The sequence below is a fragment of the Citrobacter sp. XY323 genome (genome assembly GCF_025106035.1).
GTDB lineage: Bacteria > Pseudomonadota > Gammaproteobacteria > Enterobacterales > Enterobacteriaceae > Citrobacter > Citrobacter braakii.
Genome location: NZ_JANYUK010000013.1, coordinates 1 through 57671 on the forward strand (window position 1 = coordinate 1; position 57671 = coordinate 57671).

Sequence of the window (57671 nt, forward strand, 5' to 3'; positions counted from 1 at the left end):
CACGTGACCACTGTGACCATACAGCAGGCCTTTGAGGCCTGTCAGACGAACAAAAACACCTGGCTGAAACGTAAAGCAGAACTGGCAGACCTTGAACGGGAATACCGTGAACAGCTCCTTGCCGGTGACGAACAAATCCCGCGCAGAATGCAGGATTTGCGCGACAATATCGACGTGAAAAAATGGGAGATTAATCAGGCCGCCGGTCGCTATATCCGCTCACATGAGGAGGTACAGCACATCAGCATCCGCAACCGGCTCCATGACTTTATGCAGCAGCACGGCGCGGAGCTGGCCGCCACGCTGGCGCCTGAGCTGATGGGATATCACGAACAAATTCCCGCAGTAAAACAGAGCGCCATGCAGCACTCGGTTGATTATCTGCGTGAAGCCCTGTCGGTGTGGCTGGCCGCAGGTGAAAAAATTAATTATTCCGCGCAGGACAGCGACATTTTAACGGCCATCGGATTCAGGCCTGATGCGGCCTCGCGGGATGATAATCGCCAGAAATTCACCCCGGCACAGAACCTGATTTACACCCGCCGACGTGCAGAACTGGCCGCACGGTAGCACGCGAAAAAATCCCCGAAAATTCCACTATTTTTCCCGAAAAAAGCCATGCATCCATAAGGTGCATGGTTTTGCATGCAAATCCCCGTATTTTATTTCCCCCCACCACGCCAGTACCGGCGCGGCCTGAGCCGGTTCATGCACCTGCATTAAAAGCGACCTCTTAAGCGGGCAGGCGTGGCGGGGAGAGCATTGCGCGCAACAGGGAGGGCTATTAAATTTTTTCTCTGGCTTGAAGAATGATAACCAAACCAGAGAGAGCATGCGCTTCATGGAGGTTGCATGAAGTAATTATTGAGATGCGCCTTCTTTTAAGGCGATGCTTTGTTCTAAAGCTTCTTTTATGCGTTTAACGCATTCTGTTAGTTCAATTATGGCTCCGCGTCGAAAAGAGCTCTTAATTCCTTTATGATGAGCACTTATGGCTGAATGTAACTTCTTAAGATGTGGTAGTTCAGCAGAAAGAAAATCTGCAAGGTTAGAGAAGTTATAGAGTGATGATAGATGGTTTGAAAACATCTGAATATCGCGAATGGACCAAGTTTTTTTTATTCCATTTATGATAAGGCTTACATCCAACGTTTCAAGTAGATTAAATTTAAATTTTGATTGGTAAATATCCATATCAATAGCACTCCAACCGCCATCATTCATTTTATTTTTCAGGTTTTTTATTTTCTCTTTCTTTATTATTTCACCGTATTTACTAAGGAAGTAATTGTGAAGATCATTTTCCTCTCTTCTTAATATATGTAGTGGGATATCATCTATATTGGGATTTGATTCTAGAAAATATGTTTTTATTTCATCGTCACTAAAGCTATTTTTGTTTTTTTCGATGATTTTGTTAGTTAATCCTTTTATTCGGGGGATGTATTTTGATTTTGAGAGTCTAAGGTAATTGTTTGTAGCAATTAGCCAAGTAGATAGTGTCGGTGATGAAGTTTTTAGTATTACCTTTTCAATTTCATCCAAATAATCATTTTCAGGTATATTATACCATTCCGGTTGTTTTAACGTGGCGTAATCACTTTTTTTTAAAGGCTCTTGTAAATTGAATGTATATGGAATGATATCTTTTTGAGATATCACATTAAAACAATATGGAATCATTAAATCATTATAAGTTCTGTAAGCTGTGATATTTAAAAGGTTACTCTCTTCTTTGCTTATTTTATCTGGATGATTCTCAGATGAAGTCGTAAGTGTTTTGAGAGAGGATGTGACATAATTATCATGGAAATCATTTTCTTGATATGAAAATTTCTCTTTTAGTATTATATGAGCACAAAGTGAAGTGACCAAATTTTTTATGTCTATATCAGAGATTTCTTGCCCAGATTCTTGTTTTTCAAAAAGAGGTATCAATTTTGAAATTACTCTATTAATAATTCGTAGATTTGTTTCTTCGAATCCCATAATAACTTGTGTGATTAAATGTCTATGTCTCTCGTCTAATGAGTCCAGCTTTTGCTCTAATATATCGGTAAGGTTGTTAATGGAGAAATATATTTCATCACTGACAACTTTTTCTTTATGACTTAATACCTCATTACTTTGCTTTGAAAAATTACCCACTAAAATAAAGTCTAATCGATTATCATTTTGATAACTTTGCAGGCAAAAAGTTGCTATTTCATCTCTCAAAGATTGAGGGATTCTTTCTAAATCGTCAATGACAAAAACCCCTGAAAGATCCTTGAGTACATAATCTCTCATCGCACCTGAAAAGGTTGATATAATTTGTTCCGTCAACTTTCCAGTGCTTTCTTCTTGGGTTAATGCTGATGCAGCACTTGAGGTTAAATCTCCAAGTTTTTTTATCTCAGAAGGATTTTTTAGATACGTTATGCTTAGCATCCTATCTTTGAAATCTTGTAAACTATTTAACCCAAGCACAGACAAATAAAAATGACTCGCATCTGAATAAAATTGTTTAAATTCAGTTTGAAGAAAATATGTTTTACCTACACCCCACTCCCCATTTATTAATATAAGACCATCACGTTTTTCTTTCAATATACGAATCAGAACAGAGGTTATGGTATCTTTGGTCATAAAACGCTCCTTTTAAAGCTCCATTATAAATTTTTTATTTTTGGATAAAGTAAGTCACTATACCACTGCAACATGTGTAATCTTCTCTCTAAATATTGAGCATGATTATAAGTACCTCTTATACTGTTTTTATCAACATGAGCTAATTGCATCTCAATCCATGCACTATCAAATCCATGTTCATGTAAGATGGTCGATAATGAATGTCTAAAACCGTGACCTGTAGCACGTCCTTTGTAACCAAGTAACTCAATCACTTGTGACACACTTTCTTTCGAGATTGGCTTACTACGGTTGTTCCTGCCAATAAAAATATAAGGGTAGTGGCCAGTAATAGGCTTGAGTTGCTTGAAGAGATCGATTACCTGAGTAGAAAGCGGCACGATGTGAGGCCTGCGCATTTTCATCCTTTCTGCTGGGATTTCCCATATACCTTTCTCAAGGTCTACCTCATCCCAAGTAGCAAAGCGCATCTCCTGCGTTCTTACACCAGTTAGCATGACTATCTTTGTAGCATTTTTAGTGATGATGCTACCGGTGTAGGCTTCGAGATCCCGAATAAAATGAGGCAATTCTTCGGCAGATAGAAATGGATGATGTTTTTGTTTAGGAACGGCCAGAGCGATGGCTAAATCAGGCGCAGGATTGTATTCAGCGCGGCCAGTTATGATTGCGTAGCGATAAACCTCACCGCACCTCTGACGCACCTTACGTGTTTTCTCTAGTGCCCCACGCTTCTCTATTCGTCGCAATACTTCAAGCAGTTCTAACGGTTTGATTTCACCGATAGGGCGTTTACCAATGAACGGGAACACATCTTGCTCAAATGTCTTAATGATTTCTTCGCGATAGGCCACTGTCCAGCGGTCAGCTTTGTTAGTGTGCCATTCTCGACATATGGTTTCGAATGAGTTCTCTGTTGAGAGTTGCTGTGCCAGTTTTTGGGCTTTACGTTCTCCCACTGGGTCTATGCCGTTTGCTACCTGCTTACGAGCGGTATCGCGTTTCTCACGTGCTTCTGCGAGGCTCACAAGGTTGTAGCTGCCAAATGACATTAGCCGTGCTTTACCGGCAAAACGAAAGCGGAAGCGCCAGCCCTTTGAGCCGTCTGGATTGATGAGTAATGACAGGCCTTGTCCATCGTTCAGTGTGTAGGGTTTGTTTTGGGGCTTTGCTCGTTTAATTTGTATATCTGTTAGTGGCATGTGTATAAGTCAAAAGTGTGTATAAAAAATCTATACACATCACTATACATATTTTTCATGGATTCAGGGAGAGCTTGTCGGACGGTTACGGATGAGTGATTTACTATATGCTTTGAAAATAAAGGATTTTTAGACTTTCTCGGATGGTGACGGAGGAATTTTGGCGGAAGATCACAGGAGTCGAACCTGCCCGGGAACGCTGGCGTCCCCAACTGGATTTGAAGTCCAGCCACCTCACCGGAGATGACGATCTTCCGCGCCTCGATTGCTACATGGAGGCGGGGCGCATTATAGCTACTTCCAAACGTTTCCACACCCCCTCACTCACTTTTTTAACTTCCGTTTCTCTATACCATGACCAGTTTCAAATAAATCCCCGCAAAATCCATTACTTACACTTAGACACATTTTTAGACGCTACGCTGATCACAGAAAACAAGAATCGTAATTTGATAACGAGATATCGGAATACCCGCGCTCACAGGGATGGTTTACAAGAACTGTAACCGGTATCAGGGCGTGTGAAAGTGCTAACAAGGATGCGTAATGAAAAGTGAAATTCTGTCTGTTAAAGAGAAGATTGGCTACGGAATGGGCGATGCGGCTAGCCACATTATCTTCGATAACGTCATGTTATATATGATGTTCTTCTATACCGATATTTTTGGTATCCCAGCCGGATTTGTCGGCACCATGTTCTTACTGGCCCGCGCGCTGGATGCCATCTCAGACCCTTGCATGGGGCTGCTGGCCGACCGTACCCGTTCGCGCTGGGGGAAATTCCGACCATGGGTGCTGTTTGGCGCACTTCCGTTTGGTCTGGTTTGCGTGCTGGCCTACAGCACGCCGGATCTCAGCCTGAACGGCAAAATGATTTATGCCGCAATCACCTACACGCTGCTGACCCTGCTTTATACCGTGGTCAATATTCCCTACTGCGCGCTGGGCGGCGTGATCACTAATGACCCAACGCAGCGTATCTCCCTGCAATCATGGCGCTTTGTGCTGGCGACGGCGGGCGGCATGCTCTCCACCGTGCTGATGATGCCGCTGGTGAATCTGATTGGTGGCGAGGATAAAGCGTTCGGCTTTCAAGGTGGGATTGCGGTGCTCTCCGTGGTGGCGTTCCTGATGCTGGCGTTCTGCTTCTTCACTACCAAAGAACGCGTGGAAGCGCCGCCGAGCACCACCTCTATGCGTGAAGACCTGCGCGACATCTGGCAAAACGACCAATGGCGCATCGTCGGCCTGCTGACCATCCTCAATATTCTGGCCGTCTGCGTTCGTGGCGGGGCGATGATGTATTACGTCACCTGGATTTTGGGTAAGCCGGAGGTGTTTGTCGCCTTTCTCACCGCCTATTGCGTCGGCAACCTGATCGGCTCTGCGCTGGCAAAACCGCTGACCGACTGGAAATGCAAAGTCAGCGTCTTCTGGTGGACCAACGCTGCGCTGGCGGTAGCGAGCCTGGCGATGTTCTTTGTGCCGATGCACGCCAGCATCACCATGTTTATCTTTATTTTTGTCATTGGTGTACTGCACCAGCTCGTTACGCCAATCCAGTGGGTAATGATGTCCGATACCGTTGATTACGGCGAATGGTGCAACGGTAAACGCCTGACGGGGATCAGCTTTGCGGGCACGTTGTTCGTGCTCAAGCTGGGTCTGGCGCTCGGCGGGGCGCTGATCGGCTGGATGCTGGCGGGCGGGGGCTACGACGCCGCCGCGAAAACCCAGAACAGCGCCACCATTAGCATCATCATCGCCCTGTTCACCATTGTCCCGGCGATTTGTTACCTGCTGAGTGCCGTGATTGCCAAACGCTTCTATACCCTGAAAACGCCGTATCTGACGGAAATTATGAGTCAGCTGGCTCAGGGCGCGCGCCGCAACCAGCAGGATTTCACGACGAAAGAATTACAGAACTAAGGAACTGACGATGAAAATTAGCGATGGAAACTGGCTGACCCAACCTGGCCTGAATTTAATACACCCAATTCAGGTGTTCGACGTTGAACAGCAGGGTAACGAGATGATTGTCTACGTTGCGCCGCGCGACGTGCGTGAACGTACCTGGCAACTGGATACCCCACTCTTCACCTTACGCTTTTTCTCGCCGCAGGAAGGTGTGGTGGGCGTACGTATGGAACACTTCCAGGGCGCGCTGGATACCGGCCCGCATTACCCGCTGAACGTGTTGCAGGACGTCAATGTTGAGATGCGAAACACCGCTGAATTTGCCGAACTGAAGAGCGGCAATCTGAGCGTTCGGGTGACCAAAGGTGAGTTCTGGTCGCTGGATTTCCTGCGTAATGGTGAACGTATTACCGGCAGTCAGCTAAAGAATAGCGGTTACGTGCAGGATACCCACAGCGGGCGTAACTATATGTTTGAGCGTCTGGATTTGGGCGTGGGGGAAACGGTGTACGGGCTGGGGGAGCGTTTTACCGCGTTGGTACGTAACGGCCAGACGGTGGAAACCTGGAACCGCGATGGCGGTACCAGTACCGAGCAGTCTTACAAGAACATCCCGTTTTATCTCACCAACCGCGGCTACGGCGTGCTGGTGAACCATCCGCAGTGCGTGTCGTTTGAAATCGGCTCTGAGAAAGTGTCGAAAGTGCAGTTCAGCGTTGAAAGCGAGTATCTGGAATATTTCGTCATCGACGGCCCAACGCCGAAGGCGGTGCTGGATCGCTATACCCGCTTTACCGGCCGTCCGGCGTTGCCGCCAGCCTGGTCGTTCGGTCTGTGGCTGACCACATCGTTCACCACCAATTATGATGAAGCGACGGTGAACAGCTTTATCGACGGTATGGCCGAGCGCAATCTGCCGCTGCACGTCTTTCACTTCGACTGTTTCTGGATGAAGGCCTTCCAGTGGTGCGACTTTGAGTGGGACCCGGTGACCTTCCCGGACCCGGAAGGTATGATCCGCCGCCTGAAAGAGAAAGGGCTAAAGGTGTGCGTATGGATAAACCCCTACATCGGTCAGAAATCCCCGCTATTCAATGAACTGAAAGCGAAAGGGTATCTGCTCAAGCGCCCGGACGGTTCCCTGTGGCAATGGGATAAATGGCAGCCGGGCCTGGCGATTTATGACTTCACTAATCCACAAGCCTGCGAGTGGTATGCCAACAAGCTGAAAGGTCTGGTGGATATCGGCGTTGACTGCTTCAAAACTGACTTTGGCGAACGCATCCCCACGGATGTGCAGTGGTTTGACGGTGCCGATCCGCAGAAAATGCACAACCATTATGCGTACATCTACAACGAACTGGTGTGGAACGTGCTGAAAGAAACCGTCGGTGAAGAAGAGGCGGTGCTGTTTGCTCGTTCGGCCTCCGTGGGCGCACAGCAGTTTCCGGTGCACTGGGGCGGCGACTGCTACGCCAACTATGAATCGATGGCGGAAAGCCTGCGCGGTGGCTTGTCTATTGGCCTGTCCGGCTTTGGCTTCTGGAGCCATGATATCGGCGGCTTTGAGAATACCGCTCCGGCGCACGTCTACAAGCGCTGGTGTGCGTTTGGGCTGCTCTCCAGCCACAGCCGCCTGCACGGCAGTAAATCCTACCGTGTGCCATGGGCGTACGATGACGAATCCTGTGATGTGGTGCGCTACTTCACCGAGCAGAAATGCCGCATGATGCCGTACCTGTATCGCGAAGCAGCGCGCGCTAATGCGCAAGGCACCCCGATGATGCGCGCGATGATGTTGGAGTTCCCGGACGATCCGGCGTGTGATTATCTCGACCGCCAGTACATGCTGGGCGATAGCGTGATGGTCGCGCCGGTGTTTAGCGAGGCGGGCGATGTGCAGTTCTATCTGCCGGAAGGACGCTGGACGCATCTGTGGCGTAATGATGAGGTGGCCGGCAGCCGCTGGCATAAGCAGCAGCATGACTTCCTGAGTCTGCCGGTTTATGTGCGTGACAATACCCTGCTGGCGCTGGGCAGCAATAACCAGAAGCCGGACTACGCCTGGCATGAAGGAACCGCGTTCCAGCTGTTCCATCTGCAAGAGGGGCGGGAAGCACTCTGTGAAGTTCCGGCTGCTGACGGCTCGGTTATCTTCACGCTGAAGGCGGTGCGCACGGGTAATACCATCACCGTGCAAGGTAGTGGAGATGCGCGTAACTGGACGCTGTGCCTGCGTAATATTCCACAGGTTAGCGGTGTGAAGGGCGGTTCATCTGCGGGCAGCGAGTGGGGAACGGTTGTCACGCCGGATGAAGATGTGCTGACGATAGCCCTGTAAGCGAATCTGTACTTGGGCCGGATGGCGATGCATTGCGTCTTATCCGGCCTACGCTGCGAGCAGCGTTCCAGATCTGAAAATCAAAAACATCCCGACTTAAATTTTTACCTCACCATATTTGCGAGCGCTATCACTCTAATTCCCGCGAAAAATGTGATCTGCGCCGTAAATATCTCACTATTTCCTCTTTTTGTCTTATTTCTGTCCGGAATACAGGACACGATTTAGTATTGTTGGCGCATCGTAGTCCTCTTATATTTATCATCACGGATTACACGTGGAGCATAAACGCTTCTTTATAACCTAAATAATTCGAGTTGCAGGAAGGCGGCGACGCAGCGAATCCCCTGAGCGTACATAAGTACGTGACAGGGGTGAGCGAGGAAAGCCAACGCACATGCAGCTTGAAGTATGACGGGTATAGATATTTAATCTGGTATGTAATAAGGGTAAATAATGCAAATGATTACCTCGCGACAAAACAGATTATTAAAGTTTCTTCTGTCCCGGAAGGAATATGTTACGCTGCTAAAAATTGCCGAATATTTATCTGTTTCAGAGAAGACCGTCCAGCGCGATCTGCGGTTACTGGAACAATGGTTATCGGAATGGAAAATATCCATCGATAAACGTGCCGGTGCGGGCGTGATATTAAGTGCCGATAACATTACTGACCTTTTATATCTGGATCAGTTATTAGGGTCGGAGGGTGATGATGCTGACGGCATGATGAATAATTCACGGCGGGTTAAGATAGCCTCGCAATTATTAAGTGAAACGCCGCATGAAACATCGATCAATAAATTATCCGAACGTTATTTTATTAGTAGTGCATCGATTGTTAACGATCTGAAAGTAATTGAATCGTGGATTACCCCGCTGGGCCTGTCGCTGATTCGCAGCCAGAGCGGCACACACATTGAAGGCAGCGAGAGCGGCGTGCGCCAGGCGATGGCGTCGCTGATTAACGGTGTGATTAACCATAATGAACCTGGAAGCGTGATTTATTCACGACTTGATCCGGGCAGTTATAAAGCGTTAGTGCATTACTTTGGCGAAGAAGACGTTTTATTTGTCCAGACGCTGTTGCAGGAAATGGAGAACGATCTGTGCTGGTCGCTGGGAGAGCCTTATTACGTCAATATCTTTACCCATATTCTGATCATGATGTACCGCATTACGCGGGGCAATGCGCTACCGAGAAAAGAAGAAAGCATCAAGTCATGTGATGAGAACATCTTTTCCATTGCCAGTCGCATGATTCAGCATATCGAAAAACGCATTGCCCACCCGCTGCCGGAAGACGAAGTCTGGTTTATTTATCAATATATTATCTCCTCCGGTATGGTGATTGAAGAGCATAACGATGTGAGCGTGATTGGCCATATGCACTCCAGCGACGAAGCACGCTTGATTACCCATCGGCTGATTGCCACCTTCGCCGAAATGGTTGACTGCGATCTTAGCCAGGACACTGCGCTGTATGACGGATTGCTGATCCATATTAAGCCGCTGATTAACCGCCTGAACTACCAGATCCGCATTCGTAATCCGCTGCTGGAGGACATTAAAGGCGAGTTGCAGGACGTCTGGCGTCTGACTCAGTGCGCGGTGAATCGGGTGTTTAGCGGCTGGGGCGAGCGGGCCGTGTCGGATGATGAGGTGGGATATTTAACCGTGCATTTTCAGGCCGCGATGGAGCGTCAGATAGCGCGTAAACGTGTGCTGCTGGTTTGCTCAACCGGTATCGGCACCTCTCACTTACTCAAAAGCCGCATTCTGCGCGCCTTTCCGGACTGGACCATCGTCGGCGTGGTGTCGGCAGGCAGCTTGCCCTCCGTCCTGACGGACGATATTGAACTGGTGGTATCGACGATCAATTTACCTGCCGTTGCCATGCCGGTCGTGTATGTCACCGCCTTCTTCAATGATGCGGATATTAAGCGGGTAACAGAAACGGTTATTACGGAAAAATTACATCGGGCGACGTCGCTGGTCGTTGAAAATTAATGTCATGAACTCCATGAGGTATGATTTATGGACATCACGAAAATACTCAATACAAATCGCGTTATTTTGGACATGAAGGCCACAAACAAAACGGAGGTTATTGAGGAACTGACGGATATTCTGCAAAAAGATGGGGCAATTAGCTGTCGGGAAACGTTTATTCAGGATGTCTGGCAGCGTGAATCAGAAGGCTCGACCGGATTCGAAAATCATATTGCGATTCCGCACGGGAAATCCTCGGCGGTGGTCAATACCACGCTGGCGATTGGGCGTACCCGCCAGGATATTCCCTGGGAAACCCTGGACGGCAGCAACGTGCGCTGCATCATTCTGTTTGCCGTACGCCTTGAAGATCAAAACACTACCCATATTCGTCTGCTTTCGCAGGTTGCTGGCGCGTTGGCGGATGACGACATTATTGAACAACTGTTAGTCGAAAGCAGTCCACAGAAAATTATTGAGCTTTTTAGCCAATATGCTGAATCCAATGTCTGCTAAATAAAACGTGGAGCATGTTATGAATATTGTTTGTGTTGCCGCCTGTACGGCGGGTATTGCGCACACCTATATTGCCCGTGAGAAGTTAATTAAAGGTGCTAAAGCGCTTGGTCATAATATAAGAGTAGAAACCCAGGGGACTATCGGCACGGAAAACGAACTGCTGACAGAGGACATTTCTGCTGCTGATGTCGTGATTCTCGCTGTGGATGTAAAAATAAAAGGGGAGGAACGATTTTTAAATAAACGTATTGTGCGAGTAAAAACTGAAATCGTCATAAAATCGCCCATTCAGTTTCTTGAAAAGGTCGAAAAATCATTAGTTAATAATAACCAGTAGCGATCCCCATTCTGGAGGGATTTCACATGAGTGAAAATAAAATTCCGCTATCTCAGGAAATAAAAAGACATTTATTAACGGGGATTTCGTGGATGATCCCGTTAATTGTTGCCGCCGGGATCTGTATTGCTCTCGGGCAAATACTTGGCGGCACTGACGTGGGTGAAAAAACAGGAACCATACCCTGGATGCTCAACCAGATTGGCGGCTGGGGGATGGGGTTAATCGTACCGCTGATTAGTGCGGCGATTGCGTACTCCATTGCTGACCGCCCCGGATTCGCACCGGGTCTGATTGTCGGCTTTGTCTGCGGTGAAATTCATACCGGTTTTATCGGCGGGATGCTGGGCGGTTTTCTGGTCGGTTATACCGTCCTGCTGCTCAAGCGCTATATCCGTTTGCCGCAGTCGATGCAGGGGTTGATGCCCATCATGGTGCTGCCGGTACTGAGTACCGTCATTGGCGGCCTGTTGATGATGACGCTCATTGGCAAACCGATAGCCTGGCTGCAGGACGCGTTGATTCATCTGCTGGAGTCCATGCAGGGCGGGTCACGCTTTTTAATGGGGGCCATCCTTGGCGCAATGGCGACGTTCGACTTTGGCGGGCCGGTGAATAAAACCATGTCGCTATTTGCTGACGGCATGTTGGTCAGCGGCGTGTACGGTCCGGAAGCGGTGAAGTTTGTCGGTTCGATAATCCCTCCGTTCGGCATTACGCTCTCCTTTTTGCTGACGCGTCACAAGTACACCCGTGCGGAGCGCGAGGCGCTGAAAGCGGCATTCCCGATGGGGATCTGCATGATTACCGAAGGGGTCATTCCCATTGCGGCGCGCGACCTGCTGCGCGTGGTGGGGTCCTGCGTAGTGGCCTCGGCGATAGCGGGCGGTCTGATTATGGTGTGGGGCGTCGAAAGCCCGGTACCGCACGGCGGCATGTTCGTGGTCCCGCTCTTTACGCATCCGCTACTGTTTTGCCTGGCGCTGGGGATCGGCACGGTGATTTGCGGCGTCATGCTGTCGTTGTGGAAGAAGCCGGTGACCGAACGTGACGAAGAGTTTGATGAACTTAGCGATCAAAAGCTGAAAGACGAAGAGATCACCTTCACCCTGGAATAACCGGAGGCCGTATGTTTGCCGATATGAAAAGCATGGTGACGAAAGCCTGGCGCGAGCAGTACGCGCTGCTGGCCATCAACTGTATGAATCTGGAAAGCGCCCGTGCGGCGGTGCGGGTGGCTGAGAAACACCGTGCGCCCATCATTCTGAATCTGTATCAGGGGCATCTGGGCCATTTTCCTGCACCGATAGCGGTGGCGGTCATCAAAACGCTGGCAGAGGAAGTGTCGGTACCGGTCGCGCTGGCGCTGGATCATGGAAAGGACCCAGTACGCATTCGCCAGGCTTTTCGCGCCGGATTCAGCGGGTTAATGATCGACGCCTCTGCCTTTGCGCTGGAGGAGAACATTCGCCAGACCCGGGCGGTGGTTGAGCTCGCGACCAGCGTTTCTCTGTGCGTGGAAGGTGAGCTGGGGCATCTGGCCGACGCCCCGCGCTATGATCACGCAGCTAACGCTGATTTGATGACCCAGGCCGCCGATGTGGAGCCCTTTATCCAACAGACCGGTATCGATTTACTGGCGGTCTCGGTCGGCACGGCACATGGCATGTACGCGCCCGGTGTCATACCCGCCATTGATTTCCAGCGACTGGAGGAAATTGCCCGTTTATCAACGGTGCCGCTGGCGCTGCATGGCGGCAGCGGGACGCCGTTTGACCAGCTACAGCGCTGCCCGACGTTTGGCGTCGCCAAGATAAACGTTGGCGCGGCGGTTTTCGAAGCCGGAAAGGCTGCGCTGCTGCATACCCTGTGTCGCGACACATCCGGTGAACTCGTTGATGCCCTGGCCCTGATGGAGCAGGCCTGCGAGGAAGCCATTATTCCGTACCTGCAGGCCAGCGGCGCTATCGACAAAGCCTGATTCATTTTCTGTAACGCCTTCTATGCCTCTGCGACGACGCACTGGCAGGGCTTTCTACACCCTGAAACTGGAGAATTAACATGTTAGTTTCGATGAAAGAATTACTGCAACCTACCCGTCAGCACGGTTTCGCCATCGGCGCATTCAACGTGGCGGACAGCTGCTTTGTACGTGCAGTAGTGGAAGAAGCGGAAGCAACCAATACCCCGGCGATTATCTCCATTCACCCCAGCGAACATGATTTTGTAGGCGATGCGTTTTTTAGCTACGTCCGTGATATCACTCTGCGCAGCCCGGTTCCCTTTGCTCTGCATCTGGACCACGGCGCTTCGGTCGAGCATGTCCTGCGGGCGATTCAGTGTGGGTTTACCTCGGTGATGATTGATGGCTCGCTGTTGCCGTATGAAGAGAACGTGGCGCTGACCCGCGAAGTGGTCAAGCTGGCGCATGCGGTAGGCGTTTCGGTGGAAGGGGAACTGGGTACGATTGGTCAAACCGGGACGTCAGTGGAAGGCGGCGTATCGAAGGTCACTTATACCGATCCTGATCAGGCACAGGATTTTATCGCCCGTACTGGCGCGGATACGCTGGCGGTGGCGATTGGAACTGCACACGGTATCTACCCGAAAGGGATGCAGCCAGAGCTGCAAATGAACATCCTGCGCGACATCGCCGGGCGAGTGGACATTCCGCTGGTGCTGCACGGAGGTTCCGCGAACCCGGATGCGGAAATTGCCGAATCCGTTACGCTGGGCGTTGGCAAAATCAACATTTCCAGCGATATGAAATACGCTTACTTCCAGAAAGTCCGCGAAATCCTGGCGAAAGAAACCTGGTGGGACCCGAACATTATTTACCCGGAAGCCATTAGCGCCGCGCGGGATGTGATCCGTCACAAAATGAAACTGTTCGGCTCAACCGGCAAAGCGTCACTTTACTAACCGCATACAGGCGGGGTGACCCGCCTTTTTCGCAACAAGGAAAAGTGGAATGAAGCGTTCACACATTAATTATGCCGTCGATAAAGCGCATGCCATCGCCGAGACTTTTCGGGTTTGCCTGCCTGACTTTGCGTATTTTACGGCTGACGCCTGGCGGCAACAGGATCACACTCTGTGGCGTGAAGTGCTCGATCTCCAACTGGGCTGGGATATAACCGACTTTGGGCGCGGAGATTTTGCGCAAACGGGGCTGACGTTACTGACGTTGCGCAATGGTCAGTTAGGGTCAGCCAGCTACCCCAAACCGTACGCCGAAAAGATGCTGCAGATTCAGCAGGATCAGCAGACGCCATGGCATTTTCATCGCCATAAAATGGAAGATATCGTTAACCGCGGCGGCGGTGATTTATGTATGCAGTTGGCGTGGGCTACGCCTGATGACGGGTATGATGCCCGGCGTATTGTTGAGGTTAGCGTCGATGGTCAGCGGCGTTCCGTTGACGCTGGCGAGACGCTGGTATTGAAACCGGGGCAGGGGGTATGCCTGCCGCCGCGGTTGTATCATCGCTTTTGGGCGGAGAAAGCGTTCGTGCTGGGCTGGGAGATCTCGATGGTCAATGACGACCTGCATGACAATCACTTCCTTGAGCCAGGCGGTCGCTTCCCGGCGATAGAAGAGGACGAGCCGGTGAAGTGGCTGTTGTGCAGTGAATATGCGCGCTTACAGCGATAAACGGCGACCCGGCAGGCAAAGCGCCGCCGGGCCGTCAGATTTTACTGCGCAGCGGGTGGGGCGGTAACTTCACTACCGGATACCACGCCCGCCTGCATGGTTTGCGTTACCTGCTGTTTCTCCACGTTCACCGCATGCAACTGGCCGCTGACCGTTGGCTTGAGTGGCGCATCGGCTTGAATATTGCCGCTGGCGGTAAGCTGGATGTTACCGTCGCCGGAAAGCGGCAGTGCGGGCCATCCCCACTGCTGCAGAATCGTCATTGGCACGCCGCGCCCGTTCAGGCTGACCTGAGTTTGACGCTGAGGCAACTGTGAAATACTGGCAGTGGCCTCCAGCAACCCTTTTTCCGTATAGGCGCTTAGTTCGCTGATATTGATGGTGCTGCTGTTCGCCGTCAGCGCCAGCGAAGGACGACGCACGTCGGTGCGGTTAAAGGTGCCGGCAGCGGCGTTGAGGTTAGCGCTCCCGCTCCAGATCCCCCACTGATTGTTCTGCACCAGCCCGAGGTTAGCACCGTAGCCGTCCAGCGCGGTGAGCTGCCATGGGAAGCTCGGGTCGATATCAATCACCAGATTACGGCTGGCGCTGAATTTCTTCAGCGTCAGGCTGGCTAGCCAGGCTGGTAGAGGTTTCATCCACAGCAGTTTCCAGTTTTCCGGCAGCGTGTACTCCAGACCGGCAATGGCGGCATCATCGAGGACCAGCGCTTTGTTGTTGCGCTGCCAGTTTCCGGATGTTCTGACCATTCCCCCTTCCCAGCGGGTGGTGAACTGACGCAGCGCTATGCCCTGCGGCGAGAACTCGGCATTCATAATCGGATCGAAAAAGTGCAGAGAGCCGTAGATAAACTCGCTGGCGTTCATCGACAGTTTTCCTTCCTGAGTTTGCCAGTCGTCCTTGCTGAAGGTCATGTTGCGCAAGCTCAGATCGAGATCCGTCACCGCCCAGTCAGGGCCTTGCAGACGGGCATCTGTTACTTCCAGACGACCAATTTGCAGGGAAGGAATAGTGCTTAACGGAGCAAAAAACTCGGCCAGCGATTTATCGCTTTGCAGCCGAATATCGTTCAGGCGCAGATTCTCCACTACCCAACTACCGTCGGCATTGCGTTGTGCCACGCCGGTTAATGCGCCACGCGCCACGTCTGCGCCAATATTGCTCAGCGTCACACGGTCGTGGTCAATACTGCCTTCAATCAATACGTTGGTCGTGGGGACGTCGTTCAGCGTTAACGAACTGGCGCTGAGCTGAATTTGCGCTTTACTCCCGAGAATTTTACCCGCCTCAGGACTCCAGGGAATGACTCCGCCGTTAACGCGCTGCGCGCTCAGGGTCCACTCGCTACCGGGACTGTTAAGCGCCATATCTTGCAATTGCAGGCGATCGGCCTGGAACGGCAGCGGCGCAGTTTGCTGGGAAAGATTCAGCGTGCCGTTTTGCAAAAGAATGGTGTCTACGTGCAGCGGGTCGGTGATTTGGCGGCTGCTCAGTCCAATATCGACCGTTTTGGCGACCAGCGTTGCGGGCTGACCATCCCGGCCAAAGGTGACGTTTTCCAGCAGAATATGGGAAGGAGAAGAAAACCGGTGATCGATGGCATCAAATGCCAGATGGTAGCTGCTGTTCTGCGAAACCCAGGCGCTGACGTGCTCTGCGCCCCAGCGGGTTTGCAGTAGAAAATATAAGCCGAGGATCGCCACTGCAAGGGCGATCAGCACGTAAAGAAGCAGCTTTCCAATAAATTTCATGGTCTTCCATCCCGCGAAGTGCACATAGTCAAGTTATGCACGATTTAGGCGCAATGCTCAAGGCGGGAATGGTGAAAGAGCGTTACAGCGGCGTTGATTCAGAATCAACGCCGCATTTTGCTTATTGCTTCTCTGGTGGGAACACCAGATTCAGAACGATAGCGGTAATACCGCCTGCGGCAATGCCGGAAGAGAGCAGGTTTTTCACCCAGTCCGGAGCGAACTGAAGGATCAGCGGCTGCTGGGAAACGCCGAGGCCGACGGCCAGAGACAGCGCGATAATCAGAATTGCGCGGCGGTTCAGCGGTTCGCGGGATACGATACGCACGCCGGATGCCGCGATAGTACCGAACATCACCAGCGTTGCGCCGCCGAGTACCGGCTCAGGAATATGCTGTACAAAACCGCTGACCGCCGGGAACAGGCCCAACGCGATCAGCATCAGCGCAACCACAAAACCAACGTAGCGGCTGGCAACACCTGTTAACTGAATAACCCCGTTGTTTTGTCCAAAACAGGAGTTCGGGAAGGTGTTGAATACGGCTGAAACAAACGAGTTCAGACCGTTCGCCAGTACGCCGCCTTTCAGGCGTTTCATATACAGCGGACCAGAAACGGGCTGCTCGGAGACATCGGAGGTGGCCGTAATATCACCGATGGTTTCCAGCGAGGTAATCATAAACACCAGCATTAGCGGCAGCAGTAAGCTCCAGTCGATACCCAGGCCATAATACAACGGCGTTGGCACCATCAGCAGGTCCTGACTTACCGGCGCGGTATTTTGCGGCAGCATATCCATAAACCACGCCAACAGGTAACCTGCCGCCATCGCAATCACCAGTGACGCAACGCGCAGGTACGGGTTGCGCTGGCGGTTAAGCAGGATAATCAGCGCCAGCACGACGCCAGCCAGCAGTAAATTCTTTGGTGCGCCAAAGGTGTTGTCGCTCATTGCCGCATAGCCGCCGCCAATCGACGTCAGCCCCACCTGAATCAGCGACAGGCCGATAATCATCACCACCACGCCTGAGACCAGCGGGGTAATGATACGACGCGCCAGATGCAGTACGCGTGAGATAACCATCTCAGTGCAGCTTGCCAGCATCAGTGTACCGAACAGCGCCGCCATCATGGTTGGGACATCTGCACCACCGGTTTTTAGCGCTGTACCGCCCATAATCAGTGGCGCAACAAAGTTAAAGCTGGTGCCCTGAATGGATAATAGCCCTGAGCCGACCGGCCCCCAGGCTTTGATCTGAATGATAGAAGCCACGCCGGAAGCGAACAGCGACATACTGATTATGTGTTGAGTATCCTGAGCCGGTAACCCGAGCGCCTGGCAAATTAACAGCGCTGGGGTGATTACCGCGACGAACATGGCCAGCAGGTGCTGACAGGCGGCAAACAGGGTCTGGGCTAGTGGGGGGCGATCTTCAAGACGGTAAATCAGTTCACTGTTGTGAGTCTGCGCAACCGGTTGCGCATTTGTTGACTCTACGGCGTTAACGGACATCAGAGGCAATCCCATGGTGGAAAAGCGGTGATTTTATCTGACCATGGCGGAAATGCAAACGTTTGCTACCAGGTGTTCTTAATATTTAAAACGGATAAACAAACATTTTCATATAACTTTTCATGATTTTCTGCTTAAAATCCACACCGAAAACTCAATAAGAGCTAAAAATCGGTCTGGAATGCATCGTGCGTGATTGTGCTAAACGCACTAATGGAGTTGTAAATGTTTTATCTCGATACGTTATCAACGCTGGTTGCGGCAACCCTTGTGTTGCTGCTGGGTCGTAAGCTCGTCCAGTCTGTTTCCTTCCTGAAAAAATACACCATTCCCGAACCTGTAGCTGGCGGATTGCTGGTGGCGATTGCGCTGCTGGTACTGAAAAAAAGCATGGGTTGGGAAGTGAACTTCGATATGACCCTACGCGATCCGCTGATGCTGGCATTCTTCGCCACTATCGGCCTGAACGCCAATATCGCCAGCCTGCGCGCGGGTGGCCGCGTGGTGGGTATCTTTCTGATTGTGGTTGTTGGCCTGCTGCTGATGCAAAACGCCATCGGTATTGGTATGGCGACTCTGCTGGGTCTGGATCCGCTGATGGGGCTGATCGCCGGTTCGATAACCCTCTCTGGCGGGCATGGAACCGGGGCCGCATGGAGCAAACTGTTTATTGAGCGCTATGGTTTCGCTAATGCGACGGAAGTGGCGATGGCTTGCGCAACGTTTGGCCTGGTGCTGGGCGGATTGATTGGCGGCCCGGTGGCCCGCTATCTGGTCAAACACTCTACCACGCCAGACGGCATGCCGGACGATCAGGCTGTGCCTACCGCATTTGAAAAGCCGGATGTCGGACGCATAATCACTTCGCTGGTGCTGATTGAAACCATTGCGCTGATCGCTATCTGTCTGACGGTGGGTAAAATCGTTGCACAAATGCTGGTCGGAACGGTGCTGGAACTGCCGACTTTCGTCTGCGTGCTGTTTGTTGGGGTGATCCTCAGTAACGGCCTGGCGTTAATGGGTTTTTATCGGGTGTTCGAGCGTGCGGTTTCGGTATTGGGTAACGTTAGCCTGTCGCTGTTCCTGGCGATGGCGCTAATGAGTCTGAAGCTGTGGGAGCTGGCTTCTCTGGCCCTGCCGATGCTGGCAATCCTGGTTGTACAGACCATTTTCATGGCGCTGTACGCGATATTCGTCACCTGGCGCATGATGGGTAAGAACTACGATGCCGCCGTGCTGGCAGCCGGACACTGCGGTTTTGGCCTCGGTGCGACACCCACGGCGATTGCCAACATGCAGGCAATTACTGAACGTTTTGGGCCATCCCATATGGCGTTTCTGGTGGTGCCGATGGTGGGGGCGTTCTTTATCGATATCGTCAATGCGCTGGTGATTAAGCTGTATCTGCTGCTGCCGATTTTTGCGCAATAATGTCTGTGCGGCGGACTCACATCCGCCGCTGCTATGAATCGACTATGCGTTGGAGTAGCGCTCGGTTTCCGGCATCCAGCGTTCAATCAGCGCCACAGCTTGTTGCGGGTAACGTTCGTGAATATGACGGGCAATGCGCTGAACTTCCGGGATAATCGCCTGATCGCGCAGCAAATCTGCAACTTTGAATTCTGCCGTTCCGGTCTGGCGCGTACCCAACAGCTCGCCGGGCCCGCGGATCTCTAAATCTTTTTGCGCGATCACGAATCCGTCGTTGCTGTCGCGCAGAACCTGCAGACGTTTTTGCGCGGTTTTTGACAGCGGCGATTTGTAGAGCAGGACGCAGTGGGAGGCCACCGCGCCACGACCTACGCGACCACGTAGCTGGTGCAACTGCGCCAGGCCCAAGCGCTCCGGGTTTTCAATAATCATCAGGCTGGCGTTAGGTACGTCTACGCCCACTTCAATCACCGTGGTGGCAACCAGCAGCTGCAGTTCGCCCTGCTTAAACGCCGCCATTACCGACTGCTTCTCTGCGGGCTTCATACGGCCGTGTACCAGGCCAATATTCAGTTCTGGCAGCACCAGTTTAAGCTCTTCCCACGTGGCTTCAGCGGCCTGAGCTTCTAACAAATCAGACTCCTCAATCAGCGTACAGACCCAGTACGCCTGGCGCCCTTCATGGGTACAAGCGTTGCGCACGCGGTTAATAATATCGCTGCGGCGGGTATCCGGAATCGCCACCGTGGTGACCGGCGTACGCCCCGGAGGGAGTTCGTCAATGACCGACGTGTCGAGATCGGCATAGGCGGTCATCGCAAGCGTACGCGGGATTGGGGTGGCGGTCATGATTAGCTGGTGTGGATGGAAACCCTGCTGCTGACCTTTCTCCCACAGCGCCAGGCGCTGATGTACGCCAAAACGGTGCTGTTCGTCGATGATAACCAGCGCCAGTCCGTTGAACTGCACCTGTTCCTGGAAAATTGCGTGCGTGCCGACAATCATCTGCACCTCACCGCTGGCGATAGCTTCCTGCTGTGCCAGGCGCGCTTTGCCTTTCTGTTTACCTGCCAGCCAGCCAACTTCAATACCCAGTGGCGCGAACCAGTTGCGGAAGTTATTGGCGTGCTGTTCAGCCAGCAGTTCGGTAGGGGCCATCAGTGCAACTTGCTTACCATGTGCGATGGCACGTAGGGCGGCCAGCGCCGCAACCAGCGTTTTACCTGAGCCGACATCGCCCTGCACCAGACGCATCATGGGGACATCCAGTGCCATATCGCGTTCGATCTCAGCGGTAACGCGGGCCTGGGCGCCGGTGGGTTTAAACGGTAGAGCCGCCAGCAGCTTATCTTTCAGCGCGTTGTTTGCGAGCAGCGGCTGGGCGTGGAAACGTTGCGCCCCGGCGCGTAGTGCCAGCATGCTGAGGTTATGCGCCAGCAATTCTTCCAGAATCAGACGTCGCTGTGCTGGATGCTGACCGGTTTCCAGATCGCTCAACTGCAGTGACGGCGGTGGACGGTGCAATGTGCGCAGAGCTTCTGGCAGGCTCATCATACCTTGCAACAACTCTGGCGGCAGCAGTTCGGCAATGGCGCAGGTATCGAGCAGGTCCAGCGCTTGATCGGTCAGTTTGCGCAGCGTGGCCTGCTTCACGCCTTCGGTGGTTGGATACACCGGTGTGAGCGTTTCCTGCAATTCCGGCGTGCTGAGATCGCCCTGCACGCGATACTCCGGGTGGATCATCTCTGCGCCGTATTTTCCGCGTTTGGCTTCGCCATAGGCCAGCACCCGGCGACCGGTGGCGAGACTATTTTTCATTGCGGCGCTGAAGTTGAAAAAGCGCATGGTGAGAATGCCGGAGCCATCACTGATCTGACAGGTCATCATCCGGCGTCCGCCGAAGGTGATATTGCAGTTCAGCACTTCGCCTTCTACGGTGGCGTAAACGCCCGGCAGCAGTTCGCCAATCGGGTACAGGTGCGTGCGGTCTTCGTAACGCAGAGGGAGGTGGAGCAGAAGGTCCTGCACGGTGTGCAGGCCAATTTTCGCCAGTTTACTGCTTTGCGCTGCGCCAACGCCGGTCAGAGAATTGAGTGGGATGGCATCCAGTAAACGGCCTTTCATCGCGTTTATCTCGCAGATTGCATAGTGGCCCACCACGTTGCATCGGCTTCAATTTCGCCCTGCGTGTTTACGTGGGGGTAGGGAAGACCTTTGCGCTTAGCGACATTCGCCAGCACCGGATAACCGCCTTCAAACAGCAAACGCTGCTGCTCATCTTGCGCAAGCATGCTGTTTTCTCGTTGGTACATGCCGGCGTTTTGCCGCTGGCGCTGTGCTTCGTACAGAATCAGCGCGGAGGCGACCGAAACGTTCAGCGACTGCACCATGCCAGTCATGGGAATGATGATGTCCTGATCCGCCAGATCCAACGCTTCCTGAGTGATGCCGGTTTTCTCCTGGCCCATCAGGATGCAAGTGGGGCGCGTGTAATCAATCTCGCGAAAATCCACGGCTTTATCTGACAGATGTGTTGCCAGAACCTGCATACCCTGGCTTTTTAAATGTGTGACCGCATCGCCAATAGTGCGGTGAGTCTTCACCTGTACCCAACTGTTGCTGCCTGCGGCAGAAGAGGCCATGGTGCGCATACGGCTACCAGGCCAGACGGCGTGGACTTCATGCACGCCGACCGCGTCTGCAGTACGAATGATTGCAGAAACGTTATGAGGTTTGTGGACCTGCTCCATGCAGACGGTCAGATCGGGCTGACGACGTGCGAGCATCTCGCAAATACGTGCATAACGTTGAGTATTCATAAAACGTGTTCTAGTTACGGTTACGGGTGACTTTTATCACGTCCGGCATGACGCGGATTTTGCGCATGATATTCGCCAGGTGCACGCGATCGCGAGCGGTCAGGCGAATAAAGGCGCTATAGACGCGGCCATCTTTCTCTTCCGTATTCAGACTTTGAATGTTGGAGGTAGTCGTGTTGATTGCCGCCGTCAGGTTCGCCAGAGCACCCTGGTGGTTAAACATATCCACCTTAATCTCGGTGATGAACTCCTGCTCTGTCTCTTTATCCCATTCCACCGCCATAAACTTCTCTGGCTCTTTTTGATAGCCACGAATGTTACGGCAGGATTCATGGTGAATCACCAGACCTTTACCCGGGCTGACGTGGGCAATGATTGGATCGCCAGGAATCGGACGACAGCATTTCGCGAAGGTGATCAGCACGCCATCTGCGCCTTTGATCGGCAGATGACCGTGGCCAGATTGTGCTGGCACGTTTGCCGTTGCTTCGCCCTGCTGGAGGTTTTTCGCTACCACCACGCTCATGGCGTTACCCAGACCGATTTCCGCGAGCAGATCGTCAAGCGTGGCGAGCTTCATGCGCTCAAGCTCACGCTGGATGCTCTCTGGCGGGATCTCAGCCAGTTTACGGCTACCGCCTAAGGCATGGTTGAGCAGTCGACGACCCAGACTGACGGAATCATCGCGCTTGAGGTTTTTCAGCAGTTGGCGAATTTTGGCGCGAGCTTTCGAACTGACGACGAAGTTGAGCCACGCTGCATTCGGACGAGCGCCCGGAGCGGTAATAATCTCAACGGTCTGGCCACTAAAGAGCGGCTGCGAAAGCGGGTAAGGTTGTCTGTCGACGCGTGCGCCGACGCAGGCGTGACCGATATCGGTATGCACGGCGTAGGCGAAGTCGACAGGCGTTGCACCGGCAGGCAGTTCGACAATGCGCCCTTCCGGTGTGAAAACATAAATCTCATCCGGGAAGAGATCAGATTTGACGCTTTCAATAAATTCAAACGAGCTACCGGCGCTCTGCTGCAGTTCCAGCAGGCTTTGCATCCAGCGTTGAGCGCGGATTTGTGCGGTGGTGCTGCTTTCGCCGCCGTGCTCTTTGTAAGCCCAGTGCGCTGCTACACCCATTTCTGCCATCTGGTCCATGTCTTCGGTACGAATCTGTACTTCAACCGGGACGCCGTGAGGGCCGATCATTGAGGTGTGCAAAGACTGATATCCGTTCGCTTTCGGAATGGCGATATAGTCTTTCACGCGACCAGGACGAGGTTTGTACAGGCTGTGCATCTGGCCGAGTACGCGATAACAGGTATCGGAATCATGAACGATAACGCGAAAAGCGTAGATATCCATGATGGAGTGAAAACGCTGCTCTTTGAGCACCATCTTGCAGTAAATAGAGTACAGGTGCTTCTCGCGGCCACTTACACGACACGGAATACCTGCCTCCTGCAAACGCCCTTCGATTTCCGAGAGGATTTTTTGGATCATCTCTTTGCGGTTGCCACGAGCGGCTTTAACCACTTCTTTAATCACGCGATAGCGGTTCGGGTACAGCGCTTCAAAACCCAGCTCTTCCAGCTCGGTTTTAATGTGATGAATACCTAAACGGTGTGCCAGCGGACTATAGATTTCGAGGGTTTCACGGGCGATGCGGCGACGCTTGTCCGGGCGTAATGAGCCCAGCGTGCGCATGTTGTGGGTACGGTCAGCGAGTTTGATGAGAATGACGCGGATATCCTGCACCATCGCCATAATCATCTTGCGAAAGTTTTCAGCTTGCGCCTCTTTCTTATCGCGAAACTTAAGCTTATCAAGTTTCGACACCCCTTCTACCAGTTCAGCAACGCTTTTACCAAAAAGCTGTTCCATGTCCTGGTAGGTGGCTGGGGTATCTTCAATCACGTCATGCAGCAGCGCAGCCATCAGCGTTTCATAGTCGAGTTTCATCTCGGCCAGAATGCAGGCTACCGCTACCGGGTGCGTGATATAGGGTTCACCGCTTGAACGTGTCTGGCCCTCGTGAGCGTCACGTGCAACGAGATACGCCTGCCGAAGACGCTTAATCTGGTCTTCCGGCAGGTAGTTTTGAATCAGTTGATTCAGGCTTTCAAACAGATACAAGGGCGACCCGCTTTGTGATTAACGACGACCTTCAGCAATAGCGGTAACGGCTTGTAATTCAGCGGCTTCCTGCTCTTGCTGTTCCTGGCGCTCACGCACGTCGAGGATCTGGTTGTTGATCAGACCTTCTTCGATTTCGCGCAGCGCGATAACGGTAGTTTTATCGTTTTCTTCCGGTACGAGCGGATCCTTTCCGCCTACCTGCATCTGACGAGCGCGACGCGCGGCGACCAGTACCAGGTCAAAACGGTTACCAATTTTCTCTACAGCGTCCTGAACAGTTACGCGTGCCATACTTAAAATGCTCCACAGGTGAAGAAATGACTGGGCATGATACTGAATGTGGGTTCAGTCTGCCAACAGTTTGCTGATTAAAGCGTCATGACGCTGCTTTTGGCGGCTCATGCGCAGACGTTCGGCGCGAATGATGGTTTTCAAATCGCCCAGGGCGGTATCGAAATCATCATTCACAATAAGATAATCATATTCGGCGTAATGGCTCATTTCTGCAACAGCTTGCGCCATACGTTTTGCGATCACGTCTTCGCTATCCTGACCGCGGCCACGAAGACGGCGATCCAGCTCAATCTTAGATGGCGGCAAAATAAAAATACTGCGCGCATGCGGCATTTTTTGACGAATTTGCTGCGCACCTTGCCAGTCGATATCTAAAAAGACGTCTACGCCGGATGCTAATACTTGCTCAATGGTCTCACGCGAGGTGCCGTAGTAATTACCGAAAACCTCAGCGTGTTCCAGGAACGCGTCTCTGCCAATCATGGTTCTGAATTCGTCATGGTTCACAAAAAAATAGTGTTCACCGTGCACTTCCCCCGGGCGCGGTGCGCGCGTGGTGTGCGAAACAGAAACCTGGGTGTCATACAACGGTTGGGTCTTTAATAAAGCCTGAATCAGGCTGGATTTACCCGCGCCACTGGGGGCAGAAACAATATAAAGCGTGCCTTGAGCCATGAGTATCTTAATGTATGTGATTGTCGAAAGAGAGCCTACATACGGGCTTATTATACACGTAGCCGCTATGTGACGTAGCCCTTGTCACACTTTTTGCGCATGTTTATTGCGTTTTGCGTACCAGTTTCCTGTTTTATCCGCGATTTGCAGCAATTCGTGCAAATGTCAGGAACGTTGCTCGCAGGATGATTTTTTGCCTCTCTGTTTCCATTTCAATTCGCGTTATATCTGCCGGGAAACGTACTGTTCAGCGGAGATAGCATGGGATTATGGAAATGCATAGGTCTGGTTTTGCTAATGTGGTATCTACCCTCATGGGCGGTATGCCCCGTCTGGTCGCCTGCCAGGGCACAAGAGGAAATTTCACGACTACAGCAGCAGATAACACAGTGGAATGACAGTTACTGGAAACAAGGGGAAAGTGTCGTAGACGACGCCGTTTATGACCAGCTCAATGCGCAGCTCATCCAGTGGCAGCGCTGTTTTGGCGATGAAGCCCCACCAGATCTATCTGCGCCCCCAATAAGTGGAACCGTCTCGCACACCGTTCCCCACACGGGAGTTCGAAAACTTGCCGATAAGCAAGCGCTACAGCAATGGATGCATGCTCGTAGCGATCTCTGGGTGCAGCCGAAGGTGGATGGCGTGGCGGTCACGCTGGTTTATCGCAATGGAAATCTGATACGGGCGATTAGCCGTGGTAACGGTCTGAAAGGCGAAGACTGGACGCAAAAGGTTCTTCAGATCCCTTCCGTTCCACGTACTACCAGCGGGCCGCTCTCTAACAGTACGTTGCAGGGGGAGATATTTTTGCAGCAACAAGGGCATATTCAGCAGCAGAGAGGGGGAATGAACGCCCGCTCAAAGGTTGCTGGAATGATGATGCGCCAGAGCAACCCGGAAATGTTACGTTCGCTGGCTATTTTTATCTGGGCCTGGCCTGATGGTCCAGTTGCCATGTCGGAAAGACTTGAGCAACTCACTGCTGCCGGGTTCAGTTTCACGCAACGATATACTCAGGCCGTGAAGAGTGTGGATGACGTCGAGCAGGCGCGTGCCAGGTGGTGGACTTCAGCGTTACCTTTTGTGACAGATGGTGTGGTGGTGCGAACGGGAAAAGAACCGCGGGCGCAATACTGGCTACCCGGACAGGGAGACTGGCTGGCAGCGTGGAAATATCCTCCCGTGGCCAGGGTATCTGAGGTGACGGGTATTCAGTTCTCCGTTGGCAAAAGCGGGAAAATTGCGGTGGTTGCATTGCTGGTCCCCGTCATGCTGGATGATAAGCGGGTGCGGCGCGTCAATATTGGCTCAGTCCGGCGCTGGAATGAATGGGATATTGCGCCTGGCGATCAGATTCTGATAAGTCTGGCCGGACAGGGGATCCCCCGTATAGATGAGGTGGTCTGGCGCAGCACCCAGCGTAATAAGCCAGCACCACCTGAGGGGCGCTTCAATTCACTAACTTGTTTTTATGCCACAGCGGAGTGTCAGGAACAGTTTGTTGCCAGGCTCGTCTGGCTGGGGGCCAAAGATGTGTTAGGGCTGGAGGGTATGGGCGAGGCGGGATGGCGGGAGCTACATCAGACGTATCGCTTTGAACATATCTTTTCCTGGCTTGGATTAACGCAGGAGCAGCTACAGTCCACATTTGGCGTGAACAAAGGGGGGAAGCTGTGGCATCAGTTCAATCTGTCACGCCATCTTCCATTTACGCGCTGGGTGATTGCCATGGGAATACCGTTAACACAGGCAACGTTGAATGCCAGTCGGGATGGTTCGTGGCAGCAGTTACGGGATCGCAGTGAACAAAGCTGGCGGCAATTTCCTTTCATGGGAGAGCGACGGGCACGACAGGTTATTCAGTGGCTGGAGGATAAAGAGATCACAGCGCTGAGCAACTGGTTAGCTGCTCAGCGGATCACGGGCTTTATGCCTTAATGGCCTTCATGGCGATAGTAAAATACCGGCAGCCCCAACTTCAGGCGCAGGGCCAGTAGTCGGGCGGTAAAGCCGAAGAGCAGGGTAGAGATCACCACCACATCGTGGCTGGAGACATAATGTTGTAGCACGATATACAGCACAGCAGCGGCAAATGAAACGCCGGCATAAAGTTCTTTCTGGAATACTAACGGGATGCGTTTGCAGAACATGTCACGTAATACACCACCAAAGACCCCGGTAGTGACCGCAGCGACCACGGCAATAATCGGTCCATGACCCATATCCAGTGCCACCTGGGCACCAATAATAGAAAAGACCACCAGGCCCAGCGCATCCAGGACGAGGAATATTTTACGCAGATAGGGCATTACGGGGGCAATAATGGTGGTGAGTACCGCAGCGGTCGCCACGATAATGACGTATTCAGGGTGCTTTACCCAGCCGAGTGGATAGTGGCCGAGAAGGATGTCGCGTACCGAGCCGCCGCCAATGGCCGTCGCGGTGGCAATGATAATGACGCCAAATGTATCCATACGGCGACGCCCAGCCGCAAGCGCACCGGTCATGGCTTCGGCAGTAATACCAATTAAATATAAAACGTGTAACAGCATGTATTCCCCCTGATTTGCTGGGGCTAAGGTTAACGATTTGTGCGCATTGTCACGATTGAGATTTTCTAAGGTGAAGTGATTTTAATAACTACAGCTAATGTGAGTTTTCTGTAAATGCGTTATGGCATGGGCTTTGCTTTGTGCATGGTGACAATAAATGATGAGAAAATATAATTCGAACTGGATGGGTCACAACCGAAGTGTTGGGAAAAACACGTAGCCCCGTCGTTTATGGGTGGGCTACGTATCATATTTCACCCAAACTATCACCCTCGACCATTGGACAAATTGACACTCCGGTTCGTATTTCAGCCATACCTTGAATGTTGCAGCGAGAGATTAGTAGGTGTGGTATGTACTTTGGTGCGCTGCAAAAATGGTATTTCTTACAACGACTACACATCCAGATGTCATTGGGGAAGTTATTCTGAGTAAAGTCTGATATTCAGCGGCTTCTATTCTGAAAAATGACTTCCTCAGCTATCGCTTCTATGTGGATGGGTGCATTTACAGCAAAATCTTCAGCATTTTGTGAGTCGGAGTGCCAGGTATGAGCGTAAGAGAAGAAATTCAGGATGGCAGAGAGGCTGGAAATTTAAGAAGCGGGATAATATACACCGAAGTTTTGGGGTGGATAGATATGGGACATGCCCGAGGAGATGATGTCAGAAAGTTACTCTCGGATATGCACCAAGGCGAGCATTCATGAGAACAGTGATACCTTACAGCGATTTTAGTTCTGGTAACGTTAAAATAGTTTCCAGAGATGGAACGGTCGTTAACTCGTAAAACAGGGAAACATATGAAACAGGCAGTCATAATAGTGCTGATGGTAATAGCTATATGCAGCTCTTATTTCTGGCCTAATATTAAAATGAGACTTGCAGGTAACGCACAATATACAGAGTTTAATAAAGCCAAATATGATTTTTACACTCCCCAAGTTTTAAAAAAAATGCCGAGAATATCCCAAGTGTATGACTTTAATTATACGAATATTTCTGGTCCTAAGGCTGATGTATGGAGTGTGACGTTCCATGATACCAGGGATACGGGGAGGATTAGTAAATATCTCTCAATGGCGGGCTATGAAAAACAGGTAAAATGCGATGTTGAGGCAGAGTGCTGGCGTCTCAGGGGATCCGATGAAGTACTGACAGTCGTGAATATGAACAGCAGTAATGCTGTTCGGGTTGATATTCTGAAGAGTATTTATAACGACAAATATATGCCAGATAAATAAGTATTCAATTTTATATCAATCAGCACTTACTGGCGGTACGGATAGCCTGCATTGAGCAGGCTATCTAGTACGTTACGATAGCATAGGCATGGTACGCAAAATTACTCGATATTCTGAATTTGCTCGCGCATTTGCTCGATCAATACCTTCAGTTCAATTGCGGAATTAGTCACCTCGGCATTGATAGACTTGGATGCAAGAGTGTTCGACTCACGGTTGAATTCCTGCATCATGAAGTCCAGACGACGGCCAACAGCCTCTTTTTTCTTCAGAATGTTGTAGGTTTCTTTGACGTGGGCTTCCAGACGATCTAACTCTTCTGCTACATCGATGCGCTGCGCCATCAGCACCAGTTCTTGCTCAAGGCGGTTATTCTCCAGTTGCACCTGGGCGTCTTCCAGTTTGGCTACCAGACGCTCACGCTGCCATTGCAGAATTTCCGGCATATGTGCACGCACTTTAGCGACTTCAGTGCTGACGCCTTCCAGACGCTGCTCGATCAGCGCTTTCAGCGCCTGACCTTCGGTTTCACGCGCGACGATGAAGTCATCCAGCGTACCGTCAAGCGCGGCGAGGATTTCAGCGGCAATGGCGTCCAGATCTTGCTCCTGGGCAGCCATTACGCCTGGCCAGCGCAGGATATCAACTGGGTTAATTTCACCTTCATCACTCTGCATTTTGACCCAGTTAGCAGCGCTAACGAGCTGTTTAGCGAGCTTTTCATTTAGAATCAGCTCGCCCTGGGCGCTGGCATCAGGCTCAAAACGCAGCGTACACTCGACTTTACCGCGCGTCAGACGCGTGCGTATGCGTTCGCGGACAACGGGTTCAAGACTACGGAACTGTTCCGGCAGGCGAAAATAAGTTTCCAGATAACGCTGGTTTACCGAGCGCATTTCCCAGGTAGCGCTACCCCATTCACCCTTGATTTCACGCCGGGCGTAGGCGGTCATGCTGCGGATCATAGACGTTCCTGTTTTTAAAGATGAGATGGGAGGATTATAGCCATCCACGTCTTGTCAGGATAGGAATAACAGTCGGAAGTCCGTATAATGCGCAGCCACATTCGTTTCAAGCCGGAGATTTTATCATGCGTCCAGCAGGTCGTAGTGCCAACCAGGTGCGTCCCGTCACCCTGACCCGTAATTATACAAAACACGCTGAAGGCTCCGTGCTGGTCGAATTTGGTGATACCAAAGTGCTGTGTACCGCCTCTATTGATGAAGGTGTACCGCGTTTTCTGAAAGGTCAGGGCCAGGGCTGGATCACCGCAGAATATGGCATGCTGCCACGCGCCACGCACACCCGTAACGCCCGTGAAGCGGCGAAAGGTAAGCAGGGCGGTCGTACCATGGAAATCCAGCGTCTGATCGCTCGTGCGCTGCGCGCCGCCGTTGATCTGAAGACGCTCGGTGAATTCACTATTACGCTGGACTGCGATGTTATTCAGGCAGATGGCGGTACGCGCACTGCATCAATTACCGGCGCATGTGTGGCGTTGGCTGATGCGCTGAACAAGCTGGTTGCGAGCGGTAAACTGAAAACTAACCCGATGAAGGGGATGGTTGCCGCGGTTTCCGTGGGCATTGTGAACGGTGAAGCGCTCTGTGACCTCGAATACGTTGAGGACTCTGCCGCAGAAACCGACATGAACGTGGTGATGACTGAAGACGGCCGCATTATAGAGGTGCAGGGCACGGCAGAAGGCGAGCCGTTCAGCCATGAAGAACTTCTCACCCTACTGGCGTTAGCCCGAGGGGGAATCGAATCCATTGTAACGACGCAGAAGGCGGCGTTAGAAAATTGATTTTAAAGGCGACTGATGAGTCGCCTTTTTTTTGTCTGTAATAAAGTGAGATGAGGAGCGAATCCATGAAACCGTATCAGCGCCAGTTTATTGAGTTTGCGCTTAGCAAGCAGGTACTAAAGTTTGGCGAGTTTACGCTGAAATCCGGGCGTAAAAGCCCCTATTTCTTCAACGCCGGGCTGTTTAATACCGGGCGCTGCCTGGCACTGTTAGGCCGTTTTTATGCCGAAGCGCTGATGGATTCCGGTATTGAGTTCGATTTGCTGTTTGGTCCGGCCTACAAAGGTATCCCGATTGCGACCACCACGGCTGTTGCGCTGGCGGAACACCACGATAAAGATTTGCCGTACTGCTTCAACCGTAAAGAGGCGAAGACCCACGGTGAAGGCGGTAATCTGGTAGGTAGCGCACTTGAGGGGCGTGTAATGCTGGTGGATGATGTTATCACTGCAGGTACGGCTATTCGTGAGTCGATGGAAATTATTCAGGCTAACGGCGCTACGCTGGCGGGGGTACTGATTTCTCTCGATCGTCAGGAACGCGGTCGCGGCGAGATTTCAGCGATTCAGGAAGTGGAACGCGATTATGGCTGCAAGGTGATTTCTATCATTACCCTGAAAGATCTGATTGCGTATCTGGAAGAAAAACCAGAAATGGCAGAACACCTGGCCGCAGTACGGGCGTATCGCGAAGCATACGGCGTATAAGAACTGCCGGATGGCGCTGCGCTTATCCAGCCTACGCACCGCGGAGTTCGTAGGCAAAATAGGCGAGGTCGCCATCCAACAACGGTGTTACTGCAATTGAGCGGCAACCAACGGCCAGCGGATGTCGAAATCATCCGTTGGGCGGTATTTAAATTCGCTACGTACAAACCGGGACAGCATACCTTCGCAGAAAGCCAGTAGCTGGCTGGCCAGCAGCGTTTCATCCACGGTGTAGCCTTCACCTTCACGCATTCTTTTTTCTCGCAGAACCTGGCGTAACTGCGCCTCAATTCGCTCAAAAAGCTGGTTAATACGGCCTTGCAGACGGTCTTGCTCGAACATCAATGCGTGTCCGGTCAGAATTCGCGTCAGGCCAGGATTACGTTCACCGAACCCTAAAATCAGCAGTACGATCAGACGCAATCGCGCGTTAGTGTCTTTTTCATCTTTCAAAATCAGATTGATACGGGTAATCAGACTATCTTCGATAAACTCAATCAGGCTATCGAACATGCGGGTCTTGCTGGGAAAATGGCGATACAAGGCCGCTTCGGAAACGCCCACAGAGGCCGCCAGTTTAGCTGTCGTGATGCGTTGGCTACCATCGCTGGACTCAAGCATCAGTGCCAGAGACTGAAGTATTTCTTCGCGACGATTCCTTTTCGCAGTTTGCTTTTCTACCATGTTACAAAATACCCCTGAAAATAAGCTCTTGCCAGGCAGGCATCCACACAGCGACCGCAAACGGGTGTTTGCGGTGTGTTATTGCGTTATTACGCTGTGAGATACTTTTCTGCGGGTTACTTGCGCCCGGAATGGCCGAAGCCACCTTCGCCACGATCGGTGGCTTCAAACTCTTCCACCAAATTAAATTCAGCCTGGACGACCGGTACAAATACCATCTGCGCGATACGTTCGCCCGGTTCAATAGTAAAGTTGTCCTGACCACGGTTCCAGATTGAAACCATCAGCTGGCCCTGGTAGTCGGAATCAATCAAACCGACCAGATTGCCCAGTACGATCCCGTGCTTATGGCCCAGCCCGGAGCGCGGGAGCATCACCGCCGCAAGAGAAGGATCGGCAATGTGGATAGCTAACCCGGTTGGCACCAGCGTTGTTGCGCCAGGCGCCAGTTCTACGGCGTCATCAAGACAGGCACGCAGGTCAAGTCCGGCAGAACCAGAAGTGGCGTACGTCGGGAGCGGAAATTGTTGCCCTACGCGCGGGTCCAGAATCTTAACGTCGATTTTTTTCATCATAACGGGTCACGATCTCGTCGAGTAATAATTGGCCCAGGAGTTCTTTGCGCTCAAGCGGTAAGACTTTATCTCCATCCTGCCAAAAAAGGTGTAATGCGTTGCTGTCGCTGTTAAATCCTTGAGTGGACAGCGAAACGTCGTTCGCACAGATCACATCAAGGTTTTTGCGGATGCGTTTTTGCCGGGCATATTCTTCCACATTATTTGTTTCGGCAGCAAACCCAACGACAAAAGGACGGTTAGCATCCAGTGCGGCAACACCAGCGATGATGTCCGGGTTTTTGACCATTTTTACTGTTAATTCATCACCCTGCGTGGCCTGTTTTTTGATTTTTTCACTGGCGACAGTTTCAGCGCGATAATCAGCGACTGCGGCGCAGCCGATAAAAATATGCTGTTGTTGCACCGCAGATTGCACGGCGGCTTCCATTTCCAGCGCGGTCATCACATCAATGCGCTGGACAAAAGGCGGTGTGGGTAACGAAACCGGACCTGATACCAGCGTGACGTTTGCCCCGCGTTTTGCGGCAGCGGCCGCGATAGCAAATCCCATTTTCCCGGAGCTGTGGTTGGAAATATAACGCACGGGATCAAGCGGTTCACGCGTCGGGCCTGCTGTAATCATGATGTTGAGATGTTGCAGATCTTTGACAGGTGAAAAATGTTCTGCCGCCATATCTACAATTGTTAACGGATCCAGCATACGTCCAGGACCGACATCACCACATGCCTGACTACCGCTGTCAGGGCCCCAAATGAGCAAACCGCGCGAGGCAAGAATGCCCAAATTGTGTTGGGTAGCGGCGGCGCGGTACATCTGCTGGTTCATAGCCGGCAGCACGGCAACAGGCGCTGGCGTTGCCAGACAGATCGTAGACACCAGATCGTTGGCCATACCTGCGGCAACGCGGGCAATCAGGTCTGCCGTCGCAGGGGCCAGTATAACCAAATCGGCCCATTTCCCCAGCTCAATGTGGCCCATCGCGGCTTCGGCTGCGGGGTCAAGCAGGCTGTCGGAAACGGGATAGCCCGAAACCGCCTGTAAGCTCAGAGGAGTAATAAACGCTTTTGCTGCTTCGGTCATCGCCACGCGGACGTCTGCGCCGCGTTCCCGTAAACGACGCACCAGCTCAGGGGTTTTGTACGCAGCAATCCCGCCACTGACGCCAAGTACGATTTTTTTACCGGCCAGGCTCATCATGATCTTTCCTGTTGGGTTTCACCAGAAGACGGATATTTTATCACAATCCGCAATGTGTCGTGCTTTTGCCCGCGCTCCAGTTTGCGAGGCTCTACGAAGAAGTGAAAACAGAGCGTCGATTCGCCGCTGGCGTTATGCCACTATGCGGACGCGAAAGGAGGGGAAAAGCATGGAAAATACAGGACGTATAATGCCTCGGGAAAAGCTGTTGGCGCAGGGGGCCAGTTCGCTGACCGACGTAGAGCTACTCGCTCTTTTTCTACGCACCGGGATACTGGGTAAAGATGTGCTTACGCTGGCGAAAGAGATGCTTCAGCATTTTGATTCATTGTATGGCCTGTTGTCTGCTGATTACATGGATTTCAGCTATGTTCAGGGCATCGGTATCGCGAAGTACGCACAGTTGAAGGGAATAGTGGAGCTGGCAAGGCGCTACTACAACGTACAGGTGATAGAGGAGCGTGCGATACTTAGCCCGGAAATGGCGCGTGAATTTCTGCAAAGCCAGCTTTCGCAAGAGGAACGCGAGATCTTCTATGTGATCTTTATGGATTCTCAACATCGCGTGATTAAACACCGTAAACTTTTTTCCGGAACGCTAAGCCACGTTGAAGTGCATCCGCGAGAAATTGTCCGCGAAGCGATAAAAATGAATGCTTCTGCGGTGATCCTTGCACATAATCACCCTTCGGGGTGTGCAGAGCCGAGCAAAGCAGATAAACTCATCACCGAGCGTGTTGTGAAATGCTGTCAGTTCATGGATATCCGGGTGCTTGATCATCTGGTCATTGGGCGCGGAGAGTACGTTTCTTTTGCGGAACGCGGTTGGATTTAACGCACTTTACGCGATCCATCGGGATCTTTGTCTGTTCGGGACTTGAGCACATCGCTGACTCAGCGTATACTACGCCACCTTTGAGAATCTCGGGTTTGGCATTTGGGCCTGGCAATCGAGAGTTCGCAAATACGCAAAATCATTCTTGTTGCGTCCAATGACGAGGCAACGATGAAAGATTTAGTGTATTGAACTGCGATAACCGGGCTGAGAAGCCTGACGAGGCGCCAATACCCCATACGAAGCTCGAGCTAATTTGATTTTTGGAGAATAGACATGTCCCGAGTCTGCCAAGTTACTGGCAAGCGTCCGGTGACCGGTAACAACCGTTCCCACGCACTGAACGCGACTAAACGCCGTTTCCTGCCTAACCTGCACTCTCACCGTTTTTGGGTTGAGAGCGAGAAGCGTTTTGTCACCCTGCGTGTATCTGCTAAAGGTATGCGTGTTATTGATAAGAAAGGCATCGAAACAGTTCTGTCTGAACTGCGTGCCCGTGGCGAAAAGTACTAAGTACTAAGAGGAAATAAATCATGGCTAAAGGTATTCGTGAGAAAATCAAGCTGGTTTCTTCTGCTGGTACTGGTCACTTCTATACCACCACGAAGAACAAACGTACTAAGCCGGAAAAACTGGAGCTGAAAAAGTTCGATCCAGTTGTTCGTCAGCACGTTTTATACAAAGAAGCGAAAATCAAATAATTTCCGCTTTGATGTAAAGAAAAACCCTGCCTCGGCGGGGTTTTTTGTTTTCTGGCCGTCCCCATATTAATGAGACCTGATACATCGCCGGAGATACTATGCCTGAATTACCTGAAGTCGAAACCAGCCGCCGCGGTATTGAGCCGCATCTGGTGGGGGCAACGATTATGCACGCGACTGTGCGTAACGGTCGTTTGCGTTGGCCTGTATCAGAGGAAATCTATCGTCTGAGTGATAAACCTGTCCTGAGCGTACAGCGGCGCGCGAAATACCTGCTGCTGGAGCTATCAGATGGCTGGGTAATCATTCACCTGGGGATGTCGGGTAGTTTGCGTATCCTTTCTGAAGAGCTTCCGGCAGAAAAACATGACCACGTCGACTTAGTGATGAGTAACGGCAAAGTCCTGCGCTATACCGATCCGCGTCGTTTTGGCGCCTGGCTGTGGACTAAAGAGCTGGATGGGCATAATGTCCTCGCCCATCTTGGCCCTGAGCCGCTGAGCGACGATTTCAATGCTGGTTATCTGCAGCAGAAATGTGCGAAGAAGAAAACTGCGATTAAACCCTGGCTGATGGATAACAAGCTGGTCGTGGGGGTGGGAAACATCTATGCCAGCGAGTCGCTGTTTGCGGCTGGTATCCATCCTGACCGTCTGGCGTCATCTTTGTCGCAGGATGAGTGCGAACTGCTGGTGCGCGTTATCAAGGCGGTTTTGCTGCGTTCTATCGAGCAGGGCGGGACCACGCTGAAGGACTTTCTGCAAAGTGACGGTAAGCCGGGTTATTTTGCCCAGGAGCTGCAGGTCTATGGGAGAGAAGGTGAACCCTGTCGCGTATGCGGCGCGCCAATCATTGCGACAAAACACGCTCAGCGCACAACGTTTTATTGCCGTCGCTGTCAGAAATAACACCATTATCGGCCGGACGTAGCGTATGCCTCATCCGGCCAGACGCATTACTTCAGTTTACTCAATAATGCCTGATGAACGTTTTCCGGCAGAAAGTGCGCTACGTCACCCTGGTGGCGGGCAACTTCTTTCACCAGTGACGATGAGATAAATGACCACTCTTTAGACGGCATCAGAAAGACGCTTTCCAGTTGTGGCATCAGATGACGGTTCATATGGGCCAGCTGCATTTCATACTCAAAATCGGCTACCGCACGCAGGCCACGGATCAGAATGTTAGCCTGATTATCGCGGGCAAAGTTTGCCATCAGATCGCTGAATCCCAGAACCTCCACATTACCGAGATGCGCCGTTGCCTGCTGTGCCAGCTCAACGCGCTCTTCCAGAGTAAACATCGGTTTTTTACTGGGACTTGCGGCAATTGCCAGGATTACGTGATCGAACATGCTTGTCGCTCGTGTCACGATATCGAGGTGGCCGTTAGTAATGGGATCAAAGGTTCCTGGATAAATCGCCCGTTTTTGCATGACTTGCCTCAATGCGTTTTGGGTGGCAGATAAGGTTCCAGCAGTTGCAGCAGACGCTGAAGCGCGCCCTGATTTTGATACAGAACTTCAACTGCGTGACGGCCATAAAAATTACGATAATCTGCATCGGTCAGTAAAGAAGAGACCTCTTTCACCAGCGTAGTTGCGTCGGTGACGGTGATCAATCCGCTTGCCTGTTCGAGGCGGGCGCAAATATCTTTAAAATTAAAAGTATGTGGCCCCATCAGTACCGGAATGGCGTGCGCCGCGGCTTCCAGTGGGTTGTGTCCACCGCGTTCAACCAGCGAACCGCCAACAAAAGCAAGGTCAGCAATGCCGTAAAGCAACATCAACTCGCCCATGGTGTCGCCGATTACGACCTGGGTTCCTGATGACGGAACTTCGCCCGAAGAACGTGTCGTATAGCTTAGCCCAGCCTGGCGTACGAGGTTAATTGCATCCGGGAACCGTTCAGGATGTCTGGGTACCAGAATCAGTAAAAGATTAGGGAACTGGTTTAATAACGCCTGATGGGCGGCAATGATAATGCTTTCTTCGCCGTCGTGCGTGCTGGTTGCAATCCATACCGGGCGGTGAGGTGCCCATTGACGACGCAATGTAATCGCTTTTGCGGCCAGCTGCGGCGTGACGGAAATATCAAACTTCAGGCTACCGGTAACGGTGACCTGATTGCTTCTGGCACCAAGCGTGATAAAACGAGCGCCATCTTCTTCGTTCTGGGCGGCAATCAACGTAATTCGGCGCAGTAGCCTGCCAACAAATTTACCTAATTTAGCGTAGCCAGCAGCTGAGCGAGCGGAAAGACGTGCATTGGCAATGACCAGCGGAATATGGCGCTTATGCAGTGCCGCGATCAGATTCGGCCACAGCTCGGTTTCCATAATTAACACCAGCTTGGGGTCAACTTTATTCAGGAAACGGTTTAGGGCATCCGGTAAGTCGTACGGCAGATAAATATGCTGAACGTCAGGGCCAAAAGCGGATTGTACGCGCTCGGAACCGGTTGGTGTCATGGTGGTGACCGTGATCGGCAAGTCGGGGTAACGATGTCGCAGAGCGCGGACTAATGGGATAGCTGCCAGCGTTTCGCCCACGGAAACCGAATGAAGCATGATGCCGCCTGGTTTTAGCGGACTGCGGTAAAAGCCGTAGCGTTCACCCCAGCGTTTACGGTAGGCCGGAGCCTTACGTCCGCGCACCCAAAGCCGTACCCAGATCAAAGGCTGAATAAGGTAGAAAAGGGCGGTGTAAAGCAATTCGAGCATAATGGTAGCTGACTTATGAATGTGCTGGGGATTCTATGTATTTAGCTGTGGCTTTACCAATACTTTTCCTATTTTTAAATTAAATAGCGTCCCTCGCGGGGGATGTCCAGGGTACCAGCATCTTTTGCATCTTTACGTTTTCTGTTGATATTTTCCGGTTTAGTCGAGATAGAGGGCTAAAAATCAAAAGGTCTGAACATCTTAATTCATTGATTTACATGTTTTAAAACCATTGGCTGTGCAAGAATTATTCGAGTCGGAACATGGCGAAAGAAGTGATACACTAGCGCGTAAAAATCAGTGCGATATCAGTAATCAGGTAGCTGTTGAGCCTGGGGCGGTAGCGTGCTTTTTTCTGCTTAACTTTACCGGACACTCACGATAAAAGAGCCGCTTGTGGATAAGCCAATTAATAGAATTCTGGTCATAAAAATGCGTTTTCACGGAGATATGTTGTTAACAACTCCGGTCATTAGTACGCTAAAGCAGAACTATCCTGATGCGAAAATCGACGTGCTTCTCTATCAGGATACCATCCCAATTTTGTCGGAAAACCCAGAAATTAATGCCCTTTATGGTATTAAAAATAAAAAGACAAAAGTAACTGATAAAATTACTAATTTTCTGCACCTGATCGGAACGTTGCGCGCAAATGGGTATGATTTAGTTGTAAACCTTACCGATCAGTGGATGGTTGCGATACTGATGCGGCTACTGAACGCGCCAATCAAAATCTCTCAAGATTATGCACATCGGCAATCTTCTTTTTGGAAAAAAAGTTTTACATGTCTGGCTCCGCTTAGCGGTGAAAATGTGGTGGAAAGCAATCTGTCTGTGCTGGCCCCGTTGAAACTTAAATCGACTGTTACACATACAACAATGAGCTATCCGGAGGATAGCTGGGAACGTATGCGCACAGAATTAAATCGGGCTGGAGTTGGTGATGAATACGTTGTAATTCAACCAACGGCACGCCAACGCTTCAAATGCTGGAATAACGAAAAGTTTTCACAGGTAATTGACGCCTTACACCAGCGTGGTTTGGAGGTAGTTATGACCTCTGGCCCAGGCGAAGACGATCTGGCTTGCGTGAATGAAATTGCACAAGGTTGCAAAGAAAGGCCCGTTACTGCGCTGGCGGGAAAGATGAGCTTCCCCGAGCTAGGAGCGGTCATCGATCATGCACAGTTGTTTATTGGGGTGGACTCTGCTCCGGGACACATTGCTGCTGCGGTTGATACACCATTGATATGCCTGTTTGGCGCAACGGATCATAATTTTTGGCGACCATGGTCAAAGCAGATGATTCAATTTTGGGCTGGTGATTATCGTCCGATGCCTCCACGCGAGCAGCGCGATCGCAATGAAATGTATCTTTCGGTGATACCCGCTGACGATGTTATTGCTGCTATCGATAAATTATTACCGGGTAGACTTGTGCCGCCACAAGCGGGGAGTCCCGTATGATTGTTGCTTTCTGTTTGTATAAATACTTCCCATTCGGTGGGTTACAGCGTGATTTTATGCGCATTGCGCAAACTGTAGCGGCACGTGGTCACCATGTTCGTGTCTATACGCAGTCCTGGGAAGGTGAGTGTCCTGACGTTTTTGAATTGGTTCTTGTACCGGTCAAGTCCCGGACAAACCATGGTCGCAATGCGGAGTATTATTCCTGGGTCCAGGCACATTTACTTCAGCACCCTGTCGATCGGGTTGTTGGTTTTAATAAAATGCCAGGGCTGGATCTCTACTATGCTGCTGACGTTTGCTATGCCGAGAAAGTGGCACAAGAAAAAGGTTTCCTCTATCGGTTAACTTCACGATATCGGCACTATGCAGCGTTTGAACGCGCGACGTTTGAGCAGGGTAAACCGACGCAGCTATTGATGCTAACTGATAAGCAGATTGCTGATTTTCAGAAGCACTATCAGACAGAAGCTCAACGATTTCATATTCTTCCTCCAGGGATTTATCCGGACAGGAAGTATAGCCAGCAGATTCCGAATAGCCGTGAAGTTTATCGCCAGAAAAACGGTATAACAGAGCAACAAAATCTATTATTGCAGGTAGGCTCTGATTTCACTCGTAAAGGTGTGGATCGTTCAATACGTGCAGTGGCCTCGTTACCAGAAACGCTTCGGACTAATACGCTACTGTATGTTGTTGGACAAGACAGACCGAGAAAATTTGAGGCGCTGGCGGAAAAACTTGGCGTACGCAGTAATGTCCATTTCTACTCTGGCCGTAATGATGTTGCAGAATTAATGGCTGCGGCTGATATATTGATGCATCCAGCTTATCAGGAGGCGGCAGGTATTGTTTTACTAGAAGCAATCACTGCCGGGCTGCCGGTGTTGACCACAGCCGTATGCGGTTACGCGCATTATATTGTTGATGCTAATTGTGGTATGGCAATTACAGAACCATTCCGGCAAGAAACGCTGAATGAAGCCTTACGTAAAGCGCTGGTAGAGCCTTCATTGTGTTCGGAATGGAGGGCAAATGCACGACACTATGCGGATACGCAAGATTTATACAGCCTACCGGAGAAAGCTGCGGATATGATTACGGGTGGTTTAGATGGTTGAATTAAAAGAACCGTTAGCCACACTATGGCGCGGGAAAGATGCATTTGATGAAGTTAAAAATTTACAAGGTGAAGTATTCAGAGAACTGGAGACTCGCCGTACTCTACGATTTGAACTAACGGGTAAAAGCTATTTTTTAAAATGGCACAGAGGCACTTCTCTGAAAGAGATTGTTAAAAACCTACTTTCATTACGCATGCCAGTATTAGGTGCTGATAGAGAATGGAATGCTATTCATCGCCTGAGTCAGTTAGGTGTGGATACAATGACAGGCGTGGGATTTGGTGAGAAAGGGTTGAATCCACTGACTAAAACCTCGTTTATTATTACTGAGGATCTCACACCAACTATCAGCTTAGAAGATTACTGTGCTGATTGGGCCACAAATTCTCCCGATGTGAAAGTGAAGCGTATAATTATTGATCGTGTTGCCACCATGGTGCGTAAGATGCATGCTGGAGGTATCAATCATCGCGATTGCTATATTTGCCACTTTTTATTACATCTGCCTTTTTCAGGGCGTGAGGACGATCTCAAGATTTCAGTGATTGATTTGCACCGTGCTCAGATTCGGTCGACTGTTCCCCGACGCTGGCGCGATAAGGACTTGATCGGTCTCTATTTTTCTTCCATGAACATTGGATTAACCCAGCGTGATATTTATAGATTTCTACGCATCTATTGCGAGTTGCCGTTGAAAAGCATCCTAAGTCAGGAGGCTGATTTGTTCAAGGAAGCTCAGGTTAAAGCTAATAAAATACGCGAAAGAACAATCCGTAAATCTCTATGATTAATTTATCCTGAACTATTTGAAATGCATCATGTGAGAACATGGTCTATTTCTCAAAAATTGGTAAGAGTCAAATGTCTCAATTTAGCGATAAAGAAGTTATCCTTTCTGTTTTTGAGTACGATTTTCGGGAAAATGCTTCTGCAGACTGTTTTAATATCGGTTATGGTATTGACAGGAATTTTTTATTTGGCTGCGGTGTATCAATAGCCTCTGTATTATTGTCGAATAAAAAAATCGATTTCACATTTCATATATTTACTGATTATTTCGATGAGAGTGATAAAGCCAGATTCGCCGATCTTGCTAAACAATATCAATCCTGTATCAAAGTTTACCTAATTGATTGCAATAAATTAAAAGACTTACCTAGTACAAAAAACTGGACTTATGCAACATACTTCCGTTTTGTTATTGCAGATTATTTCTATAATAAAATAGATAAATTATTATACCTGGATGCCGATATTGCTTGCCAGGGTAGTGTACGAGAACTGGTCGATTATAAGTTTTCCGCAGATGAGATCGCTGTCGTTGTAACGGAAAGAGATTCCGAATGGTGGCATAATCGTTCTGTAACGCTGGCCACTCCAGAATTAATCGCCGGATACTTTAATGCTGGATTCTTACTTATCAACATCAACGCATGGCACAGTAATAATATCTCTTCCCGAGCCATCGAAATGTTGCGAGTTCCAGAATGGGTGGAAAGAATAACTCATCTTGATCAAGATGTCCTTAATGTGTTGTTAGCCGGAAAAGTAACTTTTATCAATGGTAAATACAATACACGCTTTAGCATTAATTATGAACTGAAAGATGAAGTAGTCAATCCTGTGAATAATGAAACTGTCTTCATTCATTATGTGGGACCGACAAAACCCTGGCATGAGTGGTCCAACTATCCGGTATCGAAGAGTTTTTTAGTTGCGAAAGAGGCCTCGCCCTGGCATTCAGTAGCGCTTCTCAAACCGACCAATAGCAATCAATTCAGATATTGTGCAAAGCATAAATTTAAACAAGGGTTATACGTTCAGGGACTGTGTAACTACTTTAATTATTATCTGACCAAGTTGAAAGGTTAACTGCTGGCTAAGTACATTGTTAAAATAATCAACAGCAATGCATATCTTAGCCGCTGGAAAATATAGCTGAAATAATTAAAGGTAATTAAATTGGACTTCAAAAGATTAACTAACTTCAAAGATATTATTGAGTTAGACAGACGTGTTACACCATGTGATGATCGTGACACTTTTAATATCTCATGGGGAATCGATAAAAATTACCAAACTGGCGCGGCAATTTCTATTGCATCAATCCTTGAAAATAATAAACAGAATAATATTAATTTTACTTTTCATATTATTGCGGATTATTTAGACCAAGAATATATTGTACTATTGACACAATTAGCAGAACAGTATAAAACAGTTATTAAGCTATATCATATTGATTCTGAACCGTTGGTGTCACTACCTAAAACAAATATATGGCCAGTGTCAATATACTATCGCTTGCTTTCATTTGATTATTTTTCTGAACGATTAGATCGACTGCTATATCTTGATGCTGATATTACGTGTAAAGGCTCTTTAGAGGATCTTGCCGCACTGAAATTTGATGGGGAATATGGTGCGGTTGTAGTAGATGTTGATTCAATGCAGGATAAAAGTGCAGAGCGTCTACATAATCCTGAGTTTAAAGGCAACTACTTTAACTCGGGTGTCATGTATATAAACTTGCAGCAATGGCTTAACTCTAATTTAACGAAAAAATTCTTCGAACTATTGTCAGATGAAAGTATAGTTTCCAGAGTAAAATATCCTGACCAGGATATTTTAAATATCATGTTTTTGCATCATGCGGTATTACTACCGAGGAAATATAACTCAATTTATTCATTGAAGTCTGAGTTTGAGATTAAAAATAAAAATTACTATAAATCAGTGATTAATGAAGAGACAGTATTTATTCATTATACTGGTGTAACAAAACCATGGCACGAGTGGGCTGACTATTCCTCAGCACAATTTTTCCGCACAGTATATGAGAATTCACCATGGAAGAATCAGCCTTATCAAGTTGCAAAACAAAAGCACGAATATAGAGAAGAATATAAACACCTTCTTTATCAAAATAAAATAATTCCAGGCCTGATCGCAGCAATTAAATATAAAACAATGTAATGGTGATCTTTATGATTGATAAAATCATATTTACTGTAACACCTATTTATTCTATTCCACCACGTGGTGCCGCAGCAGTTGAGACCTGGATGTATCAGGTTGCCCAGAGAACTAAATTCCCTAATCGTATTGTCTGTATAAAGAACGAAGGATATTCTGATTATTCTTACGTAAACGAAAGATGCAGTATTCATCGTATTGGATTTAGCTCAGTATATAAGCGTATTTTCCAAAAGTGGACTCGGCTGGATCCGTTACCTTATTCAAAGCGCATACTGAAAGTTGCCGAAAAATTTGAGATAACCGATCAAAGTGTGATTGTTGTCCATAACAGTATGAAGCTATATCGACAAATTCGTTCGCAAGCTCCTCAGGCTAAAGTTGTGATTCATATGCATAATGCGTTTGAACCTAAGTTGCTTGATAAAAAAGTTAAGATGATCGTACCAAGTTTGTTTTTGAAGAACTATTATCAATCTTATCTTCCTGAAGCTGATATTGTTATTGTGCCTAATGGTATTGACCTGGATATCTATCAATCGTCATATGAATCAATATCAAAAAATAAATTAAATATTTCCCCTGAAAGCAAGGTGGTATTTTTTGCTGGACGCATAGTACCTGATAAAGGTGTTCTCTTGCTTCTGCAGGCTTTTGAAAAGTTGCTGCATGAGAATAAAAATCTGAAGCTTGTGGTCGTTGGTGATCACATGGAAGTAAATAAGAACGATAAAGGTGATTATCAGCGTGAAGTTCGGGAAATAGCCGAGCGCCTCAAACCACATTGTATTATGTTAGGTAGTATCTCACCCGAGAAAATGCACTATTACTATCCACTGGCAGATATAGTTGTGATTCCTTCTCAATTTCAGGAGCCATTTTGTATGGTGGCTATTGAGGCTATGGGCGCTGGAAGACCTGTATTAGTCAGTACTCGGGGCGGCATGGTTGAGTTTGTTAAAGATAAAATTACAGGCTATCACCTTACAGAGCCGATGACTGCAGAAACTATTGCTCAGGATATTACCAGGGTAATGGCGGAAAGTAGTTTAGCGGATACCGCCCAACGAGGTCAGCAATATGTCTTTGGAAACTATAGTTGGTTTGCGGTTACACAACGGTTTGAAGGGGTTATTTGTAACTGGTTCGAGTGATAAAAAGGCTACATACAGTAGCCTTTTTATACTATTTTATTTATTCTTCAGCGCTAACAGAAAACCTGCAAAAATACCCAACAGATCTAACTCAATCTGCTCAACGTTGCCACGTATAATAAAATAACCGAAAAATGAAAGTAAAATTATTATATAAGCATTGTATGGGGAATAGTAATTCTCCCTAAATGCATGCGTAACACATTCTCTCACAATGCTAGTGTACACCAGTATTAAACCCACAAGTCCAAGTAATCCTGTACCAAACCATACAAAAAGAATAAGGTTGTGTGGTCCAATTGACTCGCGGAATGTCCAGTTTGGATAATCAACAACACGCTTGTTGTATACAGTTTTATAAGCGTTATTACCAAAACCATAACCAATAACTGGATTTTCTAAGATTAGGTCAAACGCACTTCCTTGCGTACCGTTAGTATAGCGATATGAACTGTCAGTTTGCTGCAATTTAAAGGTCAGTTTTTCTGACATATCTTTGTGTGAAAATATAGCTGTCAGAGCAACAATAGCTACGAGGATTCCTAAAGTAAGCAATCGCCATTGTTTGTACATGATTATCCATGTAAGAGCAATAATAAATACAGATAACCATGCGCCACGGGACAATGTTCCAAGAATTAAAAAGGTGTATATCGCCCCTAACAACAGGAATAATATACGGTATTTCGCTGATTTAATGAGCCATAGATTCAGAAGCACTGGGAATAAAAACACCATTGCATCTGAAATTCCGCGATGTTGGTAATTAGTAAAAGGCATGATTCCTTGCTGATAGTCCTGATAATAAAGGACAAGTTCTGAAAGGCATCGCAAACTAAGAGCTGTAAGGAACGAGAAGAATATCAACTTTGAAATGGTTTCTTTGCTTTCTTCTCTTAGTAATACAGGGATCGCAATAGTGCATAATAAGACATTTTCAACAACTGAGTTGTTTATCTCTTTCAGGCTAGCTTTTAGTTCAGGAGTGAACACTAAAGAGACGAAGGTAGCGATTACAAGAAATGATACACTTGCAAAAACAAATGTTTTAAAAATAGGAATATAATGTCGAGGATTCTTACATAAATAAACTATCGTTGTGATAGTCATCAGGATGACAATCAAATGTTTATAACGAGTAATACCACCTAAGAAATAGGTGGCGACAAACAGAAATATAAGTCCTCTATTCCAGTTTATCTTCCAGTTTTTTTTCTCATCTAAAAAAAACTTTGTTAAAGCCATCATTTCTCCGATACTTACAGACAATTATTTAAAAAATTGCAATTAATTGATTCTAATACGGTCGAAGAACGCAAGTCGGAAAGATTTTCACTTCCTGAGCGACATGCCACTTGATTCTTCCCATACCCACCAATCAATCCTGGGTCCGTTGGACCGTACAACGTAATATTAGGGCGATCCAGTGCAGCGGTTAAATGACTCAGGCCTGTATCAACCGACACCACAAATTTTGCCCCCGCCAGTACGCGAGCGACCTCTCCCAAAGTCATCCGTGGAAGAACATCAACATAAGAAAAACCATTTGCCAACCTACGGGCTCGTGCTTCTTCGTGAGGAGCACCCCATGGCAGTTTAATACGTATGCCAGCGTTATTTAACAGGCCAATTAGCTCCCGCCAGTTGGCTTCTGGCCAGTGCTTATCATCACGCGTTGTGGCATGCAGAAATACGGCATATTGGCCCACATCAGCATTACGTTCTTTCAGAAAATGCTGAGCGATAGCGTAATCACCCTGCGACTGGGGCCTGGAATATCCCAGACTTTTGGCGAACAATTCACGCGTACGTTCTACCGCGTGCTGCTGTTTGGCAATGTGATGTTTGCGATTATAAAACAGGCTCGCCAATGGTTCGCGCGCCGTGCTCCAGTCCAGACCATGCTTGATGCCACGTGCCAGACGCGTAACCAACGCCGCGCTTTTAACCAGACCCTGCGCATCAATTATCGCGTCATACTGCTGTAAACGCACCGCATCGCGAAAGGCTTTACGCTCGGCTTTAATCGGCGCTGAAAACCAGGCTTTACGCCAGCGGCGGATCGCCACTGGAATAACCCGGTCAACGGCTGCATGCCAGGATGGGATCTGCGCGAAGCCTTCTTCCACTACCCAATCAAATTGAATATCCGGCATGACCTGCTGCGCATCGGTTAATGCCGGTAACGTATGCAGTACATCGCCCATAGACGATGTTTTAACGATCAGTACCCGCATCCGTCAGGCTTCCTCTTGTAACAACAGGTCGTTGAGTTCTTCCAGCACGCGCTGGGGTGTGATGTCAATCAGGCTCTGATGATAGCCTTCTGCTGCATCTCCCTTGCGTACTTTGTGATAGCCCGTAATCAAGCGAATTACGCGCGCCTTGTGTGAAAGCGGCGGAGTAAAATCCGGGCTGCTGGGGCCATACAACGCTACCAGAGGTCGATTCAACGCTGCGGCAACGTGCATTAATCCAGAGTCGTTGGTGACCACCGCTTTGCAGGCGGCGAGCAGAATGACGGCCTGCTCCAGCTGTGTTTCGCCTGCCAGATTACGGCACCAGGGCTGCTGATCAACGCTCAGCGTTGCCAGGATCTCATTTCCGGCTTCATGGTCTTTTGCAGAGCCAAAAAGCACAATCTGATGGCCTTCATCGATCAGTTGCTTCGCCAGGTCTGCGTAGTGGTAATGTGGCCAGCGTTTCGCTGGACCAAATTCCGCACCAGGGCAAAAGCCGATGATGGGGCGTTCGGCAGAAAGGGAAAACTGGCGACAGGTCAGGGACTTTTCACCTTCGCTTACCTGCAACTGCGGCCATAGCAGAGGCTGCGGTAAATCTTTAGCTGACAGCATTACGCCTTTATCATAGGCCAGGGCTACATAGCGTTCGACCATCAGCGGCCAGGCATCTTTATCCAGCACGCGCGCATCGTTTAGCAGGCCGTAGCGCATTTCACCACGCCATCCGGTACGATGGGGAATGCCAGCAAAAAACGGTACCAGCGCGGATTTAAACGAGTTAGGCAGCACATAGGCGCGGTCATAGCGTTTTTCACGCAGGCTATGACCGAGTTTACGCCGCTCGCCGATCTCCAGCGCGCCGTGTCCCAGCGGCATGGCGATAGCTTCGTTAACTTCAGGCATGCGCGACAATAACGGACGGCACCATGCAGGTGCCATCACGTCGATTATCGCCTGGGGATAGCGCGCCTTAAGCGTGCGATAGAGACTTTGCGACATCATCATGTCGCCCACCCAGGACGGGCCTACCACCAAAATTTTCATACTTACGCGTCGCGGTTCAGCCAGGCCATATATTCCGTTACACCTTCAGCAACGGTTTTAAACGGCTTGTCATAGCCCGCAGCGCGCAGATTAGTCAGATCGGCTTGGGTAAACGCCTGGTAGCGACCTTTCAGTTTTTCCGGGAATGGGATGTACTCAATGCTGCCTTTTTTGTGGTACGCAAGCGTTGCATCGGCAACGGCCTGGAAAGATTCCGCACGACCGGTACCAAGGTTAAAGATGCCGGAAACCCCGTTTTCCAGGAACCACAGGTTCACCGCAGCCACATCGCCTACGTAAACGAAATCACGCTTGAAGTTTTCACTGCCTTCGAACAGTTTTGGTGTTTCGCCATTGTTGAGCTGGGTGTTGAGGTGGAAAGCGACGCTCGCCATGCTGCCTTTATGGCCTTCACGCGGTCCGTAGACGTTGAAATAGCGGAAGCCAACAATCTGAGAATTGGCTTCTGGCAGGATCTGACGAACGTACTCGTCGAACAGGAATTTTGAGTAGCCGTAAACGTTCAGCGGTTTCTCATATTCACGGGATTCGATGAAATCAGAAGTACGACCGCCGTAGGTGGCGGCAGAGGACGCATACAGGAACGGAATTTCACGCTCCAGGCAGTAGTGCAACAGCTCTTTGGAGTATTGATAGTTGTTATCCATCATATACTTGCCGTCCCACTCGGTAGTGGAGGAGCATGCGCCTTCGTGGAAAATCGCTTCGATATCGCCGAAATCTTCTCCGGCCATAATCTGGATCAGGAAGTCTTCCTTGTCCATGTAGTCAGCAATATTCAGATCCACCAGGTTAACAAACTTGGTGCCATCTTTAAGGTTGTCCACCACCAGTATGTCGGTGATGCCTTTATCATTCAATGACTTGACGATGTTGCTGCCGATAAAGCCCGCGCCGCCGGTAACGATGATCATAAATGTAACCTTCGAATTTTGGAGTCAGAGACAATCTCAGACACTAATGTCTGTAATCATACCATCACATCGGCATCCCTTCAGCCTCTTAAGTAAGATGGTGGGTCGGTAGAAGGCCTATAAACACCAGTATAAGAATGCTTATTTAATGGTTATTAAGTCTATTAAATTAATCTTAAATGTACTTAGTTTTTTTATATCCATCTATGTATATTATATGTACAAAAACAAAAACTATGTGATATAATATTTTTTTTATTAATGGTTTGAAAATGGTTATGAAATCGTCTACCACTATTGTGACAGCATATTTTGATATCGGTAGGGGGGAGTGGACTGTTAATAAAGGCTTCCGTGAAAAACTTTCCCGATCTTCTGATGTCTATTTTGACTACTTCAAACGGTTAGCCGCTTTAGAAAATGATATGGTTATTTTTACTTCGTCTGAGTTTGAGGACAGAGTTGCGGAAATACGCAAAGGTAAGCCCACAAAAATTATAACCATAGATTTAGGTAAAAAATTTAAGCATATTAATAATAAAATAAGACAAATCCAGCAGGATGATACTTTTAAGAGTAAATTAGAGACGCGACAGCTAGGTAACCCTGAGTACTGGTCTCCAGAATATGTGTTGATCAATAATTTAAAAGCATATTTTGTAGTGAAGGCCATAAATGCAGGCTTAGTTAATACTCCGATGGTTGCCTGGGTAGACTTCGGATATTGCCGTAAACCGCAGGTTACTCGCGGATTAAAAGTATGGGACTTCCCTTTTGACCGTAATAAAATGCATCTCTTCACGATTAAAAAGGGTCTGGTTATATCATCCAGAAAACAGGTTTTTGATTTTATGATAGGAAATCATACTTATATTATCGGCGGCGCTATTGTTGGTTCACCAGAGAAATGGAAAGAGTTTTACTCATTAGTCACTGAGTGTCAAAAAGAGACTCTCAGAAATAATATTGTTGATGATGATCAGGGTATTTTTGTCATGTGTTATTACAAGCGCCCTGATCTATTAATGCTTAATTACCTTGGTCGGGGCAAATGGTTCGATCTGTTCCGTGTTTATCGGCGAACCGCTTTAGGTGCAAAACTCCAGGCATTGCGAATTTTTCTCACTCGAAAGTAGTGGCTTGAATGAGATTGAAGGGTTACCTAACCAGATAGAATGCTGCAAAGGCATTCTTCTGCTATTGCTGTTGTTTTTTTATGATTTTTTATAAAATCCAGCCAATTCAATTGGTTGTGATTCCGTGCGTCCAATGAATCCATACGACGGCATCACTGATTAGCCATGTGGGTATACGTGATTTATGCTTCATTTTGAAGAAGTGATGATGCGTCATCTCGTATCAGCGTATAGCTTTGGGTAATATGTGCTGAAATTTGCCCAGTCTGGAGAATTGAAATGCGTGGGGATTTTTACAAACAGTTAACGAACGATCTCGAAACCGCACGTGCGGAAGGATTGTTTAAAGAAGAGCGCATTATTACGTCTGCCCAGCAGGCGGACATCACAGTGGCCGATGGAAGCCACGTTATTAACTTTTGTGCGAACAACTATCTGGGGCTGGCTAACCACCCGGAACTGATTGCAGCTGCAAAAGCAGGTATGGATTCTCACGGATTTGGTATGGCTTCGGTCCGCTTTATTTGCGGTACCCAGGACAGCCATAAGCAACTGGAGCAAAAACTGGCGGCATTCCTCGGTATGGAAGATGCCATCCTTTACTCTTCCTGCTTTGACGCCAACGGCGGCCTGTTTGAAACGCTGCTGGGCGCAGAAGATGCGATTATCTCAGATGCGCTCAACCACGCTTCTATCATTGACGGTGTTCGCTTGTGTAAAGCAAAGCGTTTCCGTTACGCCAACAACGACATGGTCGAACTGGAAGCTCGTTTGAAAGAAGCGCGTGAAGCGGGAGCCCGTCATATCCTGATCGCCACCGATGGCGTGTTCTCTATGGATGGTGTGATTGCTAACCTGAAAGGCGTTTGTGACCTGGCGGATAAATACGACGCGCTGGTCATGGTTGATGATTCCCATGCTGTCGGCTTTGTCGGCGAAAATGGTCGTGGCTCACATGAATACTGTGACGTGATGGGGCGTGTGGACATCATCACTGGTACGCTGGGTAAAGCGCTCGGCGGCGCATCTGGCGGTTATACCGCAGCGCGCAAAGAGGTTGTTGAGTGGCTGCGTCAGCGTTCCCGTCCGTATCTGTTCTCCAACTCATTGGCTCCTGCCATTGTTTCTGCCTCCATTAAAGTGCTGGAGATGGTCGAAGCAGGCAGCGAGCTGCGCGATCGCCTGTGGGCGAACGCACGTCAGTTCCGCGAGCAAATGTCTGCCGCAGGCTTTACGTTAGCGGGAGCGGATCACGCAATTATCCCGGTCATGTTGGGGGATGCAGTAGTGGCGCAAGAGTTCGCCCGCGAGCTGCAAAAAGAGGGGATTTACGTTACTGGATTCTTCTATCCGGTGGTTCCAAAAGGTCAGGCGCGTATTCGTACCCAGATGTCTGCGGCGCATACCCCTGAGCAGATTACGCGTGCTGTTGAGGCGTTCACACGCATTGGTAAACAACTGGGCGTTATTGCCTGAGGATGTGAAATGAAAGCGTTATCCAAACTGAAAGCGGAAGAGGGCATTTGGATGACCGACGTTCCTGAACCGGAAGTCGGCCATAACGATTTGCTGATTAAAATCCGTAAAACAGCCATCTGCGGGACTGACGTTCACATTTATAACTGGGATGAATGGTCGCAAAAAACCATCCCGGTACCGATGGTCGTTGGACATGAATATGTCGGCGAAGTTGTTGGCATCGGCCAGGAAGTTAAAGGCTTTAAAATCGGCGATCGCGTTTCAGGCGAAGGTCATATCACCTGCGGGCATTGCCGTAACTGCCGCGGTGGACGTACTCACCTGTGCCGCAATACGACCGGTGTTGGCGTAAACCGTCCTGGCTGCTTTGCAGAGTACCTAGTGATCCCGGCATTTAACGCGTTTAAAATTCCGGACAACATCTCTGACGACCTGGCGTCTATCTTCGATCCGTTCGGTAATGCGGTGCATACGGCGCTGTCGTTCGATCTGGTTGGGGAAGATGTGCTGGTTTCCGGCGCCGGTCCAATCGGTATTATGGCGGCAGCGGTTGCCAGGCACGTTGGCGCACGCCACGTGGTGATTACCGATGTTAATGAGTATCGCCTTGAACTGGCGCGTAAAATGGGCATCACTCGCGCGGTCAACGTGTCGAAAGAGAGTCTGACCGACGTGATGGCTGAACTGGGCATGACCGAAGGGTTTGATGTCGGTCTGGAGATGTCCGGCGCGCCGCCAGCGTTTCGCGCCATGCTGGACACCATGAACCACGGTGGCCGTATTGCTATGCTGGGTATTCCACCATCAGACATGTCCATCGACTGGACTAAAGTTATCTTTAAGGGATTGTTTATTAAAGGTATCTACGGTCGAGAGATGTTTGAGACCTGGTACAAGATGGCCGCATTGATTCAGTCTGGTCTGGATTTGTCGCCGATCATCACCCATCGATTCTCCATCGATGAATTCCAGCAGGGCTTTGACGCGATGCGCTCGGGCCAGTCAGGGAAAGTGATCCTGAGCTGGGATTGAATGCTCGACTTGTATTAAATGCTACCAACGGCCAGATTCTTTATTCTGGCCGTATAAATAATAAATACTATTTGCCTCGAAGCTTTCTGGATAAAGATCTTATCGCTTCTTTGAGCCAGATGAGCTTATAGATTAACCCTTTTCCTTTGATGTTAATATGATATTTTCGCTGCAATGCTAAAATGTCATTAGCCTGGCAAATCTTCATATTTCCCTTACAGGATAAGTCAATTATTCTTAATTCACCGCCTGGCGTACGAATGAAATTTCCAGGGTGGATATCATTAGATGCCAACCCGGCTTTGTGAAGGCGCAGAACGCACTGTTTCACTTCATCGGCATTCTTATGGTTAATTTCTTTTAAAGGAGTGCCTTCAACATATTCATGAATAATATAAACATCATGACACTGACGAAGGCGTACTTTTTCAGCGGCATAGTAGAGATCGGCTGTACAGGCGCGCATTTCCGGGGAGAGTGTGTCCAGCTTCTTGATGAGCCAGGAATAAAAGGGGCCGGAGATAAAATTCTGCATTTTTTTCTCAAATCGAGGATCAACTTCACGGTCGTTTTTGATGATAAATTTTTGTGAGTTGTACTCGACCAGTTCTACACTGCGCATGGCGTTACCACTGCTCAACGGTTTGCCACTGATTTCTTTGTTTATATACTTATTCATCAGTGACTTAAGGTCTGTTTTGGTCTCTTTGCAATAGACCGTATAACCTTTTTCATGTGTCTTACTGATGGCCATCACTTTCCTCAATATCAGTGTACATCGCGCGTTAATTTACAGGGGTATAGTATACAGGTTGTGTCCCTCAATATGTAGACGATCTGAGCTATCACGGCCGCTGAACTCAGGCGCCGCATGGCATTTTCCCATACTGGTTGCTTTCGCTGCGCCGCTTCTGAAAATTAAATGTTCTAACCTTAATAATTCCTTAATGAAACTGTAGTAAAAGTCATCAGTGTACTGACAAACTTGGGTTATCTGATGAGAAACCGCACAAATATGTTGAGTGTTATTATTCCGTTGTATAACGCGGGTGATAGTTTTCGGGATTGCATGGAATCTTTGATCGCACAGACATGGGCTGCGATAGAGATCATTATTGTGGATGACGGTTCAACGGATAACTCTGTTGATATTGCAAGACATTATGCTGATAACTATTCCCATGTCCGGTTGTTACATCAGGCTAACGCCGGGGCATCTGTCGCGCGTAATAGTGGGCTGGCAGTGGCCAAAGGGGATTATGTTGCATTTGTCGATGCCGATGACCTGGTTTATCCCAATATGTATGAAACCCTGATGACCATGGCGCTTCAGGATGATCTCGATCTGGCACAGTGCAATTCTGATTGGTGCATTTTCGAAACGGGGGACACCTGGCAATCAATACCGACGGACCGTCTGCGGTCTACGGGTGTATTGACCGGTCCCGACTGGTTACGTATGGCATTGGCTTCACGCCGTTGGACGCATGTGGTCTGGATGGGGGTTTATCGCAGAGATGTTATCGAGAAAAACAAGATAGCGTTTATTCCAGGGTTGCATCATCAGGATATTGTATGGACGACGGAGTTTATGTTTAACGCCAAACGTGTGCGATATACCGAGCAATCATTGTATAAATACTTCTTACACGATCAATCAGTTAGCCGTCTTAAAAGGCAAGGCTTAAAGAATCTCAATTACCAACGCCACTATATTAAAATTACACGGTTATTGGATAAGTTGAATCGTGAATATGCGGGTCGGATTACTATTTATCCGGAATTTCATCAGCAAATAACCTATGAAGCATTACGCGTTTGCCACGCAGTACGCAAAGAGCCGGATGTCCATATTCGTCAACGCATGATTGCAGAGATTTTTGTCTCTGGTATGTATAAACGCATGATTACTAACGTACGCAGCGCCAAAGTTTTGTACCAGGCGCTGCTATGGTCATTCCGTCTCTGGAAATGGCGCGATAAAACATCCTCGCCCTCTCGTATTGCCCGTAAAACGCTTAATTTACGTTAGCGTTCATAGCGCTGGGTGAGGATGTATTCCCCCAGCCCTGCCATTGCAGGCGCATATACTGCACCAGCGTGCTTTGGGTGATGCTTTCACCGAGCACGCTGAAGAAGCGGCTGGCGTAAACCGGCTCTAACGGCTGCTTCGGTTTGCATAATCTCACCCCGCGGAAAGGATTACGTGGCGCATCAGGTTTACCATTCTTCGGCGGTGTAAGGTTTGGTCTGGAGGTGTCTACCTGTGGTTCATTGAGCAGGCTGCTTGGGCGAACCAGCGTAATGTCCGCAGGCAGGTTATAAAGCATCTGCTGCAGGACGCGAACCGTCGAAGGGTGAGGATGCCCAATGGCAATTGCTGAACCGTTGCGGCGCGCAAGCTCAACGGCCCGATTAAACTGACGGCGAATATCGGCTTCGTTTTGCGTGTCATCCAGGAAGACTTTGCGTTTGATAACCTTCACGCCGGTTCCTGATGCTGCGCGCATTGCCTGACTGTTGCCGATGGTCATACTGTCCAGGAAGTAGAGATCGTAGCGTTCCAGCGCCTGCATCACCTTCTGCATGCCGAACAGGCTGGAGGTCATCGCGCTGCCCATATGGTTGTTCAGCCCGACCGCATTCGGTACTTTGCTTACCGCGTCGCGAATAATCCGCTCAATCTCTTCGCTGCTCATTTCCGGGCGCAAAGTATCTTTCTCTAACGGCTGTTTGCTCAGCGGCGCCATCGGCAGATGGATTAACACTTCATGCCCGCTGTTATGCGCTTTAATCGCCATTTCACGCGCGTGTGGGGCATTAGGCAGAACGGCAACGGAGACGGTGGAAGGCATCGCCAGAACCTGATTTTCGGTGTGTGGACGATAGCCGAAATCATCAATAACGATGGCAAGTTTGCCAGCAAAAACAGGTGTTGCGAAGGCCAGCACGCTGGCGAGAGAGAATAATAGACGACGAAATTGAGGCAAAACTTATCTTCCCAACCACGGCTGTGGATTGACCGCCTGACCCTGGCGACGGATTTCGAAATAGAGTGCCGGCCTGCCCTGTCCGCCGCTGCTACCCACAAGAGCAATAGGCTGCCCGGCGCGAACCTGCGTACCGACGCTGACCAGCGCGCTCTGGTTATAACCGTACAGGCTCATATCGCCTTTACCGTGCTCAACGACGACCACCAGACCGTAGCCCTGCAACCAGTCCGCCAGAATGACGCGACCATCGGCAATGGCTTTAACTTCGGTGCCTTCGGATGCGCCAATAACCATCCCCTTCCAACGTAGCTCACCTTGCAACTGTTCGCCATAACGATGTAGCGTTGGGCCACGAACGGGCCAGAATGCCTGGCCGCGTGGGGAACCTAAACCGCCGGTACGGGACATCAGTGATTTTTCGCTTTCGGTTGGCTTGTAGGTTGAGCCTTTCCGTGACGCATCCTTCTGTTTGTCACGTACGGCCTGCGCCTCGCGAGCTTCACGTTCCGCGCGTGCTTTGGCTGCGGCTTCGGCGCGAGCGATGCTGTTGCGCAGGCGTGATTCGTTGGCGCGCATTTCGCCCAGTTGCTGCTGACCCTGCTGAATCGATGACTCCAGACCCGAGAGCGTCTTCTTGCGTTCATTACGCGCCTGCTCCAGCTTAGCCTGCTGAGCGCGCTGTTCGTACAGCAACGTCTGCTGTTCGCTCTGCTTATCTTCCAGCTCGGCTTTTTGCGAGTCGACTTCTTCGCGGGTTTGTTTCAACTGCGCGATGGTTTCCTGCCGCGCCTGGTTCAGATAGCCGAAATAGGCCTGCAGGCGTTGCCCGCGCTGGCTCTCTTCCCCGCTCAGAATGAGCTGAATACCGGTGTGTTCGCCCTGGCGAAACGCTGCGTCAAGTTGGGCTGCCAGGCTACGCTCTTGCGCAGCCCGCTGTTTTTCCAGCTTCGCGAGGGCGGCATTCATCTCTGTGATTTGTGCATTCAGCTGCGCCAGCGAGTTTTGCGTTTCGCGTAGTTGCCTGGCGGCAACGGCGATGGCCTGTTCCTGAGCTTTAAGTTGAGCGAGGAGAGTGGAGCGTTGTTGTTGTTGTTGGCGTACCGCGCGTTCTTTTGCCGCGATATCAGCCTGAATAGATTTGAGCTGATCGCGCTCGTCCGCGTGGGCGGAAAAGGCGCACAGCAATACGCCAGCGCTAAGCGCGCTGGCGTAGAACAAGGGCCTGACTGAAAGCTTTTGCAGTTTCACGGCCCAAGTGATGGTATTAATCGCCTTTCCCCTCATGGGGAGGGATTATTCCACGATGAACAGCGGCTTACCAGTCATCTCTTGCGGGATTTCCATACCCATCAGCGTCAGCATCGTCGGGGCGATATCAGAAAGTTTGCCGCCTTCAACTGCTTTGACGTTTTTACCACCGACATAAATCAGCGGAACGGGCAGGTTGGTGTGTGCTGTATGCGCCTGACCGGTGGACGGATCGCGCATTTGCTCTGCGTTACCGTGGTCCGCGGTGATCAGCAGTTGGCCGCCAACGGATTCAACCGCTTTAGTCACCTGCTCAACGCAGTGATCCAGCGCTTCAACCGCTTTAACCGCAGCTTCCATCACCCCGGTGTGACCAACCATGTCGCCGTTCGGGTAGTTACAAATGATGGTGTCGTATTTTCCACTCTGAATCGCAGCAACCAGCTTCTCGGTCAGCTCAGCAGAGCTCATTTCCGGCTGCAGATCGTAGGTCGCGACTTTCGGCGAATTGATCAGGATGCGATCTTCGCCTTTGAACGGCTCTTCTACGCCGCCGTTAAAGAAGAAGGTCACGTGGGCATATTTTTCAGTTTCGGAAATACGCAA

General features: G+C 49.7%; 53 protein-coding genes and 1 tRNA gene (1 of these 54 running past the window's edge). 29 read left to right on the top strand and 25 right to left on the bottom strand.

The features are described from left to right. The first annotated feature begins 3 nt into the window (after positions 1 to 3). Positions 4 to 570 (top strand): phage polarity suppression protein, encoded by a 567-nt coding sequence (locus N0B36_RS17445; protein WP_250011040.1) that lies wholly within the window; start codon positions 4 to 6, stop codon positions 568 to 570. 291 nt (positions 571 to 861) lie between these two features. Here N0B36_RS17445 and N0B36_RS17450 read toward each other — a convergent pair whose 3' ends face one another. The 3 genes from N0B36_RS17450 to N0B36_RS17460 all read right to left on the bottom strand — a co-directional run bounded on the left by N0B36_RS17450 (position 862) and on the right by N0B36_RS17460 (position 4089). Further along, positions 862 to 2628 carry an ATP-binding protein gene (locus tag N0B36_RS17450; RefSeq protein WP_259688683.1) on the bottom strand — a complete coding sequence of 589 codons (1767 nt, stop codon included), beginning with the start codon at positions 2626 to 2628 and terminating at the stop codon, positions 862 to 864. A gap of 23 nt (positions 2629 to 2651) precedes the next feature. Next, complete coding sequence (locus N0B36_RS17455; protein ID WP_250010902.1) at positions 2652 to 3833, bottom strand: phage integrase central domain-containing protein; 1182 nt, start codon at positions 3831 to 3833, stop codon at positions 2652 to 2654. 161 nt (positions 3834 to 3994) lie between these two features. Beyond that, positions 3995 to 4089: transfer RNA gene (locus tag N0B36_RS17460), tRNA-Sec, on the bottom strand. Positions 4090 to 4379: 290 nt separating this feature from the next. Here N0B36_RS17460 and N0B36_RS17465 point away from each other — a divergent pair. The 9 genes from N0B36_RS17465 to N0B36_RS17505 all read left to right on the top strand — a co-directional run bounded on the left by N0B36_RS17465 (position 4380) and on the right by N0B36_RS17505 (position 14594). Next, a complete protein-coding gene (locus N0B36_RS17465) occupies positions 4380 to 5762 on the top strand; it encodes a glycoside-pentoside-hexuronide family transporter (RefSeq protein WP_016155017.1) in 1383 nt (460 codons plus the stop codon). 10 nt (positions 5763 to 5772) lie between these two features. Further along, the gene (gene yicI, locus N0B36_RS17470; protein WP_151222216.1) at positions 5773 to 8091 is read left to right on the top strand and encodes an alpha-xylosidase; all 2319 of its coding nucleotides are present in this window, start codon (positions 5773 to 5775) and stop codon (positions 8089 to 8091) included. A gap of 456 nt (positions 8092 to 8547) precedes the next feature. Beyond that, entirely contained in the window at positions 8548 to 10101 is a 1554-nt protein-coding gene (locus N0B36_RS17475; RefSeq protein WP_259688684.1) for a transcription antiterminator, read from the top strand. Positions 10102 to 10128: 27 nt separating this feature from the next. Further along, positions 10129 to 10599, top strand: a complete 471-nt coding sequence (locus N0B36_RS17480) for a PTS sugar transporter subunit IIA (RefSeq protein WP_003842172.1) — start codon at positions 10129 to 10131, stop codon at positions 10597 to 10599. A gap of 19 nt (positions 10600 to 10618) precedes the next feature. Then, on the top strand, positions 10619 to 10939 hold the full coding sequence (locus tag N0B36_RS17485; protein ID WP_016155014.1) for a PTS fructose transporter subunit IIB: 321 nt from the start codon (positions 10619 to 10621) through the stop codon (positions 10937 to 10939). Positions 10940 to 10965: 26 nt separating this feature from the next. Continuing rightward, positions 10966 to 12057 (top strand): PTS fructose transporter subunit IIC, encoded by a 1092-nt coding sequence (locus N0B36_RS17490; RefSeq protein WP_259688686.1) that lies wholly within the window; start codon positions 10966 to 10968, stop codon positions 12055 to 12057. Between the two features lie 11 nt (positions 12058 to 12068). Continuing rightward, the gene (locus N0B36_RS17495) at positions 12069 to 12920 is read left to right on the top strand and encodes a class II fructose-bisphosphate aldolase (protein ID WP_103928759.1); all 852 of its coding nucleotides are present in this window, start codon (positions 12069 to 12071) and stop codon (positions 12918 to 12920) included. Between the two features lie 80 nt (positions 12921 to 13000). Continuing rightward, positions 13001 to 13861, top strand: coding sequence for a ketose-bisphosphate aldolase (locus N0B36_RS17500; protein ID WP_259688688.1), 861 nt, complete (start codon positions 13001 to 13003; stop codon positions 13859 to 13861). A 49-nt stretch (positions 13862 to 13910) separates the two neighbouring features. Next, positions 13911 to 14594, top strand: a complete 684-nt coding sequence (locus tag N0B36_RS17505) for a D-lyxose/D-mannose family sugar isomerase (RefSeq protein ID WP_016155011.1) — start codon at positions 13911 to 13913, stop codon at positions 14592 to 14594. A gap of 41 nt (positions 14595 to 14635) precedes the next feature. Here the strand turns inward: N0B36_RS17505 and N0B36_RS17510 are convergent, their stop codons facing one another. After that, positions 14636 to 16345 carry an AsmA family protein gene (locus N0B36_RS17510; protein WP_153689896.1) on the bottom strand — a complete coding sequence of 570 codons (1710 nt, stop codon included), beginning with the start codon at positions 16343 to 16345 and terminating at the stop codon, positions 14636 to 14638. Between the two features lie 121 nt (positions 16346 to 16466). Continuing rightward, entirely contained in the window at positions 16467 to 17858 is a 1392-nt protein-coding gene (xanP, locus tag N0B36_RS17515; RefSeq protein WP_003024026.1) for a xanthine/proton symporter XanP, read from the bottom strand. Between the two features lie 225 nt (positions 17859 to 18083). On the opposite strand from xanP, the gene gltS reads away from it, so the two are divergent. After that, positions 18084 to 19289, top strand: coding sequence for a sodium/glutamate symporter (gene gltS / locus N0B36_RS17520; protein WP_016155009.1), 1206 nt, complete (start codon positions 18084 to 18086; stop codon positions 19287 to 19289). A 42-nt stretch (positions 19290 to 19331) separates the two neighbouring features. Here the strand turns inward: gltS and recG are convergent, their stop codons facing one another. Genes recG through gmk form a run of 5 tightly spaced genes read right to left on the bottom strand, consistent with a single transcriptional unit; the run spans position 19332 to position 25205 of the window. Continuing rightward, positions 19332 to 21413 (bottom strand): ATP-dependent DNA helicase RecG, encoded by a 2082-nt coding sequence (gene recG / locus N0B36_RS17525; protein WP_259688689.1) that lies wholly within the window; start codon positions 21411 to 21413, stop codon positions 19332 to 19334. Positions 21414 to 21418: 5 nt separating this feature from the next. Beyond that, a complete protein-coding gene (gene trmH / locus N0B36_RS17530; protein WP_047415767.1) occupies positions 21419 to 22108 on the bottom strand; it encodes a tRNA (guanosine(18)-2'-O)-methyltransferase TrmH in 690 nt (229 codons plus the stop codon). Positions 22109 to 22118: 10 nt separating this feature from the next. Continuing rightward, positions 22119 to 24233 carry a bifunctional GTP diphosphokinase/guanosine-3',5'-bis pyrophosphate 3'-pyrophosphohydrolase gene (gene spoT / locus N0B36_RS17535; protein WP_003024038.1) on the bottom strand — a complete coding sequence of 705 codons (2115 nt, stop codon included), beginning with the start codon at positions 24231 to 24233 and terminating at the stop codon, positions 22119 to 22121. Between the two features lie 18 nt (positions 24234 to 24251). Beyond that, positions 24252 to 24527 carry a DNA-directed RNA polymerase subunit omega gene (rpoZ, locus tag N0B36_RS17540; RefSeq protein WP_000135058.1) on the bottom strand — a complete coding sequence of 92 codons (276 nt, stop codon included), beginning with the start codon at positions 24525 to 24527 and terminating at the stop codon, positions 24252 to 24254. Positions 24528 to 24581: 54 nt separating this feature from the next. After that, positions 24582 to 25205 (bottom strand): guanylate kinase, encoded by a 624-nt coding sequence (gene gmk / locus N0B36_RS17545; protein ID WP_019078035.1) that lies wholly within the window; start codon positions 25203 to 25205, stop codon positions 24582 to 24584. 261 nt (positions 25206 to 25466) lie between these two features. Between gmk and ligB the strand changes: the two genes are divergently transcribed. Beyond that, complete coding sequence (ligB, locus tag N0B36_RS17550; protein WP_235116980.1) at positions 25467 to 27146, top strand: NAD-dependent DNA ligase LigB; 1680 nt, start codon at positions 25467 to 25469, stop codon at positions 27144 to 27146. On the opposite strand, the gene N0B36_RS17555 is transcribed toward ligB, so the two are convergent. Beyond that, entirely contained in the window at positions 27143 to 27760 is a 618-nt protein-coding gene (locus N0B36_RS17555) for a trimeric intracellular cation channel family protein (protein ID WP_003024049.1), read from the bottom strand. The genes ligB and N0B36_RS17555 overlap by 4 nt on opposite strands. 802 nt (positions 27761 to 28562) lie before the next feature. Between N0B36_RS17555 and N0B36_RS17560 the strand changes: the two genes are divergently transcribed. Next, positions 28563 to 29003 (top strand): hypothetical protein, encoded by a 441-nt coding sequence (locus tag N0B36_RS17560; protein ID WP_103767018.1) that lies wholly within the window; start codon positions 28563 to 28565, stop codon positions 29001 to 29003. Positions 29004 to 29104: 101 nt separating this feature from the next. On the opposite strand, the gene N0B36_RS17565 is transcribed toward N0B36_RS17560, so the two are convergent. Further along, on the bottom strand, positions 29105 to 29968 hold the full coding sequence (locus N0B36_RS17565; RefSeq protein WP_019078038.1) for a YicC/YloC family endoribonuclease: 864 nt from the start codon (positions 29966 to 29968) through the stop codon (positions 29105 to 29107). Positions 29969 to 30093: 125 nt separating this feature from the next. On the opposite strand from N0B36_RS17565, the gene rph reads away from it, so the two are divergent. Together rph and pyrE are read left to right on the top strand one after the other, a co-directional pair. Continuing rightward, the gene (rph, locus tag N0B36_RS17570; RefSeq protein ID WP_016154991.1) at positions 30094 to 30810 is read left to right on the top strand and encodes a ribonuclease PH; all 717 of its coding nucleotides are present in this window, start codon (positions 30094 to 30096) and stop codon (positions 30808 to 30810) included. A 65-nt stretch (positions 30811 to 30875) separates the two neighbouring features. Next, positions 30876 to 31517, top strand: a complete 642-nt coding sequence (gene pyrE, locus N0B36_RS17575; RefSeq protein WP_016157763.1) for an orotate phosphoribosyltransferase — start codon at positions 30876 to 30878, stop codon at positions 31515 to 31517. Positions 31518 to 31604: 87 nt separating this feature from the next. Here the strand turns inward: pyrE and slmA are convergent, their stop codons facing one another. The 3 genes from slmA to coaBC form a co-directional block, all read right to left on the bottom strand. Beyond that, a complete protein-coding gene (gene slmA / locus N0B36_RS17580) occupies positions 31605 to 32201 on the bottom strand; it encodes a nucleoid occlusion factor SlmA (RefSeq protein ID WP_016154989.1) in 597 nt (198 codons plus the stop codon). Positions 32202 to 32317: 116 nt separating this feature from the next. After that, positions 32318 to 32776 carry a dUTP diphosphatase gene (gene dut / locus N0B36_RS17585; RefSeq protein ID WP_016154988.1) on the bottom strand — a complete coding sequence of 153 codons (459 nt, stop codon included), beginning with the start codon at positions 32774 to 32776 and terminating at the stop codon, positions 32318 to 32320. Further along, entirely contained in the window at positions 32754 to 33974 is a 1221-nt protein-coding gene (gene coaBC / locus N0B36_RS17590) for a bifunctional phosphopantothenoylcysteine decarboxylase/phosphopantothenate--cysteine ligase CoaBC (RefSeq protein ID WP_088583168.1), read from the bottom strand. Before coaBC ends, dut begins: the two co-directional genes overlap by 23 nt. 172 nt (positions 33975 to 34146) lie before the next feature. Here coaBC and radC point away from each other — a divergent pair, with 172 nt between their 5' ends. The 4 genes from radC to mutM all read left to right on the top strand — a co-directional run bounded on the left by radC (position 34147) and on the right by mutM (position 36421). After that, positions 34147 to 34812: a RadC family protein gene (gene radC / locus N0B36_RS17595; RefSeq protein ID WP_016154986.1), complete on the top strand. Its 666-nt coding sequence runs from the start codon at positions 34147 to 34149 to the stop codon at positions 34810 to 34812. 276 nt (positions 34813 to 35088) lie between these two features. Then, positions 35089 to 35325, top strand: a complete 237-nt coding sequence (rpmB, locus tag N0B36_RS17600; RefSeq protein ID WP_003024071.1) for a 50S ribosomal protein L28 — start codon at positions 35089 to 35091, stop codon at positions 35323 to 35325. Between the two features lie 20 nt (positions 35326 to 35345). After that, positions 35346 to 35513 carry a 50S ribosomal protein L33 gene (rpmG, locus tag N0B36_RS17605; protein WP_003024094.1) on the top strand — a complete coding sequence of 56 codons (168 nt, stop codon included), beginning with the start codon at positions 35346 to 35348 and terminating at the stop codon, positions 35511 to 35513. 98 nt (positions 35514 to 35611) lie between these two features. Continuing rightward, on the top strand, positions 35612 to 36421 hold the full coding sequence (gene mutM, locus N0B36_RS17610) for a bifunctional DNA-formamidopyrimidine glycosylase/DNA-(apurinic or apyrimidinic site) lyase (RefSeq protein ID WP_019078041.1): 810 nt from the start codon (positions 35612 to 35614) through the stop codon (positions 36419 to 36421). Between the two features lie 47 nt (positions 36422 to 36468). On the opposite strand, the gene coaD is transcribed toward mutM, so the two are convergent. Then, positions 36469 to 36948 (bottom strand): pantetheine-phosphate adenylyltransferase, encoded by a 480-nt coding sequence (gene coaD, locus N0B36_RS17615; protein WP_016154984.1) that lies wholly within the window; start codon positions 36946 to 36948, stop codon positions 36469 to 36471. Between the two features lie 8 nt (positions 36949 to 36956). Then, entirely contained in the window at positions 36957 to 38234 is a 1278-nt protein-coding gene (waaA, locus tag N0B36_RS17620; RefSeq protein ID WP_200108486.1) for a lipid IV(A) 3-deoxy-D-manno-octulosonic acid transferase, read from the bottom strand. Between the two features lie 396 nt (positions 38235 to 38630). On the opposite strand from waaA, the gene rfaQ reads away from it, so the two are divergent. From rfaQ to N0B36_RS17650, 6 genes are all read left to right on the top strand, one after another. Next, positions 38631 to 39701 (top strand): lipopolysaccharide core heptosyltransferase RfaQ, encoded by a 1071-nt coding sequence (gene rfaQ, locus N0B36_RS17625; RefSeq protein WP_259688690.1) that lies wholly within the window; start codon positions 38631 to 38633, stop codon positions 39699 to 39701. Continuing rightward, positions 39698 to 40822, top strand: a complete 1125-nt coding sequence (locus tag N0B36_RS17630) for a glycosyltransferase family 4 protein (protein ID WP_103767016.1) — start codon at positions 39698 to 39700, stop codon at positions 40820 to 40822. Before rfaQ ends, N0B36_RS17630 begins: the two co-directional genes overlap by 4 nt. Continuing rightward, positions 40815 to 41612 (top strand): lipopolysaccharide core heptose(I) kinase RfaP, encoded by a 798-nt coding sequence (gene rfaP, locus N0B36_RS17635; protein ID WP_181220981.1) that lies wholly within the window; start codon positions 40815 to 40817, stop codon positions 41610 to 41612. The genes N0B36_RS17630 and rfaP overlap by 8 nt, the downstream gene beginning before the upstream one ends. A gap of 74 nt (positions 41613 to 41686) precedes the next feature. Beyond that, complete coding sequence (waaO, locus tag N0B36_RS17640; RefSeq protein WP_146050126.1) at positions 41687 to 42697, top strand: lipopolysaccharide 3-alpha-galactosyltransferase; 1011 nt, start codon at positions 41687 to 41689, stop codon at positions 42695 to 42697. A gap of 90 nt (positions 42698 to 42787) precedes the next feature. Next, positions 42788 to 43801, top strand: a complete 1014-nt coding sequence (locus N0B36_RS17645) for a glycosyltransferase (protein ID WP_103767013.1) — start codon at positions 42788 to 42790, stop codon at positions 43799 to 43801. A gap of 11 nt (positions 43802 to 43812) precedes the next feature. Beyond that, positions 43813 to 44955: a lipopolysaccharide N-acetylglucosaminyltransferase gene (locus N0B36_RS17650; protein ID WP_259688691.1), complete on the top strand. Its 1143-nt coding sequence runs from the start codon at positions 43813 to 43815 to the stop codon at positions 44953 to 44955. Between the two features lie 36 nt (positions 44956 to 44991). Here N0B36_RS17650 and rfaL read toward each other — a convergent pair whose 3' ends face one another. From rfaL to rfaD, 4 genes are read right to left on the bottom strand one after another with little or no spacing between them, the layout of a single operon-like run. Then, on the bottom strand, positions 44992 to 46200 hold the full coding sequence (rfaL, locus tag N0B36_RS17655; RefSeq protein WP_103767012.1) for an O-antigen ligase RfaL: 1209 nt from the start codon (positions 46198 to 46200) through the stop codon (positions 44992 to 44994). Between the two features lie 14 nt (positions 46201 to 46214). After that, positions 46215 to 47192 (bottom strand): lipopolysaccharide heptosyltransferase RfaC, encoded by a 978-nt coding sequence (rfaC, locus tag N0B36_RS17660; protein ID WP_200046811.1) that lies wholly within the window; start codon positions 47190 to 47192, stop codon positions 46215 to 46217. Positions 47193 to 47195: 3 nt separating this feature from the next. Continuing rightward, positions 47196 to 48242 carry an ADP-heptose--LPS heptosyltransferase RfaF gene (gene rfaF, locus N0B36_RS17665; protein ID WP_046275755.1) on the bottom strand — a complete coding sequence of 349 codons (1047 nt, stop codon included), beginning with the start codon at positions 48240 to 48242 and terminating at the stop codon, positions 47196 to 47198. Positions 48243 to 48244: 2 nt separating this feature from the next. After that, positions 48245 to 49177 (bottom strand): ADP-glyceromanno-heptose 6-epimerase, encoded by a 933-nt coding sequence (gene rfaD, locus N0B36_RS17670; RefSeq protein WP_003827312.1) that lies wholly within the window; start codon positions 49175 to 49177, stop codon positions 48245 to 48247. Positions 49178 to 49455: 278 nt separating this feature from the next. On the opposite strand from rfaD, the gene yibB reads away from it, so the two are divergent. The 3 genes from yibB to tdh all read left to right on the top strand — a co-directional run bounded on the left by yibB (position 49456) and on the right by tdh (position 52824). Beyond that, positions 49456 to 50313, top strand: a complete 858-nt coding sequence (yibB, locus tag N0B36_RS17675; protein ID WP_047418310.1) for a protein YibB — start codon at positions 49456 to 49458, stop codon at positions 50311 to 50313. A 279-nt stretch (positions 50314 to 50592) separates the two neighbouring features. After that, a complete protein-coding gene (gene kbl, locus N0B36_RS17680; RefSeq protein WP_046275754.1) occupies positions 50593 to 51789 on the top strand; it encodes a glycine C-acetyltransferase in 1197 nt (398 codons plus the stop codon). 9 nt (positions 51790 to 51798) lie between these two features. Beyond that, positions 51799 to 52824: an L-threonine 3-dehydrogenase gene (tdh, locus tag N0B36_RS17685; RefSeq protein WP_016154972.1), complete on the top strand. Its 1026-nt coding sequence runs from the start codon at positions 51799 to 51801 to the stop codon at positions 52822 to 52824. 67 nt (positions 52825 to 52891) lie between these two features. Here the strand turns inward: tdh and rfaY are convergent, their stop codons facing one another. Continuing rightward, complete coding sequence (gene rfaY / locus N0B36_RS17690; protein ID WP_047502168.1) at positions 52892 to 53578, bottom strand: lipopolysaccharide core heptose(II) kinase RfaY; 687 nt, start codon at positions 53576 to 53578, stop codon at positions 52892 to 52894. Positions 53579 to 53821: 243 nt separating this feature from the next. Between rfaY and N0B36_RS17695 the strand changes: the two genes are divergently transcribed. Next, a complete protein-coding gene (locus N0B36_RS17695; protein WP_235117029.1) occupies positions 53822 to 54856 on the top strand; it encodes a glycosyltransferase in 1035 nt (344 codons plus the stop codon). Here the strand turns inward: N0B36_RS17695 and N0B36_RS17700 are convergent. The 3 genes in view from N0B36_RS17700 to gpmM are tightly spaced (at most 33 nt apart) and all read right to left on the bottom strand, a layout consistent with a single transcriptional unit that may run on beyond the window. After that, a complete protein-coding gene (locus N0B36_RS17700) occupies positions 54843 to 55814 on the bottom strand; it encodes a divergent polysaccharide deacetylase family protein (protein ID WP_103767008.1) in 972 nt (323 codons plus the stop codon). The genes N0B36_RS17695 and N0B36_RS17700 overlap by 14 nt on opposite strands. Positions 55815 to 55817: 3 nt before the next feature. Beyond that, positions 55818 to 57077, bottom strand: a complete 1260-nt coding sequence (gene envC, locus N0B36_RS17705) for a murein hydrolase activator EnvC (protein WP_230330234.1) — start codon at positions 57075 to 57077, stop codon at positions 55818 to 55820. 33 nt (positions 57078 to 57110) lie between these two features. Then, positions 57111 to 57671 carry the 3' portion of a 2,3-bisphosphoglycerate-independent phosphoglycerate mutase gene (gene gpmM, locus N0B36_RS17710; protein ID WP_259688692.1) on the bottom strand. The gene runs 984 nt beyond the window's last position, so 561 of the gene's 1545 nt are visible here — the last part of the coding sequence; its start codon lies beyond the right edge, outside the window — the gene reads right to left on this strand; it ends in the stop codon at positions 57111 to 57113.

What these genes read in the sequence shown, in the direction of transcription:
- N0B36_RS17450 (WP_259688683.1), bottom strand. Translation starts at nt 2,628, where the DNA reads ATGACCAAAGATACCATAACCTCTGTTCTGATTCGTATATTGAAAGAA.
- N0B36_RS17455 (WP_250010902.1), bottom strand. Translation starts at nt 3,833, where the DNA reads ATGCCACTAACAGATATACAAATTAAACGAGCAAAGCCCCAAAACAAA.
- N0B36_RS17465 (WP_016155017.1), top strand. Translation starts at nt 4,380, where the DNA reads ATGAAAAGTGAAATTCTGTCTGTTAAAGAGAAGATTGGCTACGGAATG.
- yicI (WP_151222216.1), top strand. Translation starts at nt 5,773, where the DNA reads ATGAAAATTAGCGATGGAAACTGGCTGACCCAACCTGGCCTGAATTTA.
- N0B36_RS17475 (WP_259688684.1), top strand. Translation starts at nt 8,548, where the DNA reads ATGCAAATGATTACCTCGCGACAAAACAGATTATTAAAGTTTCTTCTG.
- N0B36_RS17480 (WP_003842172.1), top strand. Translation starts at nt 10,129, where the DNA reads ATGGACATCACGAAAATACTCAATACAAATCGCGTTATTTTGGACATG.
- N0B36_RS17485 (WP_016155014.1), top strand. Translation starts at nt 10,619, where the DNA reads ATGAATATTGTTTGTGTTGCCGCCTGTACGGCGGGTATTGCGCACACC.
- N0B36_RS17490 (WP_259688686.1), top strand. Translation starts at nt 10,966, where the DNA reads ATGAGTGAAAATAAAATTCCGCTATCTCAGGAAATAAAAAGACATTTA.
- N0B36_RS17495 (WP_103928759.1), top strand. Translation starts at nt 12,069, where the DNA reads ATGTTTGCCGATATGAAAAGCATGGTGACGAAAGCCTGGCGCGAGCAG.
- N0B36_RS17500 (WP_259688688.1), top strand. Translation starts at nt 13,001, where the DNA reads ATGTTAGTTTCGATGAAAGAATTACTGCAACCTACCCGTCAGCACGGT.
- N0B36_RS17505 (WP_016155011.1), top strand. Translation starts at nt 13,911, where the DNA reads ATGAAGCGTTCACACATTAATTATGCCGTCGATAAAGCGCATGCCATC.
- N0B36_RS17510 (WP_153689896.1), bottom strand. Translation starts at nt 16,345, where the DNA reads ATGAAATTTATTGGAAAGCTGCTTCTTTACGTGCTGATCGCCCTTGCA.
- xanP (WP_003024026.1), bottom strand. Translation starts at nt 17,858, where the DNA reads ATGTCCGTTAACGCCGTAGAGTCAACAAATGCGCAACCGGTTGCGCAG.
- gltS (WP_016155009.1), top strand. Translation starts at nt 18,084, where the DNA reads ATGTTTTATCTCGATACGTTATCAACGCTGGTTGCGGCAACCCTTGTG.
- recG (WP_259688689.1), bottom strand. Translation starts at nt 21,413, where the DNA reads ATGAAAGGCCGTTTACTGGATGCCATCCCACTCAATTCTCTGACCGGC.
- trmH (WP_047415767.1), bottom strand. Translation starts at nt 22,108, where the DNA reads ATGAATACTCAACGTTATGCACGTATTTGCGAGATGCTCGCACGTCGT.
- rpoZ (WP_000135058.1), bottom strand. Translation starts at nt 24,527, where the DNA reads ATGGCACGCGTAACTGTTCAGGACGCTGTAGAGAAAATTGGTAACCGT.
- gmk (WP_019078035.1), bottom strand. Translation starts at nt 25,205, where the DNA reads ATGGCTCAAGGCACGCTTTATATTGTTTCTGCCCCCAGTGGCGCGGGT.
- ligB (WP_235116980.1), top strand. Translation starts at nt 25,467, where the DNA reads ATGGGATTATGGAAATGCATAGGTCTGGTTTTGCTAATGTGGTATCTA.
- N0B36_RS17555 (WP_003024049.1), bottom strand. Translation starts at nt 27,760, where the DNA reads ATGCTGTTACACGTTTTATATTTAATTGGTATTACTGCCGAAGCCATG.
- N0B36_RS17560 (WP_103767018.1), top strand. Translation starts at nt 28,563, where the DNA reads ATGAAACAGGCAGTCATAATAGTGCTGATGGTAATAGCTATATGCAGC.
- N0B36_RS17565 (WP_019078038.1), bottom strand. Translation starts at nt 29,968, where the DNA reads ATGATCCGCAGCATGACCGCCTACGCCCGGCGTGAAATCAAGGGTGAA.
- rph (WP_016154991.1), top strand. Translation starts at nt 30,094, where the DNA reads ATGCGTCCAGCAGGTCGTAGTGCCAACCAGGTGCGTCCCGTCACCCTG.
- pyrE (WP_016157763.1), top strand. Translation starts at nt 30,876, where the DNA reads ATGAAACCGTATCAGCGCCAGTTTATTGAGTTTGCGCTTAGCAAGCAG.
- slmA (WP_016154989.1), bottom strand. Translation starts at nt 32,201, where the DNA reads ATGGTAGAAAAGCAAACTGCGAAAAGGAATCGTCGCGAAGAAATACTT.
- dut (WP_016154988.1), bottom strand. Translation starts at nt 32,776, where the DNA reads ATGATGAAAAAAATCGACGTTAAGATTCTGGACCCGCGCGTAGGGCAA.
- coaBC (WP_088583168.1), bottom strand. Translation starts at nt 33,974, where the DNA reads ATGAGCCTGGCCGGTAAAAAAATCGTACTTGGCGTCAGTGGCGGGATT.
- radC (WP_016154986.1), top strand. Translation starts at nt 34,147, where the DNA reads ATGGAAAATACAGGACGTATAATGCCTCGGGAAAAGCTGTTGGCGCAG.
- rpmB (WP_003024071.1), top strand. Translation starts at nt 35,089, where the DNA reads ATGTCCCGAGTCTGCCAAGTTACTGGCAAGCGTCCGGTGACCGGTAAC.
- rpmG (WP_003024094.1), top strand. Translation starts at nt 35,346, where the DNA reads ATGGCTAAAGGTATTCGTGAGAAAATCAAGCTGGTTTCTTCTGCTGGT.
- mutM (WP_019078041.1), top strand. Translation starts at nt 35,612, where the DNA reads ATGCCTGAATTACCTGAAGTCGAAACCAGCCGCCGCGGTATTGAGCCG.
- coaD (WP_016154984.1), bottom strand. Translation starts at nt 36,948, where the DNA reads ATGCAAAAACGGGCGATTTATCCAGGAACCTTTGATCCCATTACTAAC.
- waaA (WP_200108486.1), bottom strand. Translation starts at nt 38,234, where the DNA reads ATGCTCGAATTGCTTTACACCGCCCTTTTCTACCTTATTCAGCCTTTG.
- N0B36_RS17630 (WP_103767016.1), top strand. Translation starts at nt 39,698, where the DNA reads ATGATTGTTGCTTTCTGTTTGTATAAATACTTCCCATTCGGTGGGTTA.
- rfaP (WP_181220981.1), top strand. Translation starts at nt 40,815, where the DNA reads ATGGTTGAATTAAAAGAACCGTTAGCCACACTATGGCGCGGGAAAGAT.
- waaO (WP_146050126.1), top strand. Translation starts at nt 41,687, where the DNA reads ATGTCTCAATTTAGCGATAAAGAAGTTATCCTTTCTGTTTTTGAGTAC.
- N0B36_RS17650 (WP_259688691.1), top strand. Translation starts at nt 43,813, where the DNA reads ATGATTGATAAAATCATATTTACTGTAACACCTATTTATTCTATTCCA.
- rfaL (WP_103767012.1), bottom strand. Translation starts at nt 46,200, where the DNA reads ATGGCTTTAACAAAGTTTTTTTTAGATGAGAAAAAAAACTGGAAGATA.
- rfaC (WP_200046811.1), bottom strand. Translation starts at nt 47,192, where the DNA reads ATGCGGGTACTGATCGTTAAAACATCGTCTATGGGCGATGTACTGCAT.
- rfaF (WP_046275755.1), bottom strand. Translation starts at nt 48,242, where the DNA reads ATGAAAATTTTGGTGGTAGGCCCGTCCTGGGTGGGCGACATGATGATG.
- rfaD (WP_003827312.1), bottom strand. Translation starts at nt 49,177, where the DNA reads ATGATCATCGTTACCGGCGGCGCGGGCTTTATCGGCAGCAACATCGTC.
- yibB (WP_047418310.1), top strand. Translation starts at nt 49,456, where the DNA reads ATGAAATCGTCTACCACTATTGTGACAGCATATTTTGATATCGGTAGG.
- kbl (WP_046275754.1), top strand. Translation starts at nt 50,593, where the DNA reads ATGCGTGGGGATTTTTACAAACAGTTAACGAACGATCTCGAAACCGCA.
- tdh (WP_016154972.1), top strand. Translation starts at nt 51,799, where the DNA reads ATGAAAGCGTTATCCAAACTGAAAGCGGAAGAGGGCATTTGGATGACC.
- rfaY (WP_047502168.1), bottom strand. Translation starts at nt 53,578, where the DNA reads ATGGCCATCAGTAAGACACATGAAAAAGGTTATACGGTCTATTGCAAA.
- N0B36_RS17695 (WP_235117029.1), top strand. Translation starts at nt 53,822, where the DNA reads ATGAGAAACCGCACAAATATGTTGAGTGTTATTATTCCGTTGTATAAC.